General features: G+C 64.2%; 48 protein-coding genes and 1 tRNA gene (1 of these 49 running past the window's edge). 22 read left to right on the forward strand and 27 right to left on the reverse strand.

The window, feature by feature from the left end; translation table 11 throughout:
• The 7 genes from ileS to IEX64_RS01425 all read right to left on the reverse strand — a co-directional run.
• Positions 1–2,004, reverse strand: partial view of an isoleucine--tRNA ligase gene (ileS, locus tag IEX64_RS01395; protein ID WP_188817483.1) — the 5' portion only. Its footprint begins 801 nt before the window's first position; 2,004 of the gene's 2,805 nt are visible here — the first part of the coding sequence; the start codon lies at positions 2,002–2,004; its stop codon lies beyond the left edge, outside the window.
• A gap of 96 nt (positions 2,005–2,100) precedes the next feature.
• Complete coding sequence (locus IEX64_RS01400) at positions 2,101–3,033, reverse strand: bifunctional riboflavin kinase/FAD synthetase (protein WP_188817485.1); 933 nt, start codon at positions 3,031–3,033, stop codon at positions 2,101–2,103.
• A 12-nt stretch (positions 3,034–3,045) separates the two neighbouring features.
• Positions 3,046–3,531, reverse strand: a complete 486-nt coding sequence (locus IEX64_RS01405; protein ID WP_188817487.1) for a dihydrofolate reductase — start codon at positions 3,529–3,531, stop codon at positions 3,046–3,048.
• Positions 3,532–3,545: 14 nt separating this feature from the next.
• On the reverse strand, positions 3,546–4,604 hold the full coding sequence (locus tag IEX64_RS01410) for a 5-(carboxyamino)imidazole ribonucleotide synthase (RefSeq protein ID WP_188817489.1): 1,059 nt from the start codon (positions 4,602–4,604) through the stop codon (positions 3,546–3,548).
• A gap of 97 nt (positions 4,605–4,701) precedes the next feature.
• Positions 4,702–5,193, reverse strand: coding sequence for a 5-(carboxyamino)imidazole ribonucleotide mutase (gene purE / locus IEX64_RS01415; RefSeq protein ID WP_188817491.1), 492 nt, complete (start codon positions 5,191–5,193; stop codon positions 4,702–4,704).
• Between the two features lies 1 nt (position 5,194).
• Positions 5,195–5,881, reverse strand: coding sequence for a 2,3-diphosphoglycerate-dependent phosphoglycerate mutase (gene gpmA, locus IEX64_RS01420; RefSeq protein WP_188817493.1), 687 nt, complete (start codon positions 5,879–5,881; stop codon positions 5,195–5,197).
• A gap of 69 nt (positions 5,882–5,950) precedes the next feature.
• Positions 5,951–6,133 (reverse strand): hypothetical protein, encoded by a 183-nt coding sequence (locus tag IEX64_RS01425; protein ID WP_188817495.1) that lies wholly within the window; start codon positions 6,131–6,133, stop codon positions 5,951–5,953.
• 128 nt (positions 6,134–6,261) lie between these two features.
• Between IEX64_RS01425 and IEX64_RS01430 the strand changes: the two genes are divergently transcribed.
• The 4 genes from IEX64_RS01430 (at position 6,262) to IEX64_RS01445 (ending at position 11,096) form a co-directional block, all read left to right on the forward strand.
• A tRNA-Thr gene (locus IEX64_RS01430) sits at positions 6,262–6,336 on the forward strand.
• Between the two features lie 166 nt (positions 6,337–6,502).
• Positions 6,503–9,292: a TonB-dependent receptor gene (locus IEX64_RS01435; RefSeq protein ID WP_188817497.1), complete on the forward strand. Its 2,790-nt coding sequence runs from the start codon at positions 6,503–6,505 to the stop codon at positions 9,290–9,292.
• Positions 9,292–10,380: a phytase gene (locus tag IEX64_RS01440; RefSeq protein WP_188817499.1), complete on the forward strand. Its 1,089-nt coding sequence runs from the start codon at positions 9,292–9,294 to the stop codon at positions 10,378–10,380. The genes IEX64_RS01435 and IEX64_RS01440 overlap by 1 nt, the downstream gene beginning before the upstream one ends.
• A gap of 80 nt (positions 10,381–10,460) precedes the next feature.
• Complete coding sequence (locus IEX64_RS01445) at positions 10,461–11,096, forward strand: lytic transglycosylase domain-containing protein (protein WP_373290116.1); 636 nt, start codon at positions 10,461–10,463, stop codon at positions 11,094–11,096.
• 33 nt (positions 11,097–11,129) lie between these two features.
• Here the strand turns inward: IEX64_RS01445 and IEX64_RS01450 are convergent, their stop codons facing one another.
• Positions 11,130–12,011, reverse strand: a complete 882-nt coding sequence (locus tag IEX64_RS01450; RefSeq protein WP_188817504.1) for a UTP--glucose-1-phosphate uridylyltransferase — start codon at positions 12,009–12,011, stop codon at positions 11,130–11,132.
• 154 nt (positions 12,012–12,165) lie between these two features.
• Here IEX64_RS01450 and murA point away from each other — a divergent pair, with 154 nt between their 5' ends.
• Positions 12,166–13,449, forward strand: a complete 1,284-nt coding sequence (gene murA, locus IEX64_RS01455) for a UDP-N-acetylglucosamine 1-carboxyvinyltransferase (protein ID WP_188817506.1) — start codon at positions 12,166–12,168, stop codon at positions 13,447–13,449.
• Positions 13,450–13,517: 68 nt separating this feature from the next.
• Positions 13,518–13,733 (forward strand): hypothetical protein, encoded by a 216-nt coding sequence (locus IEX64_RS01460; protein WP_188817508.1) that lies wholly within the window; start codon positions 13,518–13,520, stop codon positions 13,731–13,733.
• A 67-nt stretch (positions 13,734–13,800) separates the two neighbouring features.
• Here the strand turns inward: IEX64_RS01460 and IEX64_RS01465 are convergent, their stop codons facing one another.
• The 3 genes from IEX64_RS01465 to IEX64_RS01475 form a co-directional block, all read right to left on the reverse strand.
• Positions 13,801–14,028, reverse strand: coding sequence for a ribbon-helix-helix domain-containing protein (locus IEX64_RS01465; RefSeq protein WP_188817510.1), 228 nt, complete (start codon positions 14,026–14,028; stop codon positions 13,801–13,803).
• A gap of 61 nt (positions 14,029–14,089) precedes the next feature.
• A complete protein-coding gene (gene phbB, locus IEX64_RS01470; RefSeq protein WP_188817511.1) occupies positions 14,090–14,812 on the reverse strand; it encodes an acetoacetyl-CoA reductase in 723 nt (240 codons plus the stop codon).
• Between the two features lie 138 nt (positions 14,813–14,950).
• Positions 14,951–15,673 carry a hypothetical protein gene (locus IEX64_RS01475; protein WP_229709997.1) on the reverse strand — a complete coding sequence of 241 codons (723 nt, stop codon included), beginning with the start codon at positions 15,671–15,673 and terminating at the stop codon, positions 14,951–14,953.
• A 325-nt stretch (positions 15,674–15,998) separates the two neighbouring features.
• Here IEX64_RS01475 and IEX64_RS01480 point away from each other — a divergent pair, with 325 nt between their 5' ends.
• The 5 genes from IEX64_RS01480 (at position 15,999) to IEX64_RS01500 (ending at position 22,202) form a co-directional block, all read left to right on the forward strand.
• Complete coding sequence (locus tag IEX64_RS01480) at positions 15,999–16,463, forward strand: DUF3576 domain-containing protein (protein ID WP_188817513.1); 465 nt, start codon at positions 15,999–16,001, stop codon at positions 16,461–16,463.
• 59 nt (positions 16,464–16,522) lie between these two features.
• The gene (gene leuS, locus IEX64_RS01485; protein ID WP_188817515.1) at positions 16,523–19,078 is read left to right on the forward strand and encodes a leucine--tRNA ligase; all 2,556 of its coding nucleotides are present in this window, start codon (positions 16,523–16,525) and stop codon (positions 19,076–19,078) included.
• Positions 19,079–19,134: 56 nt separating this feature from the next.
• Positions 19,135–19,572 carry an LPS assembly lipoprotein LptE gene (gene lptE / locus IEX64_RS01490; protein WP_188817630.1) on the forward strand — a complete coding sequence of 146 codons (438 nt, stop codon included), beginning with the start codon at positions 19,135–19,137 and terminating at the stop codon, positions 19,570–19,572.
• Between the two features lie 32 nt (positions 19,573–19,604).
• Positions 19,605–20,651: a DNA polymerase III subunit delta gene (holA, locus tag IEX64_RS01495; protein ID WP_188817518.1), complete on the forward strand. Its 1,047-nt coding sequence runs from the start codon at positions 19,605–19,607 to the stop codon at positions 20,649–20,651.
• A gap of 150 nt (positions 20,652–20,801) precedes the next feature.
• Positions 20,802–22,202, forward strand: a complete 1,401-nt coding sequence (locus IEX64_RS01500; protein ID WP_188817520.1) for an exopolysaccharide biosynthesis polyprenyl glycosylphosphotransferase — start codon at positions 20,802–20,804, stop codon at positions 22,200–22,202.
• A gap of 73 nt (positions 22,203–22,275) precedes the next feature.
• Here IEX64_RS01500 and IEX64_RS01505 read toward each other — a convergent pair whose 3' ends face one another.
• Genes IEX64_RS01505 through IEX64_RS01515 form a run of 3 tightly spaced genes read right to left on the reverse strand, consistent with a single transcriptional unit; the run spans position 22,276 to position 24,083 of the window.
• A complete protein-coding gene (locus IEX64_RS01505; protein WP_188817522.1) occupies positions 22,276–22,791 on the reverse strand; it encodes an LptA/OstA family protein in 516 nt (171 codons plus the stop codon).
• Positions 22,788–23,435, reverse strand: coding sequence for an LPS export ABC transporter periplasmic protein LptC (gene lptC / locus IEX64_RS01510; protein ID WP_188817524.1), 648 nt, complete (start codon positions 23,433–23,435; stop codon positions 22,788–22,790). Before lptC ends, IEX64_RS01505 begins: the two co-directional genes overlap by 4 nt.
• Positions 23,436–23,459: 24 nt before the next feature.
• Positions 23,460–24,083 carry a ribonuclease D gene (locus IEX64_RS01515; RefSeq protein WP_188817526.1) on the reverse strand — a complete coding sequence of 208 codons (624 nt, stop codon included), beginning with the start codon at positions 24,081–24,083 and terminating at the stop codon, positions 23,460–23,462.
• Positions 24,084–24,154: 71 nt separating this feature from the next.
• On the opposite strand from IEX64_RS01515, the gene ung reads away from it, so the two are divergent.
• Positions 24,155–24,844 carry a uracil-DNA glycosylase gene (gene ung / locus IEX64_RS01520; RefSeq protein ID WP_188817528.1) on the forward strand — a complete coding sequence of 230 codons (690 nt, stop codon included), beginning with the start codon at positions 24,155–24,157 and terminating at the stop codon, positions 24,842–24,844.
• 6 nt (positions 24,845–24,850) lie between these two features.
• On the opposite strand, the gene IEX64_RS01525 is transcribed toward ung, so the two are convergent.
• The 6 genes from IEX64_RS01525 to IEX64_RS01550 all read right to left on the reverse strand — a co-directional run bounded on the left by IEX64_RS01525 (position 24,851) and on the right by IEX64_RS01550 (position 36,995).
• Positions 24,851–25,159 (reverse strand): putative quinol monooxygenase, encoded by a 309-nt coding sequence (locus IEX64_RS01525; protein WP_188817530.1) that lies wholly within the window; start codon positions 25,157–25,159, stop codon positions 24,851–24,853.
• A 133-nt stretch (positions 25,160–25,292) separates the two neighbouring features.
• Positions 25,293–27,092, reverse strand: a complete 1,800-nt coding sequence (locus IEX64_RS01530; protein WP_188817532.1) for a methyl-accepting chemotaxis protein — start codon at positions 27,090–27,092, stop codon at positions 25,293–25,295.
• 222 nt (positions 27,093–27,314) lie between these two features.
• Positions 27,315–28,748 carry a glutamate synthase subunit beta gene (locus IEX64_RS01535; protein ID WP_188817534.1) on the reverse strand — a complete coding sequence of 478 codons (1,434 nt, stop codon included), beginning with the start codon at positions 28,746–28,748 and terminating at the stop codon, positions 27,315–27,317.
• Between the two features lie 19 nt (positions 28,749–28,767).
• Positions 28,768–33,408 (reverse strand): glutamate synthase large subunit, encoded by a 4,641-nt coding sequence (gene gltB / locus IEX64_RS01540; RefSeq protein ID WP_188817536.1) that lies wholly within the window; start codon positions 33,406–33,408, stop codon positions 28,768–28,770.
• 265 nt (positions 33,409–33,673) lie between these two features.
• Positions 33,674–35,713, reverse strand: a complete 2,040-nt coding sequence (locus IEX64_RS01545; protein ID WP_188817538.1) for a hypothetical protein — start codon at positions 35,711–35,713, stop codon at positions 33,674–33,676.
• Between the two features lie 43 nt (positions 35,714–35,756).
• Positions 35,757–36,995 carry a TIGR04063 family PEP-CTERM/XrtA system glycosyltransferase gene (locus IEX64_RS01550; RefSeq protein ID WP_188817541.1) on the reverse strand — a complete coding sequence of 413 codons (1,239 nt, stop codon included), beginning with the start codon at positions 36,993–36,995 and terminating at the stop codon, positions 35,757–35,759.
• A gap of 66 nt (positions 36,996–37,061) precedes the next feature.
• Here IEX64_RS01550 and IEX64_RS24600 point away from each other — a divergent pair, with 66 nt between their 5' ends.
• From IEX64_RS24600 to IEX64_RS01570, 5 genes are all read left to right on the forward strand, one after another.
• A complete protein-coding gene (locus IEX64_RS24600; protein WP_268238433.1) occupies positions 37,062–37,187 on the forward strand; it encodes a hypothetical protein in 126 nt (41 codons plus the stop codon).
• The gene (locus IEX64_RS01555) at positions 37,180–38,562 is read left to right on the forward strand and encodes a putative O-glycosylation ligase, exosortase A system-associated (protein ID WP_188817544.1); all 1,383 of its coding nucleotides are present in this window, start codon (positions 37,180–37,182) and stop codon (positions 38,560–38,562) included. Before IEX64_RS24600 ends, IEX64_RS01555 begins: the two co-directional genes overlap by 8 nt.
• Before the next feature lie 254 nt (positions 38,563–38,816).
• Positions 38,817–39,512, forward strand: coding sequence for a response regulator transcription factor CtrA (ctrA, locus tag IEX64_RS01560; protein WP_091144199.1), 696 nt, complete (start codon positions 38,817–38,819; stop codon positions 39,510–39,512).
• A 122-nt stretch (positions 39,513–39,634) separates the two neighbouring features.
• The gene (trmB, locus tag IEX64_RS01565) at positions 39,635–40,351 is read left to right on the forward strand and encodes a tRNA (guanine(46)-N(7))-methyltransferase TrmB (RefSeq protein WP_188817546.1); all 717 of its coding nucleotides are present in this window, start codon (positions 39,635–39,637) and stop codon (positions 40,349–40,351) included.
• Between the two features lie 182 nt (positions 40,352–40,533).
• Complete coding sequence (locus IEX64_RS01570) at positions 40,534–41,862, forward strand: amidohydrolase family protein (protein ID WP_188817548.1); 1,329 nt, start codon at positions 40,534–40,536, stop codon at positions 41,860–41,862.
• Positions 41,863–42,170: 308 nt separating this feature from the next.
• On the opposite strand, the gene IEX64_RS24605 is transcribed toward IEX64_RS01570, so the two are convergent.
• On the reverse strand, positions 42,171–42,299 hold the full coding sequence (locus IEX64_RS24605) for a hypothetical protein (protein WP_268238434.1): 129 nt from the start codon (positions 42,297–42,299) through the stop codon (positions 42,171–42,173).
• 239 nt (positions 42,300–42,538) lie between these two features.
• On the opposite strand from IEX64_RS24605, the gene IEX64_RS01575 reads away from it, so the two are divergent.
• Positions 42,539–44,983: a TonB-dependent receptor gene (locus IEX64_RS01575; RefSeq protein ID WP_229709999.1), complete on the forward strand. Its 2,445-nt coding sequence runs from the start codon at positions 42,539–42,541 to the stop codon at positions 44,981–44,983.
• A gap of 13 nt (positions 44,984–44,996) precedes the next feature.
• On the opposite strand, the gene IEX64_RS01580 is transcribed toward IEX64_RS01575, so the two are convergent.
• Together IEX64_RS01580 and IEX64_RS01585 are read right to left on the reverse strand one after the other, a co-directional pair.
• Positions 44,997–45,980 (reverse strand): agmatine deiminase family protein, encoded by a 984-nt coding sequence (locus tag IEX64_RS01580; protein ID WP_188817550.1) that lies wholly within the window; start codon positions 45,978–45,980, stop codon positions 44,997–44,999.
• Entirely contained in the window at positions 45,977–47,620 is a 1,644-nt protein-coding gene (locus IEX64_RS01585) for a M28 family metallopeptidase (RefSeq protein WP_188817634.1), read from the reverse strand. Before IEX64_RS01585 ends, IEX64_RS01580 begins: the two co-directional genes overlap by 4 nt.
• 184 nt (positions 47,621–47,804) lie before the next feature.
• Between IEX64_RS01585 and IEX64_RS01590 the strand changes: the two genes are divergently transcribed.
• From IEX64_RS01590 to IEX64_RS01605, 4 genes are all read left to right on the forward strand, one after another.
• Positions 47,805–50,495 (forward strand): bifunctional [glutamine synthetase] adenylyltransferase/[glutamine synthetase]-adenylyl-L-tyrosine phosphorylase, encoded by a 2,691-nt coding sequence (locus IEX64_RS01590; RefSeq protein WP_188817552.1) that lies wholly within the window; start codon positions 47,805–47,807, stop codon positions 50,493–50,495.
• Positions 50,492–50,965 (forward strand): peroxiredoxin, encoded by a 474-nt coding sequence (locus IEX64_RS01595; RefSeq protein ID WP_188817554.1) that lies wholly within the window; start codon positions 50,492–50,494, stop codon positions 50,963–50,965. The genes IEX64_RS01590 and IEX64_RS01595 overlap by 4 nt, the downstream gene beginning before the upstream one ends.
• Positions 50,966–51,221: 256 nt before the next feature.
• A complete protein-coding gene (locus tag IEX64_RS01600) occupies positions 51,222–52,025 on the forward strand; it encodes a ferritin-like domain-containing protein (RefSeq protein WP_229710000.1) in 804 nt (267 codons plus the stop codon).
• 132 nt (positions 52,026–52,157) lie between these two features.
• The gene (locus IEX64_RS01605; RefSeq protein ID WP_229710001.1) at positions 52,158–52,895 is read left to right on the forward strand and encodes a M23 family metallopeptidase; all 738 of its coding nucleotides are present in this window, start codon (positions 52,158–52,160) and stop codon (positions 52,893–52,895) included.
• A 277-nt stretch (positions 52,896–53,172) separates the two neighbouring features.
• On the opposite strand, the gene IEX64_RS01610 is transcribed toward IEX64_RS01605, so the two are convergent.
• The 4 genes from IEX64_RS01610 to IEX64_RS01625 form a co-directional block, all read right to left on the reverse strand.
• The gene (locus tag IEX64_RS01610; RefSeq protein WP_188817558.1) at positions 53,173–53,970 is read right to left on the reverse strand and encodes a LytR/AlgR family response regulator transcription factor; all 798 of its coding nucleotides are present in this window, start codon (positions 53,968–53,970) and stop codon (positions 53,173–53,175) included.
• A 46-nt stretch (positions 53,971–54,016) separates the two neighbouring features.
• Positions 54,017–55,180 carry a sensor histidine kinase gene (locus IEX64_RS01615; RefSeq protein ID WP_188817638.1) on the reverse strand — a complete coding sequence of 388 codons (1,164 nt, stop codon included), beginning with the start codon at positions 55,178–55,180 and terminating at the stop codon, positions 54,017–54,019.
• Positions 55,181–55,244: 64 nt separating this feature from the next.
• Positions 55,245–55,943, reverse strand: a complete 699-nt coding sequence (locus IEX64_RS01620; RefSeq protein ID WP_188817561.1) for a DsbA family protein — start codon at positions 55,941–55,943, stop codon at positions 55,245–55,247.
• A 33-nt stretch (positions 55,944–55,976) separates the two neighbouring features.
• Complete coding sequence (locus tag IEX64_RS01625; RefSeq protein WP_188817563.1) at positions 55,977–57,338, reverse strand: M48 family metalloprotease; 1,362 nt, start codon at positions 57,336–57,338, stop codon at positions 55,977–55,979.
• Between the last annotated feature and the right edge of the window lie 53 nt (positions 57,339–57,391).

Raw genomic sequence — 57,391 nt, forward strand, 5'->3', positions numbered from 1 at the left:
GCCGATGCGGTGGTCTTCGGTGAAGTCGACCGACAGCGCCCAGAGGCGGATGATGTCGGCGCCGTACTGCTCCATGACCTTGAGCGGGCTGACCGTGTTGCCCTTTGACTTGGACATCTTCTCGCCCTTGGCATCCATGGTGAAGCCGTGGGTGAGAACCGCCTTGTAGGGCGCATGGCCGCGCGTGGCGCAGGCTTCGAGCAGCGAGGACTGGAACCAGCCGCGATGCTGGTCCGAGCCTTCCAGGTAGAGGTCCGCGTGCGGTCCCTTGTAGCCTTCGGGGCGGAGCAGGTCGGGCCACTTGCCCGATTCGAGCACGAAAGCGTGGGTCGAGCCGGAATCGAACCACACGTCGAGGATGTCGGTGACGCGCTCGTAGTCCTCGGCATTGTAGCTGTTGCCGAGGTATTCCTGTGCGCGCGCGTCGTTCCATGCATCGACGCCGCCCTGGCGGATGGCCGCGACGATCCGCGCGTTGACTTCCGGATCGGCAAGATACTCGCCGGTTTCGCGGTGGACGAAGATCGTGATCGGCACGCCCCAGGCGCGCTGGCGGCTGAGCACCCAGTCGGGGCGGCCATCGACCATCGCGCCGATGCGGTTGCGGCCCTTGGCCGGCACGAAGCGGGTTTCGGCGAGCGCATTATGCGCGGTTTCGCGCAGCGTGAAGCCGCCGCCGGCCGCCATCGGCTTGTCCATCGGCACGAACCATTGCGGGGTGCAGCGGTAGATGACCTTGGCCTTCGAACGCCAGGAGTGCGGATAGCTGTGCTGGTAGTCGGCCGAAGCGGCCAGCAGGCAGCCCGTCTCGCGCAGGTCCGAACAGATCGGCCCGTCGGGCGCGTTGAACTTGGGATTGATCACCGATCCCTGACCGCCCAGCCACAGCCAGTCCTCGCGGTACCTGCCGTCGCCTTCGACCGCGAACTTGGGATTGATCCCGTGCGCCTTGCACAGATCGAAGTCGTCCTCGCCATGGTCGGGCGCCATGTGGACGAAGCCGGTACCGCTTTCGGTGGTGACGAAGCTGGAACCGTCGAGCAGCGGGCGCAGCTCGGCAAAGAAGCCGCCGAGGTGGTGCATGGGATGGCGCACCTTGGTGCCTTCGAGCCCGGCGCCCTTGATGTAGAAGTGCAGATCGTGGCTCTCGTGGCCCAGACGCTTCACGAAGCCCTCGACGAGCGGTTCGGCGACGAGGTAGCGGGTGCCCTCGACCTCGATCATGTGGTAGTCGATCTGCTTGCCGTAGGCGACGGCCTGGTTGACCGGGATAGTCCAGGGCGTGGTCGTCCAGATCACCAGCTGCGCGCCGATCAGGTCTTCATCGGGGCACTCGACGATCTCGAAGCCGACGTCGATCTGGGTCGACACGATGTCTTCGTATTCGACTTCGGCCTCTGCCAGCGCGGTCTTTTCGACCGGGCTCCACATCACCGGCTTGGCGCCGCGGTAGAGCATCTGGCTTTCGGCGAACTTCATCAGTTCCGAAACGATCGTCGCCTCGGCCGCGAAGTCCATTGTCAGATAGGGATTGTCCCAGTCGCCGCCGATGCCCAGCCGCTTGAGCTGTTCGCGCTGCACGTCGACCCAGTGCGCCGCATAGGCGCGACACTCGGCGCGGAATTCTTCCGCCGGGACTTCATCCTTGTTCTTCTTTTTCTTGCGGTATTCTTCCTCGACCTTCCATTCGATGGGCAGGCCGTGGCAGTCCCAGCCGGGCACATAGGGCGCGTCCTTGCCGAGCAAGGTCTGCGTGCGCACCACCATGTCCTTGAGGATATGGTTAAGCGCATGGCCGATGTGCATGTCGCCGTTCGCGTAGGGCGGGCCGTCATGCAGGATGAACTTTTCGCGTCCGGCGCGGGCCTCGCGGATGACGCGGTAAATGTCCTGTTCCTGCCAGCGCGCAAGAATGCCCGGTTCCTTCTGAGGGAGCCCGGCCTTCATGGGAAAATCGGTCTTCGGCAAGAAGACGGTGTTACGATAGTCGCGCTGTTCGGTCATGATCGGCGGGCGTTAGAACAATTGGCTTAACGTTGGAAGAGCCCGCCTTGCGCACAACCACGCATTACCGGGGCAGGATGCGGTAAAAATCCCTAGTCAGGCCACGCCGGCCAGCAAGGCGCGTGCCTTGATGCAATCGGCTGCAATCTGAGCGGTCAGCGCCGCAAGCGAATCGAACTTGCCTTCGGGCCTAAGGAAGTGATGGAACACCACTTCGATTTCCTGATCGTACAGTTCCTCGGAAAAGTCGAAGATGTGCGGCTCGAGCAGTTCCTTGGGCGGGTCGATCTGGGGGCGCACGCCGAGATTGGCGGCGCCGGGCAGCTCGCGTCCGTCGGCCAGGCGCGAAGTCACCGCGTAGACGCCGTAATGTGGGCGCAGATAGGCGGCCATGTCGATATTGGCGGTGGGAAAGCCGATTTCGCGGCCCAGCTTGTCGCCATGCTGGACCACGCCGCGGATCGCGAAGGGGCGCGTGAGTAGGCGCGCCGCCGTTTCGCAATCGCCGGCCTTGAGCGCCTCGCGAATGCGGCTGGAGGAAATCACCCCCTCGGCGTCGCTGACCGGACCGACTGTACGGCCCGACAGGCCGAAACGTCCGCCGACTTCGCTGAGCACTTGCGGATTGCCGCTACGTCCGCGCCCGAAAGTGAAGTCCTCGCCGGTAACGACGCCGGTAGCGCCGAGGTGGCCGACGAGTTCCTTCTCGACCCACTCGGCCGCGCCCATCGTGGCCATGGCGCGGTCGAAGTGGAGCACCAGCATGGCATCGGCGCCGGCAGCGGCGAACAATTCCTCGCGCTGTTCGAGTGTGGTCAGCCGAAACGGCTCGGCATCCGGCTGGAACAGACGCACCGGGTGCGGGTCGAACGTGGCGACGATCGCGGGCCGGCCTTCGGCGCGGGCCCAGCGGATGGCTTCTCCGACAACGGCCTGATGGCCCTGATGGAAACCGTCGAAGTTGCCCAGCGCGACAATCGCGCCGCGCATCGATTCGGGAATGGGGGTGAGGTTGTCGAGGCGAATCATGGTTGCAGCCGCCTATAGGTCGCGCTGCAGCGTCACGAAAGCGTAAGCCGGTGCTTCGCCTTGCGCTGCGTGTTCTTCGCGCGCCTGCTCCTGCCATTCGGGGCCAAGCGGCGGCATCGCGGTATCGCCTTCGTAGTCGGCGTGAATCTCGGTCAGTTCGATGCGGCTGGCGAGCGGGAGGAACAGGGCGTAGATTTCCGCACCTCCGATCACCGCCACTTCGCCTTCGCTTGCGAGCGCCAGCGCGGCATCGGGGGAATGTACCACCTCCGCGCCTTGCGCCTGCCAGTCGCGGTCGCGCGTCAGCACGATATGGCGACGGCCCGGCAGCGGGGAGGGGAAGCTCTCGAAGGTCTTGCGCCCCATGATCATCGGCTTGCCCATGGTCATGGCCTTGAAGTGCTTGAGGTCGGCGGAAAGCCGCCAGGGCAGGGCGCCGTCGCGGCCGATCACCCCATTCGCGGCGCGCGCGTAGATCAAGAACACATCCTGCGCCATGCCGTCTGCCCGCCTCAGTCCAGCGTCAGCCGGGTGACGTGGCCCATCTTGCGCCCGGGCCGCGCGGCGGCCTTGCCGTAGAGATGCAGGTGATTGGCCGGATCGGAAAGGATCGTGGCCCAGTCGTGCGCTTCGTCCCCGATCAGGTTGCGCATCTCGACGGCCCTGGCTGCCAGTCCGGTACTTCCCAGCGGCAATCCGCAGATGGCGCGCACGTGGTTTTCGAACTGGCTGGTCACGGAGCCCTCGATGGTCCAGTGCCCCGAATTGTGGACGCGCGGCGCCATTTCGTTGAATACCGGCCCGTTCTCGGTCGCGAAGAATTCCAGCGTGAGCACGCCGACATAGTCGAGCGCCTCCGCCACCTTGGCAGCGAGCGCGCGCGCGGCGGGGACCTGTTCGAGCAGGTTTGCCGGTGCCGGCACGCCGCTAAACGCAAGTATGCCGTTTTCGTGGACGTTGCGGGCCGAATCGAAGAAGCGGATGTCGCCGTCGGTGCCGCGGCACAGGATCACCGAGAACTCGGCGAAGAAGGTCACGAACCCTTCGTAGATCAGGGCGGTGTCGGGCAGGTCGAGCGCGCTGGCATCGTCCGCGCTGCCGATCCGCCACTGGCCCTTGCCGTCGTAGCCGTCACGGCGGGTCTTGAGGATGCCGGGAGCACCGATCCCAGACACGGCGGCCATGAGGTCGAGCTTCGAATCAACCGGTGCGAACGGGGCCGGTGTGCCGCCCAGATCGCTGACGAAGCGCTTTTCGCTCAGCCGGTCCTGCGCGATTTCCAGTGCGCGCGGATGCGGGTGGGCAACGACAGTGCCCAACGCCGAGAGCGGACCCACCGGCACATTCTCGAACTCGTAGGTCACCACCGCGCAATCGGCGGCGAAGGCGGCCATGGCCTCGGCATCGTCCCATTCGGCGCAGGTGAACGCGGCGGAGACATCGGCGGCGACGGAGTCGGTTTCGGGCGCGTAGATATGGCAGCGATAGCCCAGCTGCGCTGCGGCCATGGCGATCATCCGGCCAAGCTGGCCGCCGCCGAGGATGCCGATTGTCTCTCCCGGTGCGATCATGCGCGTTTTACCTACTGTCTTTCGACTGGCTCAGGACGAGCGGAATTGGGGGTGAGAATTGCGGTCATTTCCCGCTCATGCCGAGCTTGTCGAAGCATCAGGACGGCCGCTCTGCGACGCTGGCGGTCTGCTCGGCGCGGAAGGCCTGCAGACGCTCGGCCAGTGCCTCGTCGGAAGTGGCGAGAATGGCGGCGGCAAGCAGGCCGGCATTGGCCGCGCCCGCCTCGCCGATGGCCAGCGTCCCCACCGGAATGCCCGCGGGCATCTGCACGATCGAGAGCAGGCTGTCCTGCCCCGAAAGCGCCTTGGACTGCACCGGTACGCCCAGCACCGGCAGGTGCGTCATCGCCGCGACCATGCCGGGCAGGTGCGCGGCACCGCCGGCACCGGCGATCACCACCTTGAAGCCTTCGTCCGCCGCGCTCTTGGCGAACTCGACCAGCCGGTCGGGCGTGCGGTGGGCCGAAACGATGCGCGCGTCGTAGGCGACGCCCAGCTTGTCGAGCATCGCGGCGGCGCGCTGCATGGTCGGCCAGTCCGACTGGCTGCCCATGATGATCGCGACCGGCGGGGTACCCGCTTCGCTCATATCAGCGCTCCGACAGGTAGTAACGGTCGAGAACGGCCAGTTCGTCGTCCAGATCGTAGATGATCGGCTGACCGGTCGGGATCTCGAGACCGGTGATCTCGTCGTCCGAAATGCCCGAGAGGTGCTTTACCAGCGCGCGCAGCGAGTTGCCGTGCGCGGCGACCAGCACCGTGGCGCCGGCCTTGAGGTGCGGCACGATGGCGCCTTCGTAATAAGGCAGGACGCGCGCGATGGTGTCCTTGAGGCTTTCGGTCTGCGGCACGTCGATGCCGGCATAGCGCGGATCGTCGGACAGATCGAACTCGCTGCCGCGTTCCAGCACCGGCGGCGGCGTGTCGAAGCTGCGGCGCCAGATCTTGACCTGGTCATCGCCGTGCTTGGCGGCCGTCTCGGCCTTGTCGAGGCCGGTGAGCCCGCCATAGTGCCGCTCGTTGAGGCGCCAGTCCTTGGTTTCCGGGATCCACAGGATGCCGGCCGCTTCCAGAGCGAAGTGCAGCGTCTTGATCGCGCGGGTCTGGACCGAGGTGAAGGCCACGGTGGGCAGCATGCCCTTGTCCTTCAGCAGAGCGCCGGCGGCGCGGGCTTCCGCCTCGCCCTTTTCGGTCACGTCTACGTCCCACCAGCCGGTGAAGCGATTTTCGAGGTTCCACTGGCTCTGGCCGTGGCGCAGAAGAATCAGACGGGGCAAGGCAGGACTCCCTGTTGGCTTGCGGTGCCGCAACCGGAGCGGCGTGTCGCGATTGTCAGGCCGCTGCCCCTAGCTTTCCGCGGACGGTTTGGAAAGCCTGCCCGATTCGATATCGTCGTTGCCCCGGGAAGCATGCGCGCGCGCCTGTGCCTTGCGGCGGCGCAGGTTTTCGCGCAGCTTGGCGGCAAGGCGCTCCTCGCGGGTGAGCTTGCCTGTGTCCTTCCCGCCATCTGTGCCAGATTTCTCGTCCATGGCGCGGCATTGCCGTTCGTCGCGGCAAAGCGCAAGCGGCGCTTGACAATTGCCACCTTCGCAGACAATAGCGCGCCCCTGCCTCGGGCAACCGGAATCGACGCGTTCCGGATCGTCCGAACAAAGGCGCTGCTGTAGCTCAGTGGTAGAGCGCACCCTTGGTAAGGGTGAGGTCGGGAGTTCAATCCTCCCCAGCAGCACCATTCCCCTCCGGATCAGTCCCTTGCACAAGAACGCCCGGAATCCCGAGTCGTGTGGCGTCTGTGTTGCGTGCAACGATGTCATGGAACTGTCTCGGTAGTGGCACGCCGGTGTCACAGACCGCCCCTAGGCCCCGCGCAATTCATTCGCAACAGGGGTTCCCATCACATGAAAACGTCCCTCCGCCTCGTCGCGGGGCTGCTAGCCTCGACGTCTTTCGCGACTGTCGTTCACGCAGGTGAACTCTCCGGCAACGTCTCTGACGCCACCGGAACCCGAGCTCTGCAGTCGGCCACGGTGCGAATTGTCGAATTGAATCGCGAAGCCGAGACAAGCCGCGATGGCAGCTACATTTTCGCGGACATTCCCGCAGGCGACTACACGGTGGAGGTCGACTACGTTGGCGCCGTCATGGAAGCGCGCACGATTTCGGTGCCGGCGACCGGCCGGGTTTCAGGCAACTTCGCGCTGGCCGGCATCGGTGGCGGGGACATCCTGGTGGTGGGTCAGGCCGCCAACCTTTCCAGCTCGTTGTCGCGCAAGAAAGCTGCGGATGGTGTCGAATCGGTGCTGACCCGCGACGCCATCGGCCAGTTCCCCGACCAGAATGTCGCCGAATCGCTGCGCCGCCTGCCGGGCCTGAACATCCTCAACGATCAGGGCGAAGGGCGCTACGTGTCGGTGCGTGGCCTGGACCCCGATCTCAACTCGACCTCGCTTAACGGTGTGCGCATCCCGGCGCCGGAATCGGATTCGCGCGGTGTCGCCCTCGACGTCATCTCTTCGGACCTGATCGAATCGATCGAGGTCAAGAAGTCGCTTACGCCGGACATGGACGCCGACACCATCGGCGCCTCGATCGAGATCAACACCACCAGCGCCTTCGACCTCAAGAAGGCCAGCTTCTCGGTCAATGCCGAAGGCAGCTACAATGACTATTCGGGTGAAGTGACTCCAAAGGTTTCGGCCAGTTTCTCCGCTCCGATTGGCGACGATTTCGGCGTTTCCGGCGGCGTAAGCTACTACAACCGCAAGTTCGAAACCGACAATGTCGAATCCGATCCCTGGACCACGGCCGACGACGGTACGGCCTACAGCGAAGTATTGGAGTATCGCGACTACGACGTCGAGCGTAAGCGCATCAATGCCAACCTCAGCTTCGACTGGCGCGTATCGGACACCACGACGGCCTTCGTAAAGGGCATCTGGAGCCAGTTCGACGACCAGGAATATCGCCGCCGCACGACGTTCAACTTCGAGGACGCGACGGACATCACCTGGACCAGCACCGGCGTCAGCTTCACCGACGCCGCCGATGACGAAGGCGATGGTGCCATCGTGATCGAGCGCGATCTCAAGGATCGTTTCGAGCGCCAGCGCATCTACTCGATTGCGCTGGGTTCGGACACGGACACCGGCATCTGGAAGTTCAGCTGGCTGGCCAGCTACTCCAAGTCGAGCGAGAAGGAGACTCACTCCGTCGACCCGATTGCCTTTGCCGCCGAATTTGAAGGCGCAGGAGTCGGCATCGACTGGGATTATTCGGATCGCAGGGTCCCGACCTACGCCATCACCAGCGGCGCCAATCTCGTGAACGGTCCCGAGAACTACGAGTTCGACAAGATCGAGTTGACCACCCTGTCCGACAGCCAGGACGAGGAATGGGCGGTAAAGGCCGATCTTGCGCGCACTTTCGCGATGGACAACGGGGACTTCACGGTTCAGGTCGGCGGCAAGGCTCGCTGGCGTGAGAAGTCTTACGACTTCAACTACATCAAGTACAAAGGCGGCGAAATCGAGTACACCATGGCCGATGCCGAACTCGGCGAGCAGACCTACCGTCTGCATGGCATAAGCCTCGGTCCCGTCCTGACCAAGTCGGCAGGCGAAACGTTCCTCAACGCCTACAGGGACACTTTCGAGATCGACGATTTCGACGTCGCCTACGATGGTGCGACCGATGACTATTCGGTCAAGGAAAACATCTATGCCGGGTACGCCCTGGCTCGCTGGGACTCGGATGCCGTCCGGGTCATCGGCGGTGTTCGTATGGAGCACACCGAGAACACGCTGAACGGCAACATCGTCACCGAAGTGGATGGTGCCGACCTGCCGATCATCGAGGCCGTCCAGTACAAGCGCAGCTATACGGACTGGCTGCCCAGCCTGGCGATCCGTGTCTCTCCGCAGAACAACATCGTCGCACGCTTTGCCGGCTCCAGGAGCCTGGTTCGCCCCAAGTTCTCCCAGCTTGCGCCGCGCTCGACGGTGAACGAAGACAACGAGGCAGAATTCGGCAATCCGGATTTGCTGCCTTACAAAGCATGGAACCTTGATACGAGCGTCGAGTACTATTTCACCTCGAACGGCGCGTTGACCTTCAACGCCTTCTACAAGTCGGTCGACAACTTTACTTACGAGCAGACCTTCGACGATTTCACCTACCAGGGTATCGCCTACGATGAGTTCACCACTTTCCGTAACGGTGACAGCGCGACGATCGTCGGTTTCGAAGCGAGCTACAGCCAGGCCTTTACCATGCTGCCCGCGCCGTTCGACGGCTTGCTGACGCAGTTCAATTACACCTACACGTATGCAAAGGGCGAACTGGGCGATGGCCGTCGGATCAGTCTGCCGAATTCGTCGAAGAACACCTTCAACGCCGTTCTCGGCTACCAGAAGGGACCGGTGAACCTGCGCCTTTCGGGCACCTTCCGCGACAGGTACCTGGACGAGGTCGGCGAAGATGCCACCGAAGACCGCTGGGTAGACAAGCACTTCCAGCTCGATTTCTCGGGCAAGCTGAAGGTGACCGACAATATCCGCCTCACCCTCGACGTGATCAACATCAACAATGCGCGGTACTTCGCCTACCAGAACTTCGAGAGCGCCCAGCGCCTGCTGCAGTTCGAGCAGTACGGCCAGACCGTGAAGTTCGGCGCGCGGGTGAACTTCTGATGCGGATGTGCGATCTCGTAAAGTATGGCTCGGGAGCACTGCTCCCGGGCCTGCTCCTGGCAGGGTGTGCGACCCTGCCGGAGCCGCCGAAGGCCTATCTCCCGGCTGTGGACGTCCCAGCGATCGCCGAAACCGTGCCGGTTGGCACCGCCAACGACGACGCGGCAGACGATCCGGCGATCTGGCGCAATGCTGCCGATCCTGCAGCCAGCCTGATTGTCGGGACCGACAAGAAGGCCGGGCTCTATGTCTATGGGCTCGATGGGAAGGTGCGCGATTTTCTCGCTGCCGGCGCGCTCAACAACGCGGATCTGCGTGAGGTCACGCTTGCCGATGGCACGAAGCGCATCCTCGTGGCCGCCAGCGACCGCACCGACCGGTCCCAGCCGCGTATCGCGCTGTTCTGGCTGGAGGGCACCAATGGCAAGCTCTCCGAAATCGGAACGGAGACATTCCTGCCGGCAGATCGCGGCTCGGCCGAGGCCTATGGCTTCTGCATGGGCGGTGCGCTCGGCGAAAACGATCTCGCTCGCGCCTATGTCGTGCTCAAGGACGGGACGGTCGTCGAAAGCGCCTTGTTCGAACAGGGCGACCGGATCGTTCCGACCTACATCCGCGACGTAAAGCTGGCGACCCAGTCGGAAGGCTGCGTCGTCGATGACGCCACGCAGACGCTCTATGTCGCCGAGGAAGATGTCGGCATCTGGAAAGTCCCGCTGCAGACCGTTCTGAAGGCCGAGGCCTATGCCCGCGTCGGCGCACAGGATGGGCTCGTCGACGACGTCGAAGGTCTTGCCATCGCCCGCGACGGCAAGGAGCGGGCTTGGCTGGTCGCATCCAGCCAGGGCGACAACGCCTATACGCTGTTCGACCTTGCGGACGGCTCCATGACCGGTCGCTTCCGTATCGGCGGAGGCGAAATCGATGGCACCAGCGATACCGACGGCATCGAGGTCGTGCTGGGCGATTTCGGTCCGCGTTTTCCGGAAGGCCTGTTCATTGCACAGGACGGCGACAACGCGCCGGAGGCGCAGAACTTCAAGCTCCTGTCGTGGCAATCGATCCGCGAGGCGCTGGAAATCGAATAGAGCGGTGCCGCTGCATATTGCTTGAGCGGCGCCCTCCATTTGCGGTAATGGCGGCGGCCATGGTGTGGGATTCGAAATCCGTGAAAGCGCGCGCGACAGCGGCGGCCTTGGCTGCCCTGATACTTGGCGCGCCACTTCCCGCCATGGCTGATGTCATGCAGCTCGGTGATTCCGGGGCCGAGTGGATTGCCGGCGGGCCGGTCGGGCCTGCCGTCGGTCTGGTTTCTCCGGATGGTCTGGACGATGCAGCCAGCGTGGAACAGACCCCGCTGGCAATCGACGCGGAGCTTCACCCGCAGTCGATCACCGAGGCGCTCGATGCCGCGGGGCCGTCGCGCTGGCGTGTCCGCATCGCGCAACTGGCTGCGAAATACGATATCAGCCCGGCGTTGCTTGAAGCCGTGGTCTGGCAGGAAAGCCGCTGGAACGAACGTGCCGTATCGCCCGCCGGTGCGCGCGGTCTTGCGCAGTTGATGCCCGGCACAGCTGCACAGATGGGCGTCGATCCGGGCGATCCGACGGCCAATCTCGAAGGTGGCGCCCGGTACTTGCGCATGCAGCTCGATGCTTTCGGCGGCGACGTTGAAAAGGCGCTTGCCGCCTACAATGCCGGCCCGTCCCGCGTGGAGAAGGCGGGCGGCATTCCCAACATTCGCGAAACGAAACAGTACGTTGCCGCGATCATGGCGCGCCTGACCGACACTGTCCGGCAGTAGCCCGCCGCAGCGGGCTACGCACTGCGGGCTCGATCAGCCCAGCATCTTCTTGGCCATTTCGCGCACTTCGGCGCCCATATCCTCGCGATCAAGTGCAAGTGCGAGCGTCGCTTCCACGAAACCGATCTTCGAACCGCAGTCGAAACGACGGCCGTTGAAGGTGACCGCATGGAACGGCTGCTTGTCGATCAGCTTCGCCATCGAATCGGTAAGCTGGATCTCGCCGCCGGCGCCTTTGCCCTGGCTTGCCAGCAGGTCCATGACTTCCGGCTGGAGGATGTAGCGGCCCGAGACGATCTTGTTCGAAGGCGCCTCGTCCACCTTGGGCTTTTCGACCAGGCCTTTGACTTCGGTAAGGTTGCCCTTGCTTTCACCCGGCGCAATGACGCCGTAGCTGGAGACTTCCTCCATTGGCACTTCGAGCACCGAGACGAGGTTGCCGCCCACTTCGTTGTAGGCCTCGATCATCTGCGCCATGCAGCCGGGCGAACCGTACATGAGCTCGTCGGGGAGAAAGATCGCGAAAGGCTCGTCTCCGGTCACGGCCCGCGCGCACCATACGGCATGGCCCAGCCCCATCGGCACTTGCTGGCGTACGGTCACCAGATTGCCGGGCTCGATGCGAGTCGGGTCGAGCGGTGCGAGCGACTTGCCGCGGCCGGTCATCGTCGCTTCGAGTTCGTAGGCCGTATCGAAATGCTCGACGATCGCCGTCTTGCCGCGCCCGGTGACGAAAATGAACTCCTCGATACCGGCCTCGCGCGCTTCATCGACCGCATACTGGATCAATGGTCGATCGACGACGGGCAGCAGTTCCTTTGGAATCGCCTTCGTTGCCGGCAGGAAGCGGGTGCCCAGGCCCGCCACCGGGAAAACGGCCTTGCGGACGGGCTTGCGGAAATTCGAGTCACTCATGGGCTGAGACGGGGCCTCCCTGTGTTGCACTGCAAATAAAGCGACTTAGACAGACGCATGCAACCGTGACGTATTGTTCTAACGGCTGCTGTCATCACAACTCTCTGTCGGGTCACCCGTTGCCGTGATCGCTTTTCCCGTTAAATGACGGGGGATGGACAAGATCATTATCGAAGGCGGAAAACGTCTTTCGGGCACTATCCCCGTTTCGGGCGCAAAAAATGCAGCACTCACCCTGTTGCCCTGTGCCTTGCTGACCGACGAGCCGCTGACTCTGCGCAATCTGCCGCGTCTGGCCGACATCGACGGCTTCCAGCACCTGATGAATCAGTTCGGCATCTCGACAATGATTGCGGGAAGCCGGCCCGAGGATTTCGGCCGGGTGATGACGCTTCAGGCGACGCGCATCACCAGCTCGGTCGCTCCGTACGATCTCGTGCGCAAGATGCGTGCATCGATTCTCGTACTCGGCCCGATGCTGGCGCGCATGGGCGAAGCGACCGTCTCGCTGCCCGGCGGCTGCGCTATCGGCAACCGGCCGATCGACCTTCACCTCAAGGCGCTTGAGGCGCTGGGCGCGCAGATCGAACTTGCTGCTGGCTATGTCCGTGCGATTGCGCCGGATGGTGGTTTGCCTGGGGGACGGTATTCCTTCCCGGTGGTGTCCGTGGGCGCGACCGAGAATGCGCTGATGGCGGCCGTCACGGCCCGCGGCAAGTCAACGCTTCACAATGCCGCGCGCGAGCCGGAAATCGTCGACTTATGCAAGCTGCTCGTCGCGATGGGGGCCGAGATCGAGGGCATCGGCACGTCCGATCTGGTGATCCATGGCGTTCCGCGTCTCCACGGGGCGACCTACATGGTCATGCCCGACCGTATCGAGGCCGGTTCCTATGCTTGCGCCGCAGCCATTACCGGCGGTGAAGTGACGCTGAAAGGCGCGCGGATCGAGGAAATGGAAGCCACGGTCCAGGCGCTGCGCGATGCAGGGGTTGCCATCGAGCCGGTTGCGGGAGGCCTGAAGGTGGCGTCCGACGGTAAGCTGCGTCCGGTGACGCTTTCGACTGCGCCCTATCCGGGCTTTGCCACCGACATGCAGGCCCAACTTATGGCGCTGGTCTGCCGGGCAGAGGGCTCGAGCGTGCTGACCGAGACGATTTTCGAGAATCGCTACATGCATGTGCCCGAACTCAACCGCATGGGCGCGCGTATCGAGACCAAGGGGCGCACCGCCATCGTCCACGGCGTCGAAAAACTCACCGGCGCCGAAGTCATGGCTACCGACCTGCGGGCCTCGATGAGCCTCGTGATCGCGGGCCTTGCTGCCGAGGGCGAGACTCAGGTTCATCGCCTTTACCATCTCGACCGCGGCTATGAACGGCTCGAGGAAAAGCTGGCGCTGGTCGGCGCGCAGATCGAACGGGTCGGCAGCGACTGAGGAAACTCTGAGAGGACCCGTGCGTTTCTCCTCCGTAACCCAATTTTGGAGTCTGGAGGAGTTTGGACATGGGCCTGATCAAGATGGCCGCCGCCGGTGCCGCCGGCTACGCGCTCTACAAGTATGCGACCAACAAGGAAGCCAAGGCCGCGCATGCCGGAGACGGACAGCGCGTGCGCGATGCTGGTCCCGAAAACATGCAGGACAAGCCTGTTCGCTGGTCGAAGACCGATGAAGCGATCGATGAGAGTTTCCCGGCGAGCGACCCGCCGGCGACGTACTGACAGGACGCTGGTCTTTGCGAAGGGAGTGGTTCCGCAACGCGGAGCCGCTCCCTTCGTCGTGTCGGCGCTAGAGCCGTGACGCCAGCCATACCCGGATGGCGCTGGCCAGCCCGGGCGGGACTTCGGCTTCAAGCCGTTCAGCATCGATTCGCGCCACGATGGCGTTGAGCGGCACGCCTTCGCGCGCCGCTGCGACCTTCAGCATGTCCCAGAACACGGGTTCGAGGCTGATCGATGTCTTATGTCCCGCGATCTCGACCGAACGTTTCACCGGCGGGTGATAGAGTGTGCTCATGGCACGAAGGTAGCGCGATGTTCAGCGCCTGAACATCGCGCCATGCCTTCTCTGGCCGGCATCAGTACATGTGCTGGCCGCCGTTGATGCTCATCGTCGAGCCGGTCACGAAAGCCGCATTTTCCGAGCACAGGAAAGCGACGCCGCGGGCGATCTCGTAAGCATGGCCGAGGCGGCCCACCGGGATCTTGGCGACGATCTTTTCCAGCACCGGTTCGGGCACCGCCGCGACCATGTCGGTATCGATATACCCCGGTGCGATGGCGTTCACTGTCACTCCGAACTTGGCGCCTTCCTGCGCCAGTGCCTTGGTGAAGCCGTGAATGCCGGACTTCGCAGCCGCATAGTTCACCTGACCGTATTGGCCGGCCTGGCCGTTGATCGAGCCGATGTTGACCACGCGGCCCCACTTGCGTTCACGCATGCCGGGGAAGCAGGCCTTGGCCATGTTGAAGCAGCCGCCGAGGTTGATTCGCATCACCTCGTTCCAGTCTTCGAAGCTCATCTTGTGGAGCACGCCGTCGCGGGTGATGCCCGCGTTGTTGACGACGATGTCGACCGGCCCGACCTCCTCGGCCACCCGCGCACACCCTTCGAGCGTCGCTTCGTGATCGCCGACGTCCCACTTGTAGGCGGGAATGCCCGTGGCCGCCGTAAAGGCCTTGGCCTTTTCGTCGTTGCCGCCGTAATTCGCGACGACGGTGTGACCTCTGTCTTTCAGGGCCAGCGAAATGGCTTCACCAATACCCCTGGTCCCACCGGTAACAATTGCAACGCGCGCCATATCGAGCCTCTCGCTTGTGTGCATCCACCAGGCACAGTGCTAGGAAATGCCAAGTAATTGAGCAAGGCCGCTGAAGCGCTATTCGATGGCTATTCGGTGCAGACTGCGTTGATTTTCCTGCAAGGCGCCTTGCCGGAATCAGAAGTTGAACTGGGTCCCCACATAGACGGCCTGGCTGTCCTGCCTGCCGTCGGTCAGCGGCAACAGGCGCTCGCGGTCCTGCGAATAGCGTACGCCTGCCGTGACATTCAGATTGTCGGTCACGCGATAGGCGCCGCTCAGGTCAACTTCGCCTGCATCTCCGGCAAAGGTGCGCGGCGCCCGGCCCGGCGCGCGCTTCTCGTCAATCGAAAGCCGCGTGCTGAAGCGCGGGTTGTCCGTGGCTGCCGGGCTGGGCTGCAGGCTGAACTTCTTGAGTTCGGGTGCGTCCGCCAGCGACTTGTTGTTCGGTGTCTGCGGAACGAGGTCCTGCGCGAAGTTCTGGTAGCCGCGCGAGACGCCCAGGTTGAATGCCGTTTGCGGAATGCGCAGCCGGCCGGGTTCGCTCGCATTCTTCGCGACTTCGCTCGTGCCGTGGACGATGATCGCCTTCGCCGCTTCGGGATCGACGCGCACGGCCACGGTTACGGACCGTTCGGGGCGATTCGGCGTCCCCGCCGGCGTGAACGGAAAACGCTCGCCCTTTGCCAGCGATCGCATGGCGATGACCCGGGTCAGGTTTTCGGGTGAGGCTTCGGGATCGAGAGAATCGATGGGAGCGCTTCGCCCTGTCAGGGTCGCGAATGTCGAGGAAAACGCCATGACAGCGCTGGGGAGCGCAAGCACTCCGACGCTGGCGGCGATCATTACACCGGCCTTCATGCTGCCTCTCGACGCAATTGCGCCCTCCGAAACCATGGTCCAGCCCTGTTGCCCGTCAAATCCATCCGCTGCAGTGCGCACTTCAGGTGCCTGCGGCAGGCCACGTATCTTCATCCTGCGATATTAACATAGCCTGATCGTGCAGGCGAGAGAGTGGTCGGTCGGGGGTAGGTCGGCCCTGCCCATCCCGATGTTCAGCGGCGGTTTAGGGTGGACGGGCGAGGAACGCGCACTTGCCGCCCCGGCAGTGGCGGTTATAGAGGCGAGTGAAGGCAGGTGCCGGTTTCCGGTTCCCGCCAGACAAGATCAGGAACTGGGAACGACAATGACAGGCAGCACCGATACCGGCTTTTTCACCGCGCGCTCGCTGGTCACCACGGCCGTCTGTGCCACGGCGGCGCTCGCACTGGCCGGTTGCGGCGGCAAGAAGCAGACGGGCGCGGTCATGGCACCCTCGCAGGTGACCACGATCGGCGTGAACAGCTACCTATGGCGTGCCAGCCTCGACACGCTTTCGTTCATGCCGCTGCTCCAGTCGGACAGCGCCGGTGGTGTCATCGTCACCGACTGGTACACCAATCCCAAGGATCCGGGCGAACGCGTGAAGATTTCGGTGCTGATCCTCGATCAGGATCTGCGGGCCGACGCCCTCAAGGTGACGGCCGTGCGCGAAGTGGCGCAGGGCGGCGGCTGGACGCCGGCGCCGGTTCAGGCCGCGACCGTGCAGAAGCTCGAAGACATCATCCTGACCCGCGCGCGCGATCTGCGTCGCAACTCGATGGGTGGCTGATCCCACGCCGGGTTTATCCATTTGGCGGGCAGGGAAGGCCCGCAGGAGACTAGACTGACATGAGTGAGCGGTTCGATCCGGCTCAGGCGGACACGCGCTGGCAGGCTGCGTGGGACGATGCGCAATGCTTCAAGGCGGACGATTCGAGCGCGAAGCCGCGCAGCTACGTCCTCGAGATGTTCCCCTATCCTTCGGGGCGCATCCACATCGGCCACGTGCGCAATTACACGATGGGTGACGTGCTCGCGCGCTACAAGCGGATGAAGGGCTTCGAGGTCCTGCACCCGATGGGTTGGGATGCCTTCGGTATGCCCGCCGAGAACGCCGCCATGGAAAAGGGTGTGCACCCGGGAGGCTGGACGCGTGAGAACATCGCCAACATGAAGGCGCAGCTCAAGCGCCTTGGTTTCGCGCTCGACTGGAGCCGCGAACTCGCCACCTGCGAGCCGGAGTACTACGGCCACGAACAGGCGCTGTTCCTCGATCTCTACGAAGGCAGTCTCGTCTACCGCAAGGAATCGGCGGTCAACTGGGACCCGGTCGACCAGACCGTGCTTGCCAATGAGCAGGTGATCGACGGGCGAGGCTGGCGCTCGGGCGCGCTGGTCGAGAAGCGCAAGCTCTCGCAGTGGTTCCTCAAGATCACCGATTTCGCCGAGGAACTGCTCGAAGGTCTGGGGTCGCTCGACAAGTGGCCGGAAAAGGTCCGGACCATGCAGGAAAACTGGATCGGCAAGAGTCAGGGCCTGCAGTTCCGCTTCAAACCGGCCAACTTCGATTCGGAAATCGAAGTCTATTCGACCCGCCCGGACACGATCTTTGGCGCCAGCTTCGTAGCCGTGGCTGCGGAACACCCGGTGGCGCAGCAGGTTGCGGCGAAGTCCGCCGAAGCGCAGGCATTCATTGAGGAGTGCAAGCGCGGGGGCACCACCGCGGCTGAGCTGGAGACGGCAGAAAAGCTCGGTTTCGATACCGGTTTCAAGGTGCGGCATCCGTTCACCGGCGCCGAATTGCCGGTCTACATCGCCAACTTCGTGCTGATGGAATACGGCACCGGCGCGGTCATGGCCGTTCCCGGTCACGACCAGCGCGACTTCGAATTCGCCACAAAGTACGAGCTGCCGATCCTGCGCGTCGTCGCCGCCAGCGCAGACGATGCCGACAAGCCCTTCGAAGGTGAAGCGGAAGCCGGTGACGGCGTCTGCGTCCATTCGGACTTCCTAAACGGCATGAGCGTCGAGGAGGCCAAGGCCGAGGTAATCTCGCGTGCCGAAAGCGAGGGCTGGGGCGAAGGCAAGACGGTCTGGCGGCTGCGCGACTGGGGCGTTTCGCGCCAGCGCTACTGGGGTACGCCGATCCCGTTCATCCACTGCGAAGTCTGCGGCGTCGTGCCGGTGCCCAAGAAGCAGCTTCCGGTCACGCTGCCCGAGGACGTCGATTTCTCGGTCCCCGGCAATCCGCTGGCGCGTCACCCGACCTGGAAGCATGTCGACTGTCCCCAGTGCGGCAAGCCCGCCCGACGCGAGACCGACACGCTCGATACCTTCGTCGACAGCTCGTGGTATTTCCTGCGTTTCGCCAGCCAGCCCAAGGATCGTCCTTTCGACCCGGCGCAGATCGCGCAGTGGCTGCCGGTCGAACAGTATATCGGCGGCATCGAGCACGCGATCCTGCACTTGCTCTACGCCCGCTTCTGGACACGCGCGCTCGCCCATATCGGCAAGATCGAGGTGAAGGAGCCTTTCGGGAGCCTGTTCACGCAGGGCATGGTCACGCATGAGACATATCAGAGGATTGTCCAACTCCCGCCACAAAAGGACACGCCGCCAGAGATGGCTAGAGTCCTCGGCGCGTATCTAGCACCAGACGAAATAGAGCGCCGTGACGGAGGTGTTTTCGCTAAGGACGACGGTGGCGAAGTCGAGGTTGGCCGCGTCATCAAGATGTCGAAGTCGAAGAAGAACGTGGTCGATCCCGACGAGATCGTCGCGACCTACGGCGCCGACGCGATCCGCTGGTTCATGCTTTCCGACAGCCCGCCCGAGCGCGACCTGCCCTGGTCCGAGGCCGGGATCGAAGGCTGCGCCCGCTTTGTGCAGCGTCTGTGGCGTCTTTTCGGGCAGTACGATGCGTCTGCCGAAGGCGAAGACAAGGCCATCGACCGCAAGGCGCACCAGGCCGTGGCGGCCGTGGCCGAAGACATCGAATCGCTCGGCTTCAACAAGGCCGTGGCGCGCATCTACGAGCTGACCGGCGCAGTCGAGAAGGCGAAGCCGTCCGCCAGCCGTTCGGCTGCGATCCGCACGCTGCTTTTGCTGATCGCGCCGATGATGCCGCACCTTGCCGAAGAGGCTTACGCGACCTTCGGCGAGGGTCTGGTCGCCGATGCCGCTTGGCCCGAAGTCGATCCCGCGCTGCTCGTCGAGGACGAAGTGACCATCGCCGTACAGGTCAAGGGCAAACTTCGCGATACCCTGACGGTCGCCAAGGGCACTGCGAAGGAAGAGCTGGAGGCGCTTGCCCTCGCCAGCGAGAAGGTGCAGCGTGCTCTGGATGGAGCCGAAATCCGCAAGGTAATCGTCGTGCCCGACCGTCTTGTGAACCTCGTCGCGTGAGAGTGCTGATCGCCTTTGCTGCTGCCTTGGCGCTGGCTGGCTGCGGCCTGCAGCCAATGTACGCGGGCGGCGGTAGCGGCAAGGTGGCGCGCGGGCTTTCCGATGTGCAGGTTTCCGCTATCGAGGGGCGGGCCGGGTGGCTTGTCCGCAACGCGCTGCTGGACCGGCTGGGCTCGGATGGCAGCGGATCTTCCGCCCGCTATCGTCTCGACGTGCGCCTCGACGACAATCTGGAAGGCTTTGCGCTGCTCTCGGACGATACCATCGGCCGCGAACGGCGCACCCTGCGTGCCCGCTACCAGCTCGTCGACCTTTCGAGCGGGGACGTGGTGTTGGATGCTACCGCTGGTTCGGATGCAGGTATCGATGTTGTCTCGTCGGACTATGCAACGATCGCCGCGGAACAGACGGCTCTGGAAAATCTCTCCAAGGATGTCGCGAGCCGCATCGTTACCAGCATTGCCTTGCGCCTTCGTGGCGATACGGCCCAGTGAACGGATGATCCCGTGACCGGGTCCGAGGCATTGTGAAGGCGACTCAGAAGGATTTCGGCGGAATAGCAGCCCGCGCCGCGCAAGAGGCGAAAGTCTTCTTCTTCTGCGGCCCGGATGAAGCTGGCGCAAGCGATGCAGCGGCGCGAATCGTCTCGCTCCTCTCCGATCCGGGTGAGCGGGTCGAAATGGCCGGTGCGGAATTGCGCAAGGACCCGGTCAGGCTCGGCGACGAAGCCCGCTCAAATTCGCTTTTCGGCGGCACGCGGCACATCTGGATCCGCGCCCAGGGCGACGAGGCCCACGATGCCGTCTCTCTGCTGCTCGAGAATGCCGTGGAGGCCTGTCCGGTCCTGATCGTGGCTACGGGTGCGACGGACAAGTCGCGTACGGCCAAGCTGCTTGCGAACCGACCGGATGGCCTTGTGGCGATGTTCTATCCGCCCGATCTCGGTTCGGTCACGGCTTCAGTCCGCACGATGGCAAACGCCGCAGGCCTGAAGCTCGGCAGCGAGATTGCCGAGCGCATTGCGCGCGCCTCCGGCCTCGATACACGCCTGGCGCGCTCCGAAGTCACCAAGCTGGCGCTCTATCTCGACGCCTCCCCGGAAACGCCGCGTCCGGTATCGGCCGCAGACCTCGATGCGGTTGGCGCGCAGACCGAGGATGATGGCTTCACGCCGCTGGTCGACGCGGTTCTGGGCGGACGGCGCGAGGCTGTCGGTCCTGAACTCAAGCGTATGCGCGAGCTGGGGCTCAATCCGGTAGGCCTGCTGCTGGCGTTCGAGCGGCGGGTGGCGCAACTTGCTGCTCTCAACGCCCGGCTTGGACGAAATCCCGATGTCGGAGGTTTTCTGAAAGCAGAAGCAGGCGCGCGCCGCATCTTCTGGAAAGATCAGCCGGCCCTTGCCGTTCAGCTCAAGAATTGGCGTGGCCCGCGGTTGGAACGACTCGTCGCAAGGCTTGTTGCCTTACACCAGTCACTTATGACCAATAGTCAGGACGCCGAACTGCTTCTGGCAGATGGTTTGTTGACGATTAGCCGCATTGCCTGTTCCAAAGTTAAACAGCCGTCAAAATGAACAGGGATTGATAATATTTTGCGGTTGCCCGTTCGAACCATCGGTGCATATACCTTTTGCACTGCAGCATGAAGCAGCTGTTGCGTATGGTGCAGTAGTCCTGGCTTGGGGGTAATGGCCACGACCATGAGTACGGGGAGTACAAAGCCGATGAACGCGCCGTTTGCCGCGCGTCCGCTTGTAGCGGACGCGCCTCACGTCGATGATCTTCTTGTTGCGCCGTCTCGTGAAAAGCGCCGTCTACAGTGCTATCTGGCGCTGCTGGTCGGCGATATTATTTCCGTTATTCTCGGTTTTTCTGTCGTCGGATATGTTTTTGCTGCTCGCGAAGGCGTGGCCGACTCGCTGGTCCACGCGCAGCTGATCCTGCCGATATTCCTGACTCTGGCACTCTACAACGGCGCCTATTCGATCGATGCGCTGCGCGAAGCGTGGACAGGCATATTCCGGGCCATGCTTGCGGTCGTCATTGCCATGGCGGTGGTCGTGTTCGTCCAGTTCCTCATCAAGCCGGGTACGGATTTCTCCCGCTCGGTTTTCAATGGCGGCGCGCTTGCGGCCATGCTCCTTATGGCTTGGACGCGCCTGCAGTTGCGCAGTTTCGTGCGGTGGCGCTGCGGGGCCAGCGTGATCAACGAACTGATCATCGACGACGGTGGTCCGCAAGTGAACATGCGGGGTGCCATTCGTATTTCCGCCGCCGCCATGGAATTGAAGCCCGATCTGAAGGACCCGGATGCGCTCGACCGTCTCGGGCTGATCCTGCGCAATATAGACCGTGTGATCGTCAGTTGTCCGGGCGGCAGGCGTGCTGAGTGGGCCATGATGCTCAAGGGCGCCAACGTCGACGGCGAAGTGCTCGACGACGAGGTTGCGCGGCTCGGCGCCCAGGGCGCGCGCGTGGTCGGCAAGCATGGCCTTCTGCTCGTTTCGGCAGGGCCGCTCGGTATGCGTGACCGCGCCATCAAGCGGCTGTTCGACGTTACCTTCGCCGGTTCCGCGATCATCGCGCTGTCGCCGCTGCTCATTGCGGTGGCTCTGGCGGTGAAGCTGCAGGACGGCGGTCCCGTGTTCTTCATGCAAAAGCGCATGGGCCGCGGCAACCGGTTCTTCAACATGTACAAGTTCCGGTCGATGACGCAGTCCCTGTGCGACAAGGACGGCAACCAGTCGGCTTCGAAGAACGACCAGCGCATCACCAGGGTGGGGCGTTTCATTCGCGGCACCAGCATCGACGAACTGCCGCAGCTCTTCAACGTGCTGCTTGGCGACATGAGTCTTGTCGGGCCGCGTCCGCATGCGACGGGTTCGCTGGCGGGTGACAAGCTGTTCTGGGAAGTCGACCTGCGCTACTGGCAGCGCCACTGCCTCAAGCCCGGCCTGAGCGGTCTGGCGCAGATCCGTGGCTATCGCGGTGCGACGGACCACGAATCCGATCTGGTCAACCGCCTCCAGTCCGACCTCGAATACCTTGAGGGCTGGACGATCATGCGCGACATCAAGATCATCTTCCTGACGCTGCGCGTCCTTGTCCACGACCGCGCATTCTGATCGGTAGACGCCCGGCAAGGCGATAAACGCCAGCCGGCCAGCTCCTTCTCTCAAGCTGGTGGCCTGAGCTTTCTCAGTTCTGCTTGGGAACCGTGAACGTGCCCGAGACGCGTCCGCCGGACGCCGAGGATACGCCGCTGTTGAGATCGATCACGAAGCGTGCGCCGCGCAGCGTATCGCCATTTCCGCGCTTGAGCGTGGAGTTGCCCGACATCGTGATGATCTTCTTGTTGAAGTCATAGATCGCCACATCCCCCGTCGCCCGCTCGCTTCCGCGGGTTACGACGACGCCGCCGCTGGCGGTGATGCGCTGGATCTGCAGCGACCCTGCGTCGGTGAAATTGACCACGGTACGGCCGGCGCGGAGTTCCAGGTTGCCCTGACGGACGTCGACATTGCCCGAAAGCACGACGCGGTTCTGCTTGTCCTGCAGTTCGATGCGGTCGGCGGCGTAGTTCACCGGAGCATTGGTGTCGTGCCCGGGAAAGACCTGTGCGGCCAGTTGCGGCACGGCAATCGCGGTAGTGGCGATCAGGGCAGCGGCAAGGCTTGCGCGAACAGGCAGAGGGCGCAGGCGACGAATCGTCATTTGGGTATCCTCAACTTGCCGGGCGTCATCTGCAGCCGGGCATTGCCTTCGAGAGTTACAGTGCGGTTTTCCAGATCTGCCTTCATCGAATCGGCCTTGAACGTCCCGGTCGTCACGGCGCCCTCTACACCGCCCGAGGCCACGGCCACCTTCTGCTTGAGGTCGACGGCGACTTTGCTGGTGGACATCCGGTAGCCGTCAGGCGCCGAGAACTGCACAGGGCCGGCAATGTCTATCGTTTCGGTGTCGTAGTTGTACGCGCCGCGCGGCGCTTTGATCTGAGCGGGACCGTCCTGCAAACTCATGTTCGCGGCAAGATCGAGCATCTCGACGATGGGGGTCTCGGCAGACTTCTGGACGGCAGTGCCCGCGGTAACCTTGAAATCGCGCCCCTGATCGTCCTGGCCCATGTAGGCCGCGTCCTGCAGCTTGATACGGTCTGTGGTGACTGCAACTTTGTTGCGGTCGAGCAGAAAACTGATCTCGCCGCGGGGTGACAGGGGTACCAGAATCATGACCGCGGCGACGAGCCCGATCAGGGCCGGAAGCGCCTTGGCAAGAAATCCCACCAACCGGTCATGCGAACCGCCCGGCGCAGCGAAGTGCTGCCGCCGGTTTCGGATCTGGATGGCTTCCTGCGACATGGGCGTTCAGGTTCCGTTTGCGCCTCAGGCCGACTGATGGCTGAAGATGTCGTGATCCGGCCAGCCGGCAAGATCGAGCCGGGCACGTGCCGGAAGGAAGTCGAAGCAGGCCTGCGCGATTTCTGTGCGGTTCTCGCGGGCCAGACGCACGACCAGGATTTCATGCATCGCGTGCAGATAGCGCACGTCGGATGCGGCATAGTCCTTTTGCGCATCGGACAGTTCCGGAGCGCCCCAGTCGCTGGACTGCTGCTGCTTGGACACTTCCTTGCCGAGCAGTTCGCGCACGAGGTCCTTGAGGCCGTGACGGTCGGTGTAGGTGCGCACCAGCTTGCTGGCGATCTTGGTGCAGAACACGGGGGCCGCCATGACGCCCAAGTAGTGCTCGATCGCGGCGAGGTCGAAGCGCGCGAAGTGATAGAGCTTGAGGCGCTCCGGATCGGCCAGCACGGCCTTGAGGTTCGGGGCGTCGTAGGTGCTGCCCGGAGCGAACCTGATGAGGTGCTCGTCTCCCTGCCCGTCGGAGATCTGGACCACGCACAGACGATCGCGCGGGGTGATGAGCCCCATCGTCTCGGTGTCGACGGCAACGGGCCCCGGCGCGAGGACGCCCTCGGGGAGATCTTCTTGGTGGAGATAGACAGCCATGGTGCGAAAATGCTTAGGGGCTGGGTCAGTGTTACGCAATGGGCGCCGGGATTTTCAGGAGTCTTGAGAGCATGACCGCTTCAGATAGTGCGCAGGCCGTTCCCGACACCTGGGCGCCGGCACTCGATGCCGTTCTGGCAGCCCCCGAAGCCCGCCGTCTGGGCGGTTGGCTCAAGGCCGAGGAAGCGTCCGGCAAGCGCATCTATCCGCCCCGTGGCAGCCGGCTGCGTGCGCTTGAATTGACGCCGCTCGACAAGGTGAAGGTCGTGATCCTGGGGCAGGATCCCTATCACGGGGCAGGGCAGGCGCACGGGCTTGCGTTCTCGGTTCCCGAAGGCGTCAGGGTGCCGCCTTCGCTGGTGAACATCTACAAGGAACTGGCGAGTGACTGCGGCATCACGATCCCGCCGCACGGCAATCTCGAGCACTGGGCCAGGCAGGGCGTGCTTCTGCTGAACAACTCGCTGACGGTGCAGGAAGGCCAGGCCGGTTCGCACCAGAAAAAGGGCTGGGAAGCGATTACCGACGCGGCCGTGGCAGCCGTCGCCGCAAAGCCCGAGCCTTGTGTCTTCCTGTTATGGGGCAGCCATGCGCGCAAGAAGGCCGAGCGTGTGCCCGGCCTTGCCAATAGCCATCATCTGGTGCTGACGGCACCGCACCCCAGTCCGCTATCGGCCCATTCGGGCTTCTTCGGTTGCAAGCATTTCAGCCGAACCAACGAATTTCTGAAAGCGAACGGGCGCGAGCCGATCGACTGGTGAGCGGGGTCAGGCCGATGCGCCAGGTATGGCCTCGTCCATGACATAGTGGCTCATGGCCCCACCGGTGGTCAGGTCACCGAAGGCCATCCGGAACTTGCCGAAGCCCTCGAGATTGCGCGCGGCCGAGTGCGCATCCATCGATGTCCACACGACGTTGAAAGTGAATTTCGAAGGGTTCTCGACGCCGCGCCCGAAGCTGACGGAGACGACGCCTTCGCAGCTAGCAAGGTGCGGAATGCCGGTTTCGCGCATGGCGGCGGCAAACTCATCCTCGGCTCCGGGGCGCACTTCGATTTCGGCGATTTCGAGCAGCATGTTTCGATCCCTCTCCCTCTGGTGTGCGCAAGATGTCGCCGGGGGTGTCTTCAGCGTCAAGCGGAGAGCAGTCGAGATCGCTGCAGCGCATCTCCAGCGGATTTTCCGCCGGAGATGCGCTGCCGATTACGGTTCAGGCGGCCTGGGCACTCACCGGTTTGCCGATGTCCTCGCCGACCATGGTATCGCGGCGCAGGCGGTTCGTGTCGCCCGGAATGTCGGGCCGGCTCTTGCGGACGCGCGTGCGGAAAGTGCTCATCATCTTGCTTAGGGCCGTAGCCTCGGCTTCCAGACTGCGGGTGGCCGCGGTCGTTTCCTCGACCATTGCCGCGTTCTGCTGGGTCATCCGGTCCGTGGCGTTGACGGCATTGTCCACCTGTTGCAGGTCGGCCGCCTGCGCACGGGCGGAGTCCGCCATGGTGCTGATCAGACCATGAAGGTCGTCCACGCGCCCGACGATGTCGCCGAACTTCTCGCCGGTCTGGCCGACGAGCGCGACGCCGGCGCCGACCTGATCGGCACTCTTGGTAATCAGGTCCTTGATTTCCTGCGCGGCATCGGCGGAACGCTGGGCGAGTTCGCGCACTTCGTTGGCGACCACGGCGAAGCCCTTTCCGGCATCGCCTGCCCGGGCCGCTTCCACGCCGGCATTGAGCGCGAGGAGGTTGGTCTGGAAAGCGATTCCGTCGATCAGGTTGATGATCGAGGCGATTTCCTGCGCGGAGCCTTCGATGGCAGCCATGGCGTCGATGGCGTGGCGCACGACTTCGCCGCCTTCGCTGGCATGTTGTTGTGCCTGCGTGATCGTTTCCTGCGCGACAATGGTGCCGGATGCCGACTCGTTCACGCGCGTGGTGACCTGGCGCATGGCCGCTGCGGTCTCTTCGAGGCTGGCCGCCTGCTGCTGGTTGCGCAGGGCCAGGTCGTCGGATGCTGCGCGGATTTCCGAAATGGAGTTCATCACGCTCGAGGTGCCGACCCGGACGGTGCCCATGGCCTTGGCGAACGAATCGAGCGCGACGTTGTAGTTACGGCGCAGCGCATCGTAGGCCGGAGGAAATTCCTCGTCGATCCGGAATTCGAGGTCCTTTGATGCGAGCTTGTCGAGGCCGATCGACAGCACTTCGACGATATGCGCCTGCTGTTTGCGAGCCTCTTCGCGGGCGAGGCCGGCGTTGCGGAAGACTTCCATGGCCCTGGCCGTCGCGCCGAATTCGTCCTTGCTCGACAGGCCCTGAACGGTGACGTGGAAGTTGCCTGCCGCCAGTGCGTCGATCGTGCGGCTGGTTTCGTCGAGCGGATTGACGATGCGGCGGCGAATGAAGGCCGAACCCGCCTGTACCGAGCCAATCACGACGACTGCGACCAGAGCTGCGAAGCCCAGATAAAGCGTGACCATGAAGCTGTCGCTGGCCATCTCGCGCGCATTGAACGCTCGCGACATGGCGACGAGCTTTACGACTTCCGCGCGCTGCTGCTGATAGATTGGCGTCAGATCGCGATTGAGGACCGTGTCGATACGCTCACGTTGCCCGCTGGCAATGGCAGGTGCCAGGTGCTTGTCGACAGTCGCGAAGAAGCGGTCGGCCACGCCGAGCGTCGAGTTCAATTGCGCCCGCATTTCCTCCGGGACGGGAGCGGTCGCCCAGTAGGCCTTGCGTTCGTTGAACTCGGCCTGGATTTCACGGATCCGCTTGAGATCCTCGGGCCCGGTTTCCGGGTTGGCTGCGGCCAGCGAGGCCTGGAGATAGGGCTCCACCACGAAGGCGGGTGGCGGCAGGATGTCCGCCAGCACTTCGTCGTTGAGCGAATGCTTGCGCTGGATGGGGCCGCCAAAGCGGATCTCGTAGATCACGAAAGCCGTGGCCAGCATGGCCAGCACGACGAGGGCGGTGAGTATCCGGCCGCCAATCCGGGTTTGCTGCTTGATCATGTCCTTCACAGTCCTGTCGGGCGATGGCCCTTCCGTGAGGACGGCGGTGCAGTGAGCATGGTGAAAGCGGCAGAATGCAGAGACTAGAGGTAAATACCTGATGTCCGCCGATAACAGCCCAGCGATTCAGGGCAAACCATTGTTTTTAAAAAGGAAAAGGAGCGAAAGGCCGGCCGGCCTTCCGCTCCCTCATTTCAGGATTTTAACCGTTGTGTGCGGTCGTCAGCGCGGCAGTTGGCTGGCGCCCATCAGCGCTTCGTCCACCGAGCGTGCGCACTGGCGGCCCTCGCGGATGGCCCAGACCACCAGCGACTGACCGCGGCGCATGTCGCCGCAAGCCCAGATCTTCTCGTCGCTGGTCTGGTACACGTTGGTATCGGCCTTGACGTTGCCGCGCGGGTCGAGATCGACGCCCGACTGGTCGAGCATGCCGGCCTTGCGCGGACCGACGAAGCCCATGGCAAGCAGGATGAGGTCGGCCTGAAGCGTAAACTCGCTGCCCGGCACCTCGTGCATCTTGCCGTCCTTCCATTCGACGCGCACGCACTCGAGGCCCTTGACGTCGTTGTCGCCGACGACGCGCTTGGTCAGCACCGCCCAGTCGCGATCGCAGCCTTCCTGGTGGCTGGACGAGGTGCGCAGCTTGAGCGGCCAGAACGGCCAGGACATGGCCTTGTTCTCGTGCTCGGGCGGCTTGGGCATGATTTCCAGCTGGGTCACCGAAGCGGCGCCCTGACGGTTCGAGGTGCCCACGCAATCGGACCCGGTGTCGCCGCCACCGATGACGATGACGTGCTTGCCGGTTGCCGTCAGCGTGCCGCGCGGTGCGGCGCGCATTTCATCGTCGCCCGCGTTGCGCTTGTTCTGCTGCATCAGGAATTCCATCGCCAGGCGCACGCCCGGCAGCTCGGAACCCGGAATGTCGAGGCGACGGGCGTCTTCCGCACCACCGGCGAAGACGATGGCGTCGTAGTTGTCCTTCAGCGAGTTCACCGAGACGGAAACGCCGACTTCCACCGACGTCTTGAACACCACGCCTTCGGCTTCCATCTGCGCCGCGCGGCGATTGATGAGGTGTTTCTCCATCTTGAAGTCGGGAATGCCGTAGCGCATCAGCCCGCCGACACGGTCGTTCTTCTCGAACACCGATACCGAGTGGCCGGCGCGGGCCAGCTGCTGCGCGCAGGCAAGGCCGGCCGGGCCCGAACCCACGACAGCGACCGACTTGCCGGTCTTCTGCGCCGGGATCTTCGGCGTGATCCAGCCTTCCTGCCAGCCCTTGTCGACGATCGCGCATTCGATCGACTTGATGGTGACCGGCTGGTCGATGATGTTCAGCGTGCAGGCTGCCTCGCACGGAGCGGGGCAGATGCGGCCGGTGAACTCGGGGAAGTTGTTGGTCGAGTGCAGAACTTCGAGCGCGTTCTTAAAGTCGTCCTCGTAGACCAGATGGTTCCAGTCCGGGATGATGTTGTTGACCGGACAGCCGGTATGACAGTGCGGCACGCCGCAGTTCATGCAGCGCGATGCCTGGTCCTTGAGCGTCTCCGCCGAAAGCGGAACGACGAATTCCTTGTAGTTCTTCAGTCGCTCGTCGACCGGACCATAAGTGCGGTCCTGCCGGTCGAGTTCGAGAAAGCCGGTTTCCTTGCCCATCGTGTCTTGATTCCCGATCTTATTCTGCTGCCACGGAACCGGCTTCGAGCCGCTCGGCTTCCATCTGCTTGAGCGCCTTCGCGTAGTCGCGCGGCATCACCTTGACGAACTTGGTAACAGCGTTGTCCCAGTCGTCGAGCAGCGCCCGGGCCCGCTTGGAGCCGGTGTGCAGGTGGTGGCGTTCAAGCAGTACGCGAGTGCGTTCCGCGTCGTGCCGCAGCATGTCGCCCATGCCGAGGTCGTTGACGCTGACCGTCCGCTGCTGCGGGCGACCGGTGCCTTCGTCCTCGTCCGCTTCCGGCGAGACCTTGAGGATGTCGACCATGGCGTGGTTGCACAGCTTGTCGAACTCGCCGTCCTCGTCATAGACGTAGGCGATACCGCCCGACATGCCCGCCGCGAAGTTGCGGCCGGTCTTGCCAAGAACCATCACGACGCCGCCGGTCATGTATTCGCAGCCGTGGTCGCCGCAGCCTTCGACAACCGCGATCGCTCCCGAGTTGCGGACGGCGAAGCGCTCGCCGCCGACGCCGTTGAAGAACGCCTCGCCGGAAATCGCGCCGTAGAGCACGGTGTTGCCGACGATGATGTTCTTGAGCGGGTCGCGATCGACATGGCCGGGCTGGCGCACGATCACGCGGCCGCCCGAAAGGCCCTTGCCGACGTAGTCGTTGGCATCGCCGGTCAGGTCGAGCGTGACGCCATGTGCGAGCCAGGCGCCGAAGCTCTGGCCGGCGACACCGTTCAGGGTGATGTGGATCGTGTTGTCGGGCAGGCCTTCATGGCCATAGCGCTTGGCAACTTCGCCCGACAGCATCGCGCCGACCGTGCGGTTGACGTTGATGATCGGCTTTTCGACGCGCACCGCGCTGCCTTTTTCGAGGGCATCGGCGGAGGCTTCGATCAGTGCGTTGTCGAGCGCGTTCTCGAGACCGTGGTCCTGCGTCCCGCTCCAGTTGAGCGAGGGGCTCTCGCCCAGCGGGGCCTGGTAGAGGATCTTCGAGAGATCGACGCCCTTGGCCTTCCAGTGGCTGATCGCCTTCTTCATGTTGAGCCTGTCGACGCGGCCGACCATTTCGGCGACCGTGCGGAAGCCCAGCTCGGCCATGATCGCGCGCAGCTCTTCGGCAACGAAGAAGAAGTAGTTGATCACGTGCTCGGGCTGGCCGGTGAAGCGCGCGCGCAGGACCGGGTCCTGGGTGGCTACGCCGACCGGGCAGGTGTTGAGGTGGCACTTGCGCATCATGATGCAGCCCGCCGCGATCAGCGGTGCGGTTGCAAAGCCGAACTCGTCGGCGCCGAGCAGCGCGGCCACGGCAACGTCACGTCCGGTGCGCAGGCCGCCGTCGGCCTGCACGCAGATGCGGCTGCGCAGGTTGTTGAGCAGCAGCGTCTGCTGGGTTTCGGCAAGGCCGATTTCCCAGGGCGAACCGGCGTGGGTGAGCGAGGTCAGCGGCGACGCGCCGGTGCCGCCTTCGTAGCCGGAGATCGTCACGTGGTCCGCGCGCGCCTTGGAGACGCCCGCGGCGACCGTGCCGACACCCACTTCCGATACCAGCTTGACCGAGACGCGGCTGCCCGGGTTCACGTTCTTGAGGTCGTGAATAAGCTGCGCGAGGTCTTCGATCGAGTAGATGTCGTGGTGCGGCGGCGGCGAGATCAGGCCGACGCCCGGGGTCGAGTGCCGGGTCTTGCCGATGATCTTGTCGACCTTGTGGCCGGGCAGCTGGCCGCCTTCGCCGGGCTTTGCACCCTGCGCCATCTTGATCTGGATGTCGTCGGCATTGACCAGGTACTCGGTGGTCACGCCGAAGCGGCCCGAGGCCACCTGCTTGATCGACGAGCGCATGGTGTCGCCGTTGTCGAGCGGCTTGAAGCGCTTGGGATCCTCGCCGCCTTCACCCGTGTTCGACTTGCCGCCGATGCGGTTCATAGCGAGTGCCAGCGTGGTGTGCGCTTCCCAGCTGATCGAGCCGTAGCTCATCGCGCCGGTGGCGAAGCGCTTCACGATTTCGTTGGCGGGTTCGACCTCGTCGATCGAAATCGGCTCTTCTGCCGGGACAAAGTCCATCAGTCCGCGGATCGTGAGCATGCGCTCGGACTGGTTGTTGATGGTTTCGGCGAACGCCTTGTACTTCTCCGGCACGTTGCCGCGCACGGCGTGCTGGAGATTGCCGATGTTCTCGCTCGTCCAGGCGTGTTCCTCGCCGCGCACGCGCGAGCCGTAGATGCCGCCCACGTCGAGCATGTTGGCGTAGACCGGGTTGTCGCCATAGGCCGCGGCATGGCGGCGCACGGTTTCTTCCGCGATCTCCTGCAGCCCGGCACCCTCGATGGTGGTGGCGGTGCCGGTGAAGTACTTCTCTACGAAAGCGGTCGAAAGGCCGACCGCGTCGAAGATCTGCGCGCCGCAATAGGACTGGTAGGTCGAGATGCCCATCTTGGACATGACCTTCCGGATACCCTTGCCGACCGCGTAGACGTAGTTCTTCGCGGCGTCCTCGGCCGAAACCGGCAGGTTCTTGCGAACGCGGATCTGCTCGATCGTCTCGAACGCGAGGTAGGGATTGATGGCTTCGGCGCCGTAGCCTGCAAGGGCGCAGAAGTGCTGGACTTCGCGCGCTTCGCCGGTTTCGACGACAAGACCCGTCTGCATGCGCAGACCCTGACGGACGAGGTGATGGTGAACGGCAGACGTCGCCAGCAGCGCGGGCATCGGAATGCGATCCGGGCCCTGCGCCCGGTCGGACAGGATCAGGATGTTCTTGTCCGCCAGCACTGCCTCGGTGGCGGCCCAGCACATTTCCTTGATCGCCATCTCGAGGCCATCGGCGCCGCTCTCGGCATCCCAGGTCATGTCGATGGTCTCAGTGCGGAAGGCACCGTCGAGTGCGGCTTCGACCGAGCGGATCTTGGCGAGGCCGAGATCGGTCAGGATCGGCTGGCTGACTTCCAGACGCTTGTGCGTGCCGGCGTCATGGCCGAGAAGGTTCGGGCGCGGACCGATCATCGTGACCAGGCTCATCACCAGTTCCTCGCGGATCGGGTCGATCGGCGGGTTGGTGACTTGCGCGAAGTTCTGCTTGAAATAGTCGTAGAGCAGGCGCGGCTTGTTCGACAGGACCGGGATCGGCGTATCGGTGCCCATCGATCCGATCGGATCGTCACCGTTCATAGCCATCGGCTCAAGGAAGCGCAGCGTGTCTTCCTGCGTGTAGCCGAAGGCCTGCTGGCGATCGAGCAGCGTGCCGGTGGGCTGGGGCAATTCGGCCAGTTCGGGCTCGATCACGTCGAGATCGCGAAGCTTGTACTGCGCCTTTTCGAGCCACTTCTCGTAGGGTTCTTCCTCTGCGAGCTTGGCCTTGATCTCCTTGTCCTCGATGATGCGGCCTTCCTCGAAGTCGATCAGCAGCATCTTGCCGGGCTGGAGGCGCCACTTGCGCACGATGTTGTCTTCCTTGATCGGCAGAACGCCGCTTTCGGAAGCCATCACGCACAAGTCGTCGTCGGTCACGAGGAAGCGGGCCGGGCGCAGGCCGTTGCGGTCCAGCGTGGCGCCGATCTGGCGGCCATCGGTGAAGGCCACGGCGGCGGGGCCGTCCCAGGGCTCCATCAGGGCCGCGTGATACTCGTAGAACGCGCGGCGCTGGGCATCCATCAGCGGATTGCCGGCCCACGCCTCGGGAATGAGCATCATCATCGCGTGGCACAGCGAATAGCCGCCCGCGAGCAGCAGTTCAAAGGCGTTGTCGAGGCACGCGGTGTCCGATTGTCCGTGCGGGATCAGCGGCCACATCTTGTCGAGGTCGGAACCCAGCAGGTCGCTTTCCATGGTGCGGCGGCGGGCGTTCATCCAGTTCACGTTGCCGCGAACCGTGTTGATCTCGCCGTTGTGCGCCATGAAGCGATAGGGGTGCGCCAGCTTCCAGCTCGGGAAGGTGTTGGTCGAGAAGCGCTGGTGAACGAGGCCGAGCGCCGACACGAAGTCGGGATCGCGCAGGTCGTCGTAGAACGAGCCGACCTGGGTCGCGAGCAGCAGGCCCTTGTAGACGATCGTCCGGCTGGAGAAGCTCGGCATGTAGAGCTCGGTCAGGCCGGGCAGGTCGTGCTTGATGGCCAGCTCGTCCAGCGGGTTCTGGGTCTGCTTGCGGATTGCCATCAGCTTGCGCTCGAAGGCGTCCTGATCGGCGCAGGTCGGGCCGCGGCCGACGAAGCACTGGCTGATGACCGGCATCGATTCGATTACGGTCTTGCCGAGGCCGTCGAGCGTCACCGGCACGTCGCGCCAGCCGAGGAGGACCTGGCCTTCCTTGGCAATGAACTTCTCGAACTTGGCGACCACGAAATCGCGTGCCGCCTTGTCCTGCGGCAGGAAGCACATGGCCACGGCGTAGTCGCCGGCGGCCGGCAGATCGACGCCTTCGCCCTGCGCCCACTTGCGGAACAGCTGGTCGGGAATCTGCGTCAGGATGCCTGCGCCGTCGCCCAGCAAGGGGTCGGCGCCCACCGCACCGCGGTGGTCGATGTTTTTCAGGATCTCCAGGGCCTGCGTAATAATGGCATGGCTTTTCTGCCCTTTGATGTGGGCGACGAAGCCTACACCGCAGGAGTCATGTTCGTTACGCGCATCGTAAAGACCTTGGGGCTTAGGAAATCCCATCGATATAAATCCATCCTGTCATTTTTTCCGGGGCTCCGGGCGTGCCTAATAGACGCGCACGAATCAGTGCGACGTCCCCCACGCGACGTAAGTGGCCCCAATGTCCCCTTGCCGATTGATGGCCCATTTTGCAACCGCGAACGCTTCTGGCGCGCAGGATTCAACGCGCAGGCGGCATATATTTCGCCATTTTATTATCAAAACCCCGCCCGGATCGACCGGACGGGGTTTTGTGTTGCTGTGCGAGTGTGCAGGCAGTTGGCGGTCAGGCCGCCCCGCTCATGCGCTGCAGCGTGGCCAGGGCGGTGCGCAGCGCCTTTTCGGTTTCTTCCGGATCCGCCTTGCCGGGGGCGTCGAAAATGCGTTCTCCGGCACTTTCCGGTTCCGGGGCCGGCTTCGGCTTGGTTGCCGAGGCGGCCGTGGGGCTGGAGAAGGGGCCGGCGTCGCGGGCTTCGTCGCCCGGGAAGATGACCACCGGCTGGATGTCGCCTTCGTCCTCGGGCTCTTCGATCCGGACGAATTCCTGTTTCGGCTTCTCGCCGCCTTCGATCGGGCGCGATAGGTTGAGCAGCGAGGAATAGCCCTGCTCGAGGACACTGTCTTCCTCATCCATCTCGTCTTCGTCGTCGAGGTTGGATTCTGCTCCCTTGGGCTGCGCGAAGGGGGCAGCGGATGGGGCCGGAGCGTCGTTCTTGGCGGCGATCGAAAGACCGATGTGGCGGGGCGGGATATAGCTCTGGAGCGAGTCATCGTCGTCGTCGAAGTCGTCCAGGCTCACCGGGCGAAGGGCAGCCGGGATGCGCGGCATGGCCGGCTCGGCGGCGGCTTCTTCAGGTTCCGGGTCCTGCGAACCGTCAGAGGCCGTTTCTTCGGCTTCGACCGGGCTGGCTTCGGCCCGCAGCGATTCGAGGTGAGGGGCGGCAAAGGGCAGCGGGTTGAAGGGCGCCGGCGCTTCGGGTGCCTCGTGAGCCTCAAGAGCTTCCGTCTCGAAAGCGACCGGGGCGAAGTCTTCACTTCCGTCGGCCGTCTCTTCGGGTTCGGGTGCGACTTCGGTCAGGACGGGCGCCGGAGTAGCAGCGGCCTGGCGGATCTGCTCGCGGCGCTGGGCCATGGCGAGGCCGAGGCGCTCGAGCAGTTCAACGGGCGAAAGTTCGTCAAGTTCGGCGGAAACGATGCGCTCGGCGGCAGTGCGCTTCTCTTCCACGGCTGCCGGCGATTCTTCGACTTCCTCGGTTTCGACAGAAGCGCTCGCTTCGTGCAGTTCGGCAGGTTCGTCTTGCTGTTCCCCGACCTGGAATTCGGCCGGTGAGGCAAAGGCAGCCACTTCATCTTCGGCGTCTGGTTCTTCGACACTGTTCACTGCTGCGTCCACGTGGGGCAGGAGCGTGAAACCGGGCTCGGGTTTGTCTTCGGACGGGGACTGTGCCTGAGAGGCTGCGAAGGGCGCAGCCTGCTCGACTTCGTCATGCGCTTCGACGGCTGCGGGGCTGTGGTTGCCGATCCCTCGCGAGAAGTTCTCGAACAGCCCGTTGCTGAGCGGGACGGGAGAACCGTCCGCAGCGTCATTTTCGGGTGCCTCGAAGGTGGCATTTTTCAGGCTCGAAAGGCTTTCTGCTTCGCCGAACGAATGAGCTGTGGGCGCGTCGAAGCCCTGTTCCGCCGCCGATGGCGCCGGCATGGCGTCGAACGACACAGGCAGCTGCGCTTCGGGAATGTCGGCGACGAATTCAGCCCCTACGAGAGACGATTCGGCAGCCGCCTCAACGCGGATGTCCGCGTTTGTAACGTCGGCATCCTCATATCCTTCGAGGTCGAACTCCGCGATATTCAGGATGCGCGAATCGTGACCTGGGAGCGGCGCGCGCTCGGGGGCATCGTACGTCGCAGACGTGTTGCTTTCGAAGGAAAGCGCGCGGCGGCGCTGCTGGGGCTTGGGCTCCGGCTGCTCCTGCACGGCGGGTGTGCTTTCTTCCTCCGCAACCGGCGTCGTGCCGCGGCGGCGTTCATGCACTTCGGGTTTTACACGCGTGATCCGCCGTGCCGCAAGCGCACCGATCAGGCCGCCGATACCGGTCATCGCGAGCGCAATCAGGATGCGCGTGGTCGTTCCGAGCGGCGGGGCAGCCATGGGTATCACGCTGTCGATGCCGAGGCTCACAACCGCGCGCTCGATCAGAGCGGGACGGATGGCCATGCTGGCCAGACCGAACAGGGCACCGAACCAGAGGGCGACAATGGCGGGAAAGAGGGGGTGCCGGGTAATCGGCTGACTTCCGCCCGACGTGCTACGCTTTTGCTCGGACACTCTTCTTCATCCCATCTTGAACCGGGAGGCTCCGGCCGCGCGGTCAGGCGGCGGCGGCGCCTCTTGCAGTGGGTACAAGTGACAGCATTTGGTAAACGTCTTGATAACGGGCCACATTCGCCCCCCAATCGTGCCGGTTTTCAACGTGAATGCGTCCGGCGCGGCGATAGCTGTCCCACTGCGCGCGATTGTCGAGCAGGTCGGCGAGGGCCGCCGCACAAGCGCCGGGATCATCGGGTGTAAAAAGCGTGCCAGTCAGGCCGTCTTCGATCAGCTCGCGGTGGCCGCCTACATCGCTGGCGGCGACCAGCTTGCCCTGCGCCATGGCTTCGAGCGGCTTCAGCGGGGTGACGAGATCGGTCAGCCGGCTGCGCTTGCGCGGATAGGACATGATGTCACTGAGAGCGTAGTAGCGCTCGACCTCGTGATGCGGCACGCGGCCCATGAAGCGGATCGCCTCCGCAGCCGGAGAGCTTTCTGCCTGGGCGCGCAAGGCACCTTCCATCGGGCCGCCACCGACAAGCAGCAGCCGCGCATCGGGCTGGCGGGCGATCACCGCCGGCATGGCTTCGATAAGCACATCGAGGCCTTCGTAGTCGTAGAAGCTGCCGATGAAGCCGATAACCGGGCAGGGCCTTCCGTCGATCTCGAGGCCCAGATTGCGGGCCAGTTCTGCATCGCGTTCGGTCGGCTTGCCGAACAGCGACAGGTCGACGCCGTTCGGCATGACGGTGATTTTTTCTTCAGGCGTGCCGCGCGCGACGAGGTCCTGGCGCAGGCCTTCGCAAATGGTGACCACTGCATCGGCTTCGCGCACGACATGGCTCTCCAGCGCGCGGGTCAACCGGTACTTGGCGGAGCCTTCGCTGCCGGTGCCGTTGCCCACGGCGGCGTCTTCCCAGAATGCGCGGATTTCGTAGACCAGCGGCAGGCCATGCTTGCGGGCGACGCGAAGCGCTGCCTGGCCGCAGAGTGCAGGCGAGTGCGCATGCAGGATGTCCGGGCGCCAGTCGCGCACCACTTTCTCGATGCCTTGCGCGAAAAGGCCGATCTCGCGCCATTCGCGCCAGCCGGCCGGTCCGCTTACCGAACCCGTCGAGCGGTGGAACAGCAGACCGTCTGCTTCCTCGGCGGAAGGTCCCTCGGCGGTGTGACGCAGGCCGGTGACGCCGCGCACGTCGTAGCCCAGCGCCTGCTGCGCTTTCAGGATCGCCCTTGTGCGAAAGGTGTATCCGCTGTGCATCGGCAGCGAGTGGTCGAGGACATGGAGAATGCGCGTCATGATTGCGTCTAGGTAGCGTGCAAGGCTTAACGCTGCGTCAACTCTGCGGTGCTATCGCGATCGGCAATGGTCGACATGTTTGCCCTCGCCGTCAGCCACGGGCTGCTTGCGCTCGCCGTATGGCGGTTGCTGTGGCGCGGCGATCTCTATGACGAGGCGGAGACCAGGCGGCGGGACGGGCCCGATGCTTAATCTGGCTTTCACCGGCTTTTTCGCGGCCCTGCTGCTCGCCGGCTTCAAGCGCCCCTTCGTGTGGCTGCTGCTCTACCTCTATGTCGACATCGTCCAGCCGCAGGTCATCACCTGGGGCTTTCTTTCGCATGTGCCGGTATCGCTGATCGCCTTCGCGGCGGCGTTCATGGGTTGGCTGGTCTTCGACAAGAAAGCGGATTCGCGTTTTACCATGCGGCAGGGGCTGTTGCTGGTGCTCCTGCTCTATTGCGGCTACACGACGATCACGGCGGCCTATCCAGAGGATGCCCCGGAGAAGTGGGGCTGGGTCTGGAAGGCGCTGCTCTTCGCGATCTTCATGCCGCTGACCTTGCGCACGCGCCTGCGGATAGAGGCAGTAGCGCTGGTCATGGTGCTGGCCGCCAGCGCGCTCATCATCGATGGCGGTATCAAGACCGTGGGCGGCGGCGGCGGCTACGGGACGCTGCGCATTTTTGTGGACAGCAACAGCGGCCTGTTCGAAGGCTCGATCATCTCCGCAGTGGCCATATCGATCATTCCGATCGTGGTCTGGCTGTCGAAGCACGGCACCGTCTTCCCGACGGACTGGCGTGTGATGACGTTCGCGGCCGCGCTGATCTTTGCCTGCGCGCTCATCCCTGTCGGGACGCAGGCGCGCACCGGGCTCGTCTGTGTGGCGATCCTGTGCATGCTCTATCTGCGCACGGCCAAGCACCGGTTCCTGATTGCCGGCGGCATGGCGCTGGTCGCGGTCCTTGCCGTGCCGTTCCTGCCGCAGTCGTTCATGAAGCGCATGAACACGATCGAGAACCACCAGTCGGACCAGTCCGCCAGCACCCGTCTCGCGATGTGGAAGTGGACCTGGGAATATGCCAAACAGCATCCGTTCGGCGGCGGCTTCTACGCCTATCAAAGTGCGGTGGTGCACTACGATACCTATGTGGCCAAGACGAGCGGCAGCACGACAGTGGTCGAGGCCACGCCGGTCGAGGAAAAGGGCCGCGCCTACCATTCGAGCTATTTCGAGATGCTCGGCGAGCAGGGCTATCCCGGACTGGCGCTCTGGTTGGCGCTGCAGTTGACCGGCGTTCTCCAGATGGAACTGATCCGCCGCAAATGGAGAGCGCGAACAGGCCCCGACGAGGCCTGGGTGGCGCCGCTCGCCAATGCCCTGCAACTGGCGCATATCGTCTACATGGTCGGCTCGCTGTTTGTCGGCATCGCCTTCCAGCCTTTCATCCTGATGTTGATCGGTTTGCAGTGCGGCTTCTGGAGCTACATTAAGCGGATTGACCAGCCCGGCCGCGAGTCGCTGCGCAAGGGCCCGCTGCGCATGCAGGTGAAGGCGGTATGCGACCCCGTTGCTGCCGCCTGATGCGGCATGTTTGAACGAAATCGGTTGCCGTTCCTTAACCTTTCTCGTTTGCTGCCGTTTTAGGATTTGTCGCCGCGCAGTGGTGTTGCGACGAAGCGTGTCAGAACCGGGGGCAAATTCGGAAAATCCGAACTCAGTTCTACATTTACGGCAAATTAACCTTTAACCTTCATTGGTCCTATGGTTAATTTGCGGCAATTTCCGTTGCGACAACGTTACCGTCGCGGAATCCAGGGGCAAAAGGGGGTCACCCAATGCGAGTGCTGTTGATCGAGGACGAACCGACCACGGCCCGGGCAATCGAGCTCATGCTTACGGCCGAAGGCTTCAATGTCTATTCGACGGATCTTGGCGAAGAGGGCCTCGATCTTGGCAAGCTGTACGACTACGACATCATTCTTCTGGACCTGAACCTGCCGGACATGCACGGCTACGACGTCCTGAAGAAGCTGCGTGTCGCCAAGGTGCAGACGCCGGTACTGATCCTTTCGGGCATTTCCGAAATGGACAGCAAGGTCCGCTCGTTCGGCTTCGGTGCCGACGACTACGTGACCAAGCCGTTTCACCGCGAAGAACTGATTGCCCGTATCCACGCGGTCGTGCGCCGCTCCAAGGGCCACTCACAGTCGGTCATCCGCACCGGTAAGCTGATCGTCAATCTCGACGCCAAGACGGTCGAGGTCGATGGCGCCCGCGTGCACCTGACCGGCAAGGAATACGCGATGCTCGAGCTGCTTTCGCTGCGCAAGGGCACGACGCTGACCAAGGAAATGTTCCTCAACCACCTCTACGGCGGCATGGACGAGCCCGAGCTGAAGATCATCGACGTCTTCATCTGCAAGCTGCGCAAGAAGCTCGCTCACGCTTGCGGTGGTGCCAACTACATCGAAACCGTCTGGGGCCGCGGCTATGTGCTGCGCGATCCGGACGAGGCTGCAGAAGCAGCCTGATCCAGGCTCGCTCCCTCGCTGGGGACCGAGACGGCTCGTCCTTCGGGGCGGGCCGTTTGCATTTGGCGGCACGCCATTTGCGACATTGACCGGGACGGCCTTCGCTGCCACTGCGCCGCGCCATGACCGCATACAAATCCGGTGATCCGACCACGCTCAACCGCCTTTACGGCCGCGCCAAGGGCAAGCCCCTGCGGGCCGGCCAGCAGGCGCTGGTGGACAATCTCCTGCCGCGCATCGCGGTGCCGGAGGAAGGCCCCGTCACGGCCGAGCGCCTGTTCGGCCAGCCCTGTCCGCTCCACTTCGAGATCGGCTTCGGCGGCGGCGAGCATATGGCGCAGCGCGCCGACATGCTGCCCGACCACGGCTTCATCGGTGCCGAGCCTTTCCTGAACGGTGTCGCCCAGGCGCTGATGCATGTGTCGGGCGACAATGGCGCCCACCCGCCGATCGGCAATGTGCGCATCCATCATGGCGATGCGCTCGAAGTGCTGGCGCGGATCCCCGATGGTGCGCTCTCGTTCCTCTACCTGCTGCACCCCGATCCCTGGCCCAAGGCTCGCCATGCCAAGCGGCGGATGATGAACGACGGGCCGGTCGACATGTTCGCGGCCAAGCTGAAGCCCGGCGGCGAGTTCCGTTTCGGTACCGACCACCCGGTCTATGTGCGCCATGCGCTGATGGTCATGCAGCGCCACACCCACCAGTTCGATTGGCTCTGTGAAAAGCCCGGCGACTTCCAGAAGCGCCCCGGCGGCTGGCCCGAAACCCGCTATGAAGCCAAGGCGCGGTCGGTCTACGGCCACGAGGTCTGGTACTTCCGGTATCGCCGCAAGTAGGCCGCAAACCTACCTCACTTCCTGTTTCCGCCGCTTTCCCGCCCGGCCTTCGCCGTGGCGGTCGCATGCGATCACCTGAAACGTTTGATGCGAGTCAATGGCAACAGCCCGCTCCCGGCCAAGGATGGCGCCACATGATGGCGGGAATCGCCCGCGCTCATCCGGATAAGAGGGAGTTGGAAATGCAAAAAGACGATATGGTGGTGATCAGCACCGACGATCACATCTGCGAGCCGCCGACGCTGTTCGACAATCAGCTTTCGGGCGAACTGCTCGCTTCTGCGCCGAAGCTCAAGGTCGATGGCGAGGGCAAGAACTTCTGGGAATACCAAGGCTACATCCGCCCGTCGGTCGGCCTCAACGCCGTGGTCGGTCGCCCGTTCGAGGAATACGGCATGGAGCCGACCTCGCTCGATCAGCTGCGTGACGGCTGCTACGACGTGCATGCCCGCATCGACGACATGGACGTGAACGGCATTGCCGCCTCGATGTGCTTCGGCAACTCGATCGGCTTCGACGGCCAGACCTTCCACAAGGCGCCCGACAAGAAGCTCGCGCTGCGCCACATGCAGGCATACAACGACTGGCACTACGACGAGTGGTGCATGGCCTATCCGGGCCGCTTCATTCCGATCGGCATCCTGCCGACCTGGGACCAGCAGGCCACCGTGGACGAGGTGAACCGCCTCGCGAAGAAGGGCTTCAACGTCGTCTCGATGAACGAGAACCCGACCGTTCAGGGCCTGCCGTCGATCCACAACGACTACTGGGACCCGGTATTCAAGGCGATCACCGACAACGACATGACGATCGCCTGTCACATCGGTTCGGGCAACCCGGCGCCGCACGCCTCGATGGAAACGCCGATCGAGGCGTGGATCTCTACAATGCCGATGTCGGTGGCGCAGGGCGTGGCCGACTGGCTGCAGCTCGAGGAACTGCACAAGTATCCGAACATGCGCATCATCGTCGCTGAAGGCTCGATCGGCTGGGTGCCCTACCTGATGGAACGCGCCGACTTTTCGAACTGGCGCCACAAGGCTTGGACCCGCTCGCGCTTCCAGGACGTGAAGCCCAGCGAACTGATGAAGCGCCACTTCTGCCACTGCTTCCTGTGGGATCCCTATGGCCTGAAGAACCTCGACGAAGTGGGCGTCGAGAACGTCACCTACGAAGTCGACTATCCGCACTCGGACGCGCTGTGGCCGGATGCCGCAGAACTGCTGTGGGAGCAGGTGAAGGATCTGTCGGACGAGTACATCGACATGATCACCCACCAGAACGCGATCAAGTGGCTCAAGCACGACTCGCTGTTCGAGAACTTCAAGCGTGAGGACATCAACGTCGGTGCGCTGCACGCCAAGGCCGCAGCCAAGGGTGTCGACACCGCGCCGAAGTCCTCGGGCGGTTCGGTTCCGACCAACGAGACGCGTCCGGTCACCTCGGGCGACGTCATGGAGATGTTCAAGGCCCACGCCGAAAAGCGGGCCAAGGAGCAGGAAATGGCCTGACGCGCCGTAAAACGGTTCCGGTAAGCCATTGCCGGGTTCAGGGAGCGCCGTGCGAAGGGATCCGTCCTTCGCGCGGCGTTTTTCCTTGGGGCCATCGGGCGGCAAACTTCGCAAAGTTTGTCCACTTGGCCTCGATGAAAAAATCGGGACAAACGAAATGTTTCACCGGCTTGAAGTCACTGAAACGTCACGCTGCTGTGCCGGGGGAAATCTACTGTTCAAAGAGCGCGGGCAAAACGATGCCGCGCGCAGCGTGGCAGATGCGGGCCGTGTAGGAAATCGCGAGGGCCGGGCGGGCCCGTGGCGGATCAGAAGGGCAGCGGCCCCCTGGCAAGGATCAGGGCCATCGCGCAGCCGGCAACCACCAGCGTGCGCAGCACCTCAAGGTGCCGCGCGGCATGGGCGCGGTGCGGGACGATGGAAATGACACGAGCCATGGATGCACCATGACGCAAGGGCCTTGCCAAAAAGTTAACGTGCCACTGACGGCTGTAATCCTGTAACAATCTGCAGTCAGGCACTGCCCGTCAGCAGGTGTAAGCGGCCTTGCAGAATCGGAAGAGCGATATCCTGATCCGACGACGGTGCAATTGCAGTTCCGGATTGGCCAATGCTTGATATTTTCGCGCGTCTGCCCGACCCCTTGCGCACAACGATGCCGAATTTCGGAAGGTCCATGCGTCCCGTACTTGTGAATATGCTCGTGATTTGCACAGGGGCGGGTGCTCCTGCAGCCTGGGGGCAATCGCCAGACGCTGCCGAAGCGCGTTCCGGCACTCGTGAAGTGGCCGGCACGGATGAAATCATCGTCACGGCGACTGTCCGGCCCGTAAAACCTCTCGACGCGTCGATTTCCGCCACGACGCTTGGCGAACGGACCATTCTGGAAGCGGCGCCGCGCACGACGGCGGAAATATTCCGCCAGCTACCCGGATTTCATGTGGAAGCCACCGGCGGCGAAGGGAACGCGAACATATCGGTACGCGGCCTTCCGCTGGTTTCGGGCGGGGCCAAGTTCGTGCAGTTGCAGGAAGACGGCATGCCGGTCATGCAGTTCGGGGACATTGCTTTCGGCAATGCCGATATCTTTCTGCGGGCCGATGCCACGCTTGCCGCGATCCAGGCGGTCCGCGGGGGTTCGGCATCCACGCTTGCTTCCAATGCGCCGGGCGGCGTCATCAACTTCCTGTCGAAGGACGGGAGCGAGCAGGGCGGCGTTGTCGTGGCCACGGCGGGGCTCGACTATGGCGAGCATCGGCTCGATTTCGATTACGGCGGTCCCTTGTCCGGCACCACCCGCTTCAACATCGGCGGGTTCTGGCGTGAAGGAACGGGCACGCGCGATGCCGGCTACACGGGAAACCGGGGCTATCAGGTCAAGGCCAACATCACGCATGAATTCGCCGGCGGCCATGTGCGGTTCTACGCCAAGCGGCTGGATGACAGGGCGATCGGCTACCTGCCGATGCCGGTGTCGGTCAGCGGCACCAACGACGATCCGCAGTACCGCTCGCTGCCCGGGTTCGACATCAAGGCCGACACTGCCCACTCATCGTATTTCCCCTCGAGCCTGGGCCTCGACGGCGACAATCGGCCCTATACCACCGACATCAAGGACGGCATGCACCCGGTCGTCACTTCGCTGGGGCTGGAAGCCGTATTCGACGTGAGCGAGGGATGGGAACTGCAGGAACGCTTTCGCTGGTCGAGCATTCACGGCCGCTTCGTATCGCCGTTTCCGGCCGAGATCGCGGGCGGGCAGGCGATGGCCGATGCCGTCGGCGCGCAGCTCACCGGGACGGCCGGAACCTATGGCCTCGTCAATGCAAGCGGGCCTCGTGCCGGGCAGGCGGCGGATGGCGTCCTGGCCATGCGCACGCATCTGCTCAATACCGAAATCAATGATTTCGGCAGCTTCACCAATGACCTGAAGCTTACCCGCAGCTTCGATCAGGGCGCGATCACCGCAGGCTACTACAAGGCGCGGCAGACCATCGACATGGACTGGGTCTGGACCTCGCACCTGCTGGAAGTGAAGGGCGACAACGCTGCCTTGCTCGACGTCGTCGATTCGCGTGACAGCGTCCTTACCCGCAACGGGCTCTATGCCTATGGCGTGCCCTTCTGGGGCAACTGCTGCCAGCGCAGCTACGACGTGCGCTACGATATCGACGCGCCTTACCTTGCGGCACACTATGCAAAGGGCGGCCTCACCGTGGATGCCAGCCTGCGCTACGATCACATCGCGGCCAAAGGCAGCTATGCCGGCACGATCCAGTCCGCGTTCGACGTCGATGGCAATGGCACGATCGAGCCGGTGGAAAGCAGCGTTTCGCTGATCGACAATGCCCACGCCCGCCCGGTGGATTATTCCGCCGGGTACGTCTCGTGGTCGGTCGGTGCGAACTACCACATCCACCACGACACCGCGGTCTTTGCCCGCGTCAGCCGCGGCGGGCGTGCCAATGCGGACCGCCTGCTGTTCGGCGCCGTCGAGGCCGATGGTTCCGTGCGCAAGGCCGATGCCGTCGATCATGTCGAGCAGTACGAGGCCGGTGTGCGATACCGCTCGGACCCGTTCGAGCTCTCCGTCACCGCGTTTCATGTCCGCACGGACGAACAGAACTACGAGGCCACCAGCCAGCGGTTTCTCGACCGCGTGTACAAGGCGACCGGCATGGAAGTGGAAGCGGCCTTTCGCAAGGGCGTGCTCGATGTTCGCGCCGCCGCCACATATACCGATTCCCGGATCGCAAGCGACGCGATCACGCCGGCGAACGAAGGCAACCGGCCGCGCCGCCAGGCCAGGCTGGCCTATCAGGTTATACCGACGCTGGATTTCGATAGCGTTCGCGCCGGTCTGAACATCGTCGGGCGGACCCGCGCCTATGCGCAGGACAACAACCAGCTGGTCTTCCCGGGCTTCACGCAGGTCAACGCCTTTGTCAGCGTGCGCCCCGTCGAAAAGGTCACATTGTCGCTTGCCGTCAACAACCTGTTCGACGTTCTCGGCTTCACCGAGGCAGAGGAGGGCGCGATCTCCGGGGCAGGGGTGAACTATATCCGGGCGCGGTCGATCACCGGGCGGACCGTGTCCGCGTCGGTCCGCTACGCGTTCTGAGGGGCTGCGCCGGCTACTCCCGCGACGGCATCTGCTGGCTGGAGCAATGGAACGAGCCGCCGCCCGCCAGCACGGCATCGGCCATCACGCCCGCCGTCTCGCGGTCCGGAAACAGCTCGGCGATGGCGGCGACGCCGTCCTGATCGTGGGCGGTGCCGTAGATCGGGACCACGACCAGCTTCGAGGTGATCGCGAAGTTCATGTAGCTGGCCGGTTCGATCCGGCCGTCGCTTTCCACGCGGCCGGGGGAGGGCACCTCGCGCACTTGCACGCCCATCGCCTCTGCGCGGGTCTTGGCATCGGCATAGATCGCCGCGTTGGGATCGTCCGGCCCCGTCGCGCGGGGCAAGGCCATGACATTGGGGGCCACGAACCGGGCAAGGTTGTCCACGTGGCCGTCGGTGTGGTCGTTGATCAGGCCGTCGCCGAGCCACAGCACGCGGGTATAGCCGAGGTCGCGCTGCAGGCGCATTTCCAGATCAGCGCGCGAGAGGTGCGGGTTGCGGTTGCGGTTGAGCAGGCACTGTTCGGTCGTGGCGACAAGGCCGGTTCCGTCGCCATCGAGCGCGCCGCCCTCGAGGATCCAGTCCGCGGTCTCGACGGCGAGATTGGCGCTCTCGGCGAGCCTGGCGCCAATCTCCTGATCGCCGTCCATCAGGTACTTGCCGCCCCAGCCGTTGAAGCCGAAGCGCATGGCCTTGCGCCGGCCCGCCTCGTCCATGACGACGAGCGGCCCGGTATCGCGCAGCCAGACGTCGCCGTAACGGCGCGTTTCGAGCTTCACCTTTTCCGATACGAGCGATGCCGCCCGCGCGCGGTTAGCCTCGTCGCGCACGATCAGGCGGACTTCCTGACCGGACTCGGCAACCGCGCTGGCGAACTGCGCCATCTGCACCTGAGCAGCTTCCAGGAAGCCCGGCCATTCGACCGGGTCATGCGGAAAGCCGATCCAGATCCAGTCCTGCGCATGCCATTCGGGCGGCAGGGTATAGCTCACTTGTGGCAGCCTCCTGTTGCCGCGGCGCAGGCCTTGTCGCGGATGGCGCGGAATTCGTCGCTCTCGTGCCAGTTCGGCCACATGTCCGAATCGGCAAGCGTGCGGCCGAGCCGGTAGTAGAGGCCTACGTCCTCGGCAATCCCGTCCCAATTCCAGTCGTCCGAATATTCGTCGCTGGGGGCGTGATAGTGGTTGGTGGTGTAGTCCTCGGAGATCTTGTCGCCGGCCGCCTTGCCGCCTTCGACCAGATCGGTGCTGCGGCCCACGTCGAACATCGGCACGCCGCGCTTGGCGAAGCTGAAGTGGTCGGAGCGGTAGTAGTAGCCGCGCTCGCTGTGATCCTCGGGCACTTCGCCAAGGCCTTCGTCGGCCAGCGCTTCGCGGAAGACGGCGGTAAGGTCCGACTTGTCGCCGCCGGTCATCGAATGGGAGCGCGAACGCGGGCTGGGCATCAGCGCATCCATGTTCACGCCGCCCACGGTGTGGTCGAGCGGGTAGATCGGGTTGGCGGCATAGAACTCGGACCCGAGCAGGCCCGATTCCTCAAGCGTGACGGCCAGGAATACCTGACTGCGGTCGGCGGGGCCGGCCTCGACATTGGCCTTGGCGATGGCGGCCAGTGCAGCGATGCCGGTGGCATTGTCGACTGCGCCGTTGCAGATGTCGTCGCCGGTGTCGTCGGGCGTGCAGTGGCCGAGGTGGTCCCAATGCCCCGAATAGAGCACGTATTCGTCGGGGCGGGTCTTGCCGGGCAGCACGCCGACGACGTTGTTCGAGGTCGACTTGCGGATCGCGTTGTCGAACCCCAAGCTGGCCTTGAGGCCCAGCGGCACCGGCTTGAAGCCCTTGTGCTTGGCGGCTTCGGTAAGCGCGGCGAGGTTCTTGCCCGCGGCCTGCAGGATCGCCTGGGCGACGGGCTTCTGGATCCAGCCGTTGGCCTTGGTCTGGTCGGCGCCGTCATCGGGCGTCTGCACATAGTACTGCGCGCCGGTCCAGCTCGAATTGACGACGTTCCAGCCATAGGCGGCGGGGAAGGTGTCGTGGACGATCAGCGCGGCGGTCGCGCCCTGCCTTGCGGCTTCCTCGAACTTGTAGGTCCAGCGGCCGTAGTAGGTCATACGGCGGCCCTTGAAGAGCCCGTCCTCGGTCTCGCTGGCGTAGTCGGGGTCGTTGACGAGGATGACCGCGGTCTTCCCGTGCATGTCCACGCCGGCATAGTCGTTCCAGCCCAGTTCGGGCGCATTGATGCCGTAGCCGACGAAGACCAGCTCGCTGTCTTCCACCTTGGTGTGCGAGGTGACACGGTAGCTGGCGGCGACATAGTCGTTGCCGAAATCGAACTTCATCATCGCCGCCGGGCCGCCGACTTGCAGCGGCGTGGCGTTGCTGGCGGTGATCTCCACGGTCGGCACCGGCTGCAGCCACTTGCCGTCGTTGCCGGGCTGCAGGCCCGCGGCCTTGAACTGCGCAATAATGTAGTCGAGCACCTTGGGTTCGACTGCGGTGCTGGGAGCGCGGCCCTCGAAATCGTCGGCCGAGAGGCGCTTGGTCATCTGCTTCATGAGGTCGACCGAGATGTCTGGCTGCCGGGGCGCCGCCACGGTTTCCTCGGGCGGCGGCAGCGCCGTGCCCTTGGGCATATCGGGGCCGGCATAGGGCGAACTGCAGGCGCTCAGGCCCAGAATGGCAAGGATAAGGGCGTGCTGCTTCACGTGTGCGACCTCTTTTGCAGAAAAGGGGGGAAGCGCACAGGTGCCAGAGAGCGCCGGGATGCACAAGCAGGCCCACTTGCCCCGGCCGCGTCGAGCGGGCAGGGAAGGGCGCATGACCGCCGACTGGACTGGAGCCCTAGCCCGCGCCCGCGCCCACGCACCCTATCTGGCCGGGCTTCTCGACCGCTTGCCCGAGCTGACCGAGATCCTTGCCGCGGGTGACGGCGAGACAGCGCTGGCCCGGGCTTTCGCGGCGGGCGAGGGCGCGCCGGACGTTCCCGTAGCCCTGCGCCGCGAGAAGCAGGCGCTGGCACTCGCGCTGGCTATCGGCGATCTGGCCGGTGCCTTTCCGCTGCTGAAAGTGACGGGCGAGCTGTCTGCCTTTGCCGACCGCGCGCTCGATGCCGCGATTGCCGCGGGCATCCGCCGCCGCGTGCCGGATTCCGAGCCGGCCGGGTTTCTCGCGCTGGCGCTCGGCAAGCATGGCGCGGGCGAACTCAACTACAGCTCGGACATCGATCCGATCCTGCTCTTCGAACCCGACCTGCTGCCGCGCCGCGAGCGCGACGAGCCGGGCGAGGCGGCGCAGCGGGTGGCGCGCACGGTGGTGGAGATGCTCTCGCAGGTGACGGCGGAGGGCTATGTCTTCCGCGTGGACTTGCGGCTGCGCCCGGCATCGGAAGTCAGCCCGCTGGCGATCTCGGTCGATGCCGCGCTCACGCACTACGAATCCTCGGCGCTGGCGTGGGAGCGGGCGGCGTTCATCCGCGCGCGGGCCTGTGCGGGGGATGTTCCGGCGGGCGAGGCGTTCCTCGCCGCGATCCGGCCTTTCGTGTGGCGCAAGAGCCTCGACTTCGGCGCGATTGCCGAGATCGGCCGGCTGACCAGCCAGATCCGTGCCAACACGCGCGGCGGGCCGTCGGTGGGGCCGGGTTTCGATCTCAAGAAGGGGCGCGGCGGCATCCGCGAAGTGGAGTTCTACGCGCAGACGCACCAGCTTATCCACGGCGGCCGCAATCCCGCGCTGCGCCTGCGCGGTACGCGCGCCACGCTCGATGCGCTGGCCGATGCCGGGCTGGTCGCCGCCGACGAGGCGCGGCTGCTGGGCGAGAGCTACGACCGGCTGCGCACCATCGAGCACCGTCTGCAGATGATGCACGATCAGCAGACTCACAGCCTGCCGACCACGCCAGAGGCGCTCGATGCCGTGGCGCAGCTCGACGGCCTGCCCGACGGGAAAGCCCTGCTGGCCGAGATCACCGAGATCACCGATGCGGTGGGCGATCGTTACGATGCCCTGATCATGGCGAACACCCCGAGCGATACCACAGTGCCGGTCGCCATGCCCGATCAGGCGACGCTGCTCGAGCATCTGGAAGGGCTGGGCTTTGCCGATCCCGCGGCCCTCGCGCAGCGGATCGAGGGTTGGCAGTCGGGCCGGGTGCGCGCGCTGCGTTCGGATGCGGCACGATCGGCGTTCGAGGCGATCCGCAGCGACCTGCTCGCCGCGCTGGCGGGTGCGCCCGAACCCGAACGGGCCCTCGCGCGCTGGGAACAACTGCTCAACAACCTGCCCAGCGCGATCAACCTCTTCCGCCTGCTCGAAGCGCGGCCGGGCCTGCTCGAACTGCTCGCGCGCATTCTCAGCCTGGCTCCGCCGCTCGCCGATGCGCTCGCGCGCCGCGCCGATCTTCTCGATCCGTTGATCGATGCCAGCGCTTTCGAGCTGCCCGGCGACACCGAAGAGCTTGTCGCGGCCTTCTCGCGCTTCGAGCGGGGCGACGATTTCGAGCGAAAGCTCGATGCCGTGCGCCGCAAGGTCGGCGAACTGCGCTTCAAGCTCGGCGTGCAGCTGATCGAGGGCGCCAACGACCCGCTCGACATCGGTCATGCCCTTGCCCGCGTCGCCGAGGCCGCGCTGATCGTGCTGACCGATGAGACGGCGGCCGAGTTCGAGATCAACCATGGCCGCGTGCCGGGCAGCGAACTGGTGGTGCTCGGGCTGGGCCGGATGGGTGGTGGCGTGCTCACCCATGCCTCCGACCTCGATCTGGTCTATCTCTTCACCGGCGACTTCAATGCCGAATCCGACGGGCGGCGGCCGCTGGGGGCGACACATTACTACAACCGCCTTTCGCAGCGGGCGATCTCGGCGCTTTCGGTGCCGACCGCAGAGGGCGCGCTCTACGAAGTCGACACCCGCCTGCGTCCTTCGGGCGCGCAGGGACCACCGGCGGCCAGTATCGACAGCTTCGAACGCTACCAGCGCGAGCAGGCCTGGACCTGGGAGCACATGGCGCTGTGCCGCGCCCGGCCGCTCTACGGTTCGCAGGAGGCCAGCGAGGCGCTTTCCGATGTGATCGGCAATGTCCTGACCGCGCCGCGCGTGCGCGAGGAGCTGCTGGCCGACGTGCTGGAAATGCGCGCCACCATGGCCAAGCACAAGGCGCCCAAGGGTTCGCTTGACGTCAAGCTGGCACGCGGCGGTCTCGTTGATCTCGAATTCATCGTCCACTTCACCCAGCTGCGTGAGGGGCGCGGCTTCCGCCCCGGACTGGCCGATGCCATCCGCGAGCTCGACCTGCCGCTGGGCGAGGCGCACGACGTCCTCAGCCGCTTCCTCGTGGCCGCGCGGCTGTTGGCACCCGATTCCAAGGTGCCGTGCGATGCGGCCTGCATGGCGCTCGTGCGTGCCTGTGGTTATGAGGATTGGAACACCCTTGAGGCCGGACTTCTGGCCGCGCGCGGACAAGTCGCCGCGGCGTGGCAGGAGGCCTTCGGCGAAACACTGGAGATAGAATGATGAGCAAGCCCGGCGTTGGCGACACGTTTCCCGATATCGCGATGGAAACCCCGGATGGCGGCAGCGTGAAGGCGTCGGACTTCGCGGGCAAGAAGCTGGTGGTGTTCTTCTATCCCAAGGACAACACGCCCGGCTGCACCACCGAGAACATCGACTTCTCGGCGCTCAAGGGCGAGTTCGATGCGGCTGGCGTCGCGCTGCTCGGCGTGAGCAAGGATTCGGCGAAGAAGCACCAGAACTTCATCGCCAAGCACGACCTCAAGGCGCCGCTCGCCACCGATGCCGAGGAAAACGGCCTGTCCGACGCGCTCGGCATCTGGACCGAGAAGAAGAACTACGGCCGCACCTACATGGGCATGGTGCGCACCACTTACCTGATCGGCCCCGACGGCAAGATCGCGCAAGTCTGGGACAAGGTGAAGGTCAAGGGCCACGCGCAGGCTGTTCTGGAGGCTGCGAAGGCGCTCTGAAGATGCGTTTTATGGGTTCACGCGGAGGCGCGGAGACGCGGAGATTTTTGGTTCGCGCACAGGCGCAGAGCCGCGAAGATCTCGTGCTCGCGGCGGAGCCGCTATCCATTCGTCCCGGCGCGTTTGACGCAAGGGTTGGGCGACGGGATGGCGCCTTCAGCGCGGTATTACCTCTTCGCGCCACTGCGCCTGTGCGCGAACTCTGCTCCTCCGCGTCTCCGCGCCTCCGCGTGCCCAATCACGCGGGCGCATGCTGATGAGCCTCGACCACCGCCCGTCCGTTTCCGCTGCCATCCGGGCAACCATGCTGGAATGCAACCCGCACCGGAAGGCCATGGCTGCACGCAAGGTCGCGCGCGACTGGCGGCTCGGGCGGCTGGCGTTCGAATTCGACGTCACGATGCCGGATCAGCCGGGCCGGCCCGATGTGCCCGAACTGCTGCCGCCGGGCCGCATGCCCAAGCGCGGCAAGGCCGGTTCGGAGCGCGGCCGGATCGCCCTGTGGCATGCGCTGGCGCACATCGAGTTCGTCGCCATCGACCTCGCGCTCGACATGGCGGGACGATTCGGCGCGGAAATGGGTGAGCAGTTCGTGAGCGACTTTCTGGCGGTCGCGGCGGACGAGGCGATGCACTTCGCATTGCTTGGCCGGCACCTGCGCGCATTGGGCAGCCACTATGGCGCGTATCCGGCGCATGCGGGCCTGTGGACCGCGGCCCATGATACCCGGCACGACGTTGCGGCGCGGCTGGCGGTGGTGCCCATGGTGCTCGAGGCGCGCGCCCTCGACGTCACTCCGGCCACAGTCGAACGCGTGCGGGCGCAGGGCGACGAATCGGGTGCGCGCATCCTCGAACGAATCCTTGACGATGAAATTCGGCACGTCCGTTGCGGCGCAAATCATTTCGCCGACGTGGCAAAACGTTTGGACTTGGTTACCGCGGACTTATGGAAATCCCTTGTTTCCCGGTACTTTCGGGGAACCCTGAAACCGCCGTTCAACGACTCGGCGCGTCTTGCAGCCGGTTTATCGCGGGATCTTTACGCTGGGGTTGCCTGAACCAAAGATGACAGCCTAAGTCACAACTCACGAGACGGCGGGGGGTTCCGACCATCTCCAATAATTCTAAGCGAGCGGCCTTTTTCAAAGGGCGTGCATCGAACGAACAGCACCGGGCCTGTGGTGGAACCGGTGAAGAACAAGGTATTGCGAGTGGTCGTAACGAAGTCTTTCGCCAAGTTCCGCGCAGTGGCCAGTATTTTCGTTGCCGCGGGTTTAACCATTGCTGCTCACCCGGCCATGGCAAACAGCAGCGCCGCCGCTGCAGAAATTTCCGCTCCGCTCCGCGCTGCACAGGCAGCCAACCAGTCGGTCAGTGGCAGCGAAGACGAACAGTTCCGTCAGCTTTTCAGCTCCTGGCAGAATTTCGAGGAAACCGGCCTCGCCGTTTCGAAGGCCAAGCCTTCCGTCTCCGGCGGCATTGCCTCGGTTTCCATCCCTTCGCGCAACCCGCTCGAACATGACGTGATGACGAGCAGCTACGGTGAGCGCGAGCATCCGGTCCTCGGCCGTCGCCGCATGCACAAAGGCGTCGATCTGGCCGCTCCGGTCGGTACGCCGGTCTATGCGCCCGCCGACGGCGTCGTCAGCCGCGCTTCCTGGTTCAGCAGCTATGGCCTCTATATCTCGGTCGAACATGGCGGTGAGATGCAGACCCGCTATGGCCACCTTTCGCGCCTCAACGTTGCCGAGGGCCAGACGGTCCACAAGGGCGACGTGATCGGCTTCGTCGGTTCGACCGGCCGCTCGACCGGCCCGCACCTGCACTACGAAGTCCGCGTCGACGGCGAGGCGGTCAATCCGATCCCTTACATGCAGTCGACCGCTGGCCTTGCCGCCGCTGAAGCGAACGCAGCCAAGGGCGGTTGATCACAAGTTACAGGCCAAGGGTCAGGCGCCGCAGCAGACGGGGCCAGCCAGACAGGTTTGGAGAGGGGGAAGGGCGGCCACTGGCCGCCTTTTCTTATGGGTGCCGGCCTTGAGCGGCTCCCTGAGCAGAGAACGTCATCCCGGCGCAGACTGGGGTGGTTCTCGATGTTGCGCCATGCTCGCAACGATCCCGGCCTGCGCCGGGATGACGTAGGTCGGAGAAGTAACCACTGCTCCCGGCCGGCCTCACGGGCAAAGCCGGGACGCGCAGTAAGTATCAGTGCACGAAGCGGGCGATGACGTCGCGGTAGGATCGCGAGACTTTCACCTGCGCGCCCGAATCGAGCACCAGGAAGCATTCGCCGTTGGTGTGCGGCTTGACCTGGCGAACCTGGTTGAGGTTGACGATGGTCGAGCGGTGGACGCGCTGGAAGACGCGGGGATCGAGACGGCGCTCGAGATCCTTCATCGTTTCGCGCAGGATCAGCGAATTGTCGGCGGTGCGGATGCACATGTAGTCGCCGGCAGCCTCGATGTGCTCGATCGAATCGACATCAATGCGGAAGATCTGCCCGCGGTCCTTGATGTTGATGAGCTTTTCGTAACGGTCTGCGCCGGCATCGCCTTCCTCGGGCATCTGCTCCATCGCGTCGGGCGCCACTTCGGCGAGCACGTTCTTGAGCTTCTCGGCTTCCTCGGCAGAGCGCTTTTCGGTCAGGCGCTGACGCACCCGCGCCAGCGTGTCGTCCAGCTTGGTCTCGTCCACCGGCTTCATCAGGTAGTTCACCGCGTTCGCCTCGAACGCGCGCACGGCATGTTCCTGGTAGGCGGTGACGAACACGAACAGCGGCGGTTCGATTTCCATCACGCCCTTGACCACCGAGAAGCCGTCGAAGCCGGGCATCTGGATGTCGAGAAAGACCAGATCGGGCTTTTCCGTCTTGATCTTGCGGATCGCCTCGCGTCCGTTCGCACAGGTATCGATGATTTCGACGTCGGGGTATTTCTCCAAGCGAAGCTGCAGGCCCTGAATCGCCAGTTTCTCGTCGTCGACAATGATCGTGCGGATAGTCATCTGTTTTGGTCTCCGGGCCCGCTAACGCGTGCGGTCCACTTATGTTTCATCGCGCCACCAGTACCGGCGGGCGCGGGTGCTCGGGACTTTCCTCGATGGATTCGCGGTGTTCTGCCGGAACTTCGATCAGCACGGCGAACCCGCCTTCGACGGGCTCCACCGTCTCGAAGCGGTGGTTGTCACCATAGGCCTGTACCAGCCTGTCCCGGATGTTCGAAAGGCCGACGCCGGTGGATACCGGCTCCCCTCCATCGTAAGTCATGCCCGATAACCTGTTGTTGGTGGTCGGACTTTGCAAGCCCGGGCCGGTGTCCGAGACGGTGATGCGAAGCGTGGGACCGACAAGCTGCGAGGTGATGGTGATCTCGGCCCCGGATTCCTGCGGCGATACGGCATACTTGACGGCGTTCTCGACTAGCGGCTGCAGCAGCAGCGAGGGCAGCAGGCAGGCTTCGGTTGCAGGGTCTATGTCGAACTCGGTGCGCAGTCGCTCCTCGAACCGCATGCGCTCGATGTCGAGATAGAGCTTCAGGGTCTCGACTTCCTGCGCGACCGTGACTTGTGCGGATGGCTTGTTGACCAGCGTATAGCGCAGGAAGGCGGACAGGCGCGAGAGCATGGCATTGGCCGGCTCGGTCTGCTTGAGCAGCACCAGCGTGGAAATCGAGTTCAGCGTGTTGAACAGGAAGTGCGGGTTGAGCTGGTAGCGCAGCATGGCGAGCTGCGCGCTCGTCGCCTGGTTCTCGAGGCGGATCAGCTGGTCGTTCTGCTCTTCCACCTGCAGGTAGAAGTTCACCATGTAGTAGAGCGCGGTCCAGGCGCCGAGCAGCGTGGCATCGAGGTAGAACACGCCGAGGAACAGCTGCGTGAAGCTGGCATCGCTGTCCGTGCGCCAGAGCGACCAGACCCAGCCGTCGATGAAGGCGTGCAGCGCCACGGCGAAAGGCAGGACGAGGGCGGTGAGGCCCCAGGTCACGAGAGCCGGACGCTGGATCAGCGCGCGGTAGATCACCGAGAGCACCAGCGAGATCGAAAAGCCGGTGATCGTCGCGATCAGCACCAGCACCAGCGAGGTCAGCGGCTGGTTGTTGGCAATCAGCGACATCGTGCGCAGCAGCATCGCGCCCGCCCAGCCGGCCGATTGCAGGCGCCAGAACGCCTTGTCCTTGTCGGCAAAGAACGGAATCGGCTGGATGGGCAGGACGCTCATGGGCATGAGTTTAGTCCAATTCCTGCCAGAGCTGAAATGCGGCGGCTGTCATGGCGCGGGAATATCAACTTTCGCGTGCCGCCTGCACGGCCTGGGTCAGCTGGTCGACGCCGACCGCGCCGGCAATCAGCCGGTCTCCGGCGATCCAGCTGGGGGTGCCGGAGAAGCCGAGGCGGCTGGCCATTTCGAGATTGCGGTTGATTTCCGCCTCGACCGTCGGGCTCTGCGCGAACTCGCGCGCCCGCTCCATGTCGAGGCCGACCTTGCGGGCGACCGCTTCGATCGTCTCGTCGTCGATCTGGCCGGCGGCGAACATGGCATCGTGGAAGGCCGGATACTTGCCCTGCTCGGCAGCGGCGAGCGCCATCTTGGCGGCTTCGGGGCTCTGCGGGCTGATGATCGGCAGCTCGCGCACGACGATGCGCAGGTCAGGGTTGTTCTCGATCAGGGCCTTCACGTCGGGCAGGCTCTGGCGGCAGTAGCCGCAGGCGAAGTCCGTGAACTCGACGAGCGTGACCTTGCCGTTCGGATTGCCGAGCACGGCGCCGGGGAAGGGCGTTTCGACCGTGGAGCGCACTCCGGCCAGCTGCTGCGCGCTTTGGCGGCGCTGCAACTCGTTCATGGCCTCGGGCAGGATTTCGGGGTTTTCGAGGATATAGTCGTGAACCACGTGCTCGACGGCGATGCGTCCGCCGAACCAGCCGCCCACGCCGACCAGCGCGAGACCGCCGATAATCGCTGCGAACTTCAAGCCCTTGGCCATGGAATCTCCTGAGAACTCACTGATGTTCCGGCCTTAGCGCCGCTTCTTCTCGCGTTCCAGTTCGGCGCGGGCCTGCATTTCGATGTCCTGCGCGCGCAGCCAGTCGGGCGAGCCGGTGGCAAGGCCGGCCTCGGCCGCCCGGGCACTTACCAGGGCTTCCTGCATCCGGCCCGAGAGCACCTGCTGTTCGGCACTGGCAAGGCGGGCACGGGGCATGTCGCCATTGGCCGCATAGATCGTGCCGAGCTGGTACCAGGCGAAGGGATTCTCGCGGTCGCGCACGACGGCGGCGCGCAGTACGCGTTCGGCCTCCTTGAAATTGGCCGGGTCCTCGGTCGCCATCAGGGCATGGCCGAAGAGCGTCGCGATCAGCGGCTGGTTGGCGGTGAGCTGGGTGGCTTCACGCAGCGGTGCGAGGGCTTCGGTGGGCTTGCCCGATTCGAGCAGGATCTGGCCCTGCAGTTCGAGGAAATAAGGATCTTCGGGATCCTGGGCGACCAGCGCATCGGTTTCGGCGCGCGCCTCGTCCAGCTTCGATTCGCGGTTGTAGGCATAGGCGCGGGCGTAGTGTGCGGGCACCGAGTTGTCCGTCAGCGGGTAGCGGCGGAACACGTCGCGCGGTTCGGCGAGATAGCCGTAGAGCTTGGCCTTCATGCGCACGAAGCGCTTCTGGATCGTCGGATCGGGCTTGGCATTCCACGCCGGATCCTTCTGGTAGGTGTCCTGCAGCGTGGCGATACGGTCGCTGGTGAGCGGGTGGGTGCTGAAGAACTCGTCCTGGCTGCGCTGGCTGTAGCCATAGCGGTATTCCATGTTCTGCAGCTTCTTGAAGAACTCGATCGAGCCGCGTCCGCTGAGTCCGGCTTCCGAGAGATATTTGGCGCCGGCGGCATCGGCCGAGGCTTCCTGCGAGCGGGTATAGGCCAGGAACTTGCCCATGGCTGCCTGCTGCCCGGCCATCAGCACGCCCATTGCCGCCTCGCCGCCACCGGCCGCGGCTGCCGCGGCGCCGAGCAGCAGCGAGAGGATCGAGATGTTGCTTGCGCTCTTGGCGCCCTGATTGAGCACGGCATGGCCGCCGGTGACGTGGCCCAGCTCGTGGGCGATCACGCCCTGAACTTCCTCGGCGGTGTCCGCCTCGTTGATCAGCCCGGCGTTGATGTAGACGGCCTGTCCGCCGGCCACGAATGCGTTCACAGACTGGTCGTTGACCAGCACGATGTCGACGTTGACGGGATCGAGCCCGGCCGCCTCGATCAGCGGCGTGGCCATGTCATGCAGCAGGGCCTCGGTCTCGGCGTCGCGCAGGATCGACTGCGCGGCGGTCGGTGTGGCCGACCAGCCGAGCAGGGCGAAGAACATCAGGACGAAGGCGGGGAATCGCAACTGCCGCATTGTGCCTCTTGGGACTGCAAGGCCTTAACCGGCGCTGAAGCGCCGCCGCTGTC

The organism is Novosphingobium indicum (assembly GCF_014645195.1).
Lineage (GTDB): Bacteria > Pseudomonadota > Alphaproteobacteria > Sphingomonadales > Sphingomonadaceae > Novosphingobium > Novosphingobium indicum.

Bases quoted from the DNA above. Each gene is read 5' to 3' on its own strand.
- trmB (WP_188817546.1), top strand. From the start codon at position 39,635: ATGACCGCATACAAATCCGGTGATCCGACCACGCTCAACCGCCTTTAC.
- IEX64_RS24600 (WP_268238433.1), top strand. From the start codon at position 37,062: ATGGTCGACATGTTTGCCCTCGCCGTCAGCCACGGGCTGCTTGCGCTC.
- IEX64_RS01475 (WP_229709997.1), bottom strand. From the start codon at position 15,673: ATGAAGGCCGGTGTAATGATCGCCGCCAGCGTCGGAGTGCTTGCGCTC.
- IEX64_RS01530 (WP_188817532.1), bottom strand. From the start codon at position 27,092: ATGATCAAGCAGCAAACCCGGATTGGCGGCCGGATACTCACCGCCCTC.
- IEX64_RS01615 (WP_188817638.1), bottom strand. From the start codon at position 55,180: ATGAGCGTCCTGCCCATCCAGCCGATTCCGTTCTTTGCCGACAAGGAC.
- IEX64_RS01585 (WP_188817634.1), bottom strand. From the start codon at position 47,620: ATGCCCAAGGGCACGGCGCTGCCGCCGCCCGAGGAAACCGTGGCGGCG.
- IEX64_RS01465 (WP_188817510.1), bottom strand. From the start codon at position 14,028: ATGAGCACACTCTATCACCCGCCGGTGAAACGTTCGGTCGAGATCGCG.
- IEX64_RS01425 (WP_188817495.1), bottom strand. From the start codon at position 6,133: ATGGACGAGAAATCTGGCACAGATGGCGGGAAGGACACAGGCAAGCTC.
- IEX64_RS01400 (WP_188817485.1), bottom strand. From the start codon at position 3,033: ATGATTCGCCTCGACAACCTCACCCCCATTCCCGAATCGATGCGCGGC.
- IEX64_RS01620 (WP_188817561.1), bottom strand. From the start codon at position 55,943: ATGGCCAAGGGCTTGAAGTTCGCAGCGATTATCGGCGGTCTCGCGCTG.
- IEX64_RS01575 (WP_229709999.1), top strand. From the start codon at position 42,539: ATGCGTCCCGTACTTGTGAATATGCTCGTGATTTGCACAGGGGCGGGT.
- IEX64_RS01440 (WP_188817499.1), top strand. From the start codon at position 9,292: ATGCGGATGTGCGATCTCGTAAAGTATGGCTCGGGAGCACTGCTCCCG.
- IEX64_RS01570 (WP_188817548.1), top strand. From the start codon at position 40,534: ATGCAAAAAGACGATATGGTGGTGATCAGCACCGACGATCACATCTGC.
- IEX64_RS01410 (WP_188817489.1), bottom strand. From the start codon at position 4,604: ATGATCGCACCGGGAGAGACAATCGGCATCCTCGGCGGCGGCCAGCTT.
- lptE (WP_188817630.1), top strand. From the start codon at position 19,135: ATGTACGCGGGCGGCGGTAGCGGCAAGGTGGCGCGCGGGCTTTCCGAT.
- ung (WP_188817528.1), top strand. From the start codon at position 24,155: ATGACCGCTTCAGATAGTGCGCAGGCCGTTCCCGACACCTGGGCGCCG.
- IEX64_RS01535 (WP_188817534.1), bottom strand. From the start codon at position 28,748: ATGGGCAAGGAAACCGGCTTTCTCGAACTCGACCGGCAGGACCGCACT.
- IEX64_RS01480 (WP_188817513.1), top strand. From the start codon at position 15,999: ATGACAGGCAGCACCGATACCGGCTTTTTCACCGCGCGCTCGCTGGTC.
- ctrA (WP_091144199.1), top strand. From the start codon at position 38,817: ATGCGAGTGCTGTTGATCGAGGACGAACCGACCACGGCCCGGGCAATC.
- leuS (WP_188817515.1), top strand. From the start codon at position 16,523: ATGAGTGAGCGGTTCGATCCGGCTCAGGCGGACACGCGCTGGCAGGCT.
- purE (WP_188817491.1), bottom strand. From the start codon at position 5,193: ATGAGCGAAGCGGGTACCCCGCCGGTCGCGATCATCATGGGCAGCCAG.
- IEX64_RS01435 (WP_188817497.1), top strand. From the start codon at position 6,503: ATGAAAACGTCCCTCCGCCTCGTCGCGGGGCTGCTAGCCTCGACGTCT.
- IEX64_RS01590 (WP_188817552.1), top strand. From the start codon at position 47,805: ATGACCGCCGACTGGACTGGAGCCCTAGCCCGCGCCCGCGCCCACGCA.
- IEX64_RS01405 (WP_188817487.1), bottom strand. From the start codon at position 3,531: ATGGCGCAGGATGTGTTCTTGATCTACGCGCGCGCCGCGAATGGGGTG.
- IEX64_RS01505 (WP_188817522.1), bottom strand. From the start codon at position 22,791: ATGACGATTCGTCGCCTGCGCCCTCTGCCTGTTCGCGCAAGCCTTGCC.
- IEX64_RS01515 (WP_188817526.1), bottom strand. From the start codon at position 24,083: ATGGCTGTCTATCTCCACCAAGAAGATCTCCCCGAGGGCGTCCTCGCG.
- IEX64_RS01450 (WP_188817504.1), bottom strand. From the start codon at position 12,011: ATGAGTGACTCGAATTTCCGCAAGCCCGTCCGCAAGGCCGTTTTCCCG.
- gltB (WP_188817536.1), bottom strand. From the start codon at position 33,408: ATGGGATTTCCTAAGCCCCAAGGTCTTTACGATGCGCGTAACGAACAT.
- IEX64_RS01550 (WP_188817541.1), bottom strand. From the start codon at position 36,995: ATGACGCGCATTCTCCATGTCCTCGACCACTCGCTGCCGATGCACAGC.
- IEX64_RS24605 (WP_268238434.1), bottom strand. From the start codon at position 42,299: ATGGCTCGTGTCATTTCCATCGTCCCGCACCGCGCCCATGCCGCGCGG.
- IEX64_RS01625 (WP_188817563.1), bottom strand. From the start codon at position 57,338: ATGCGGCAGTTGCGATTCCCCGCCTTCGTCCTGATGTTCTTCGCCCTG.
- IEX64_RS01525 (WP_188817530.1), bottom strand. From the start codon at position 25,159: ATGCTGCTCGAAATCGCCGAAATCGAAGTGCGCCCCGGAGCCGAGGAT.
- IEX64_RS01500 (WP_188817520.1), top strand. From the start codon at position 20,802: ATGAACGCGCCGTTTGCCGCGCGTCCGCTTGTAGCGGACGCGCCTCAC.
- IEX64_RS01610 (WP_188817558.1), bottom strand. From the start codon at position 53,970: ATGACTATCCGCACGATCATTGTCGACGACGAGAAACTGGCGATTCAG.
- IEX64_RS01595 (WP_188817554.1), top strand. From the start codon at position 50,492: ATGATGAGCAAGCCCGGCGTTGGCGACACGTTTCCCGATATCGCGATG.
- phbB (WP_188817511.1), bottom strand. From the start codon at position 14,812: ATGGCGCGCGTTGCAATTGTTACCGGTGGGACCAGGGGTATTGGTGAA.
- IEX64_RS01555 (WP_188817544.1), top strand. From the start codon at position 37,180: ATGCTTAATCTGGCTTTCACCGGCTTTTTCGCGGCCCTGCTGCTCGCC.
- IEX64_RS01460 (WP_188817508.1), top strand. From the start codon at position 13,518: ATGGGCCTGATCAAGATGGCCGCCGCCGGTGCCGCCGGCTACGCGCTC.
- lptC (WP_188817524.1), bottom strand. From the start codon at position 23,435: ATGTCGCAGGAAGCCATCCAGATCCGAAACCGGCGGCAGCACTTCGCT.
- murA (WP_188817506.1), top strand. From the start codon at position 12,166: ATGGACAAGATCATTATCGAAGGCGGAAAACGTCTTTCGGGCACTATC.
- IEX64_RS01600 (WP_229710000.1), top strand. From the start codon at position 51,222: ATGAGCCTCGACCACCGCCCGTCCGTTTCCGCTGCCATCCGGGCAACC.